The 57,671-nt window shown below is 64.2% G+C and carries 33 protein-coding genes (2 of these 33 running past the window's edge); 13 read left to right on the top strand and 20 right to left on the bottom strand.

Annotated features, from left to right (window positions below):
* Positions 1 to 381 carry the start of a GNAT family N-acetyltransferase gene (locus tag E5221_RS20645; RefSeq protein ID WP_247847756.1) on the bottom strand. It extends 747 nt beyond the left edge of the window, so the window shows 381 of its 1,128 coding nt (coding positions 1–381); the start codon lies at positions 379 to 381; the stop codon falls past the left edge of the window.
* A gap of 262 nt (positions 382 to 643) precedes the next feature.
* Between E5221_RS20645 and E5221_RS20650 the strand changes: the two genes are divergently transcribed.
* Positions 644 to 1,888: a putative porin gene (locus tag E5221_RS20650; RefSeq protein WP_023660852.1), complete on the top strand. Its 1,245-nt coding sequence runs from the start codon at positions 644 to 646 to the stop codon at positions 1,886 to 1,888.
* 219 nt (positions 1,889 to 2,107) lie between these two features.
* Here the strand turns inward: E5221_RS20650 and E5221_RS20655 are convergent, their stop codons facing one another.
* Entirely contained in the window at positions 2,108 to 3,229 is a 1,122-nt protein-coding gene (locus E5221_RS20655; protein ID WP_015271305.1) for a beta-ketoacyl-ACP synthase III, read from the bottom strand.
* Between the two features lie 235 nt (positions 3,230 to 3,464).
* Entirely contained in the window at positions 3,465 to 7,370 is a 3,906-nt protein-coding gene (gene hrpA / locus E5221_RS20660; protein WP_247846360.1) for an ATP-dependent RNA helicase HrpA, read from the bottom strand.
* 533 nt (positions 7,371 to 7,903) lie between these two features.
* Here hrpA and E5221_RS20665 point away from each other — a divergent pair.
* Positions 7,904 to 9,268 carry a glutamine synthetase family protein gene (locus E5221_RS20665; RefSeq protein ID WP_061552729.1) on the top strand — a complete coding sequence of 455 codons (1,365 nt, stop codon included), beginning with the start codon at positions 7,904 to 7,906 and terminating at the stop codon, positions 9,266 to 9,268.
* 23 nt (positions 9,269 to 9,291) lie between these two features.
* Positions 9,292 to 10,599 carry an FAD-binding oxidoreductase gene (locus E5221_RS20670; protein WP_247846361.1) on the top strand — a complete coding sequence of 436 codons (1,308 nt, stop codon included), beginning with the start codon at positions 9,292 to 9,294 and terminating at the stop codon, positions 10,597 to 10,599.
* Between the two features lie 158 nt (positions 10,600 to 10,757).
* Here the strand turns inward: E5221_RS20670 and fadD1 are convergent, their stop codons facing one another.
* Both fadD1 and fadD2 read right to left on the bottom strand, forming a co-directional pair.
* A complete protein-coding gene (gene fadD1, locus E5221_RS20675) occupies positions 10,758 to 12,455 on the bottom strand; it encodes a long-chain-fatty-acid--CoA ligase FadD1 (RefSeq protein WP_023663600.1) in 1,698 nt (565 codons plus the stop codon).
* 332 nt (positions 12,456 to 12,787) lie between these two features.
* Positions 12,788 to 14,476, bottom strand: a complete 1,689-nt coding sequence (gene fadD2, locus E5221_RS20680; protein WP_247846363.1) for a long-chain-fatty-acid--CoA ligase FadD2 — start codon at positions 14,474 to 14,476, stop codon at positions 12,788 to 12,790.
* 219 nt (positions 14,477 to 14,695) lie between these two features.
* Here fadD2 and E5221_RS20685 point away from each other — a divergent pair, with 219 nt between their 5' ends.
* Both E5221_RS20685 and E5221_RS20690 read left to right on the top strand, forming a co-directional pair.
* Positions 14,696 to 15,640: an alpha/beta hydrolase gene (locus tag E5221_RS20685; RefSeq protein WP_004375746.1), complete on the top strand. Its 945-nt coding sequence runs from the start codon at positions 14,696 to 14,698 to the stop codon at positions 15,638 to 15,640.
* Positions 15,641 to 15,674: 34 nt separating this feature from the next.
* On the top strand, positions 15,675 to 16,145 hold the full coding sequence (locus tag E5221_RS20690; protein ID WP_012273633.1) for a MaoC family dehydratase: 471 nt from the start codon (positions 15,675 to 15,677) through the stop codon (positions 16,143 to 16,145).
* Between the two features lie 126 nt (positions 16,146 to 16,271).
* Here the strand turns inward: E5221_RS20690 and E5221_RS20695 are convergent, their stop codons facing one another.
* The 5 genes from E5221_RS20695 to E5221_RS20715 form a co-directional block, all read right to left on the bottom strand.
* Positions 16,272 to 17,510 (bottom strand): RNA polymerase sigma factor, encoded by a 1,239-nt coding sequence (locus E5221_RS20695; RefSeq protein WP_039612577.1) that lies wholly within the window; start codon positions 17,508 to 17,510, stop codon positions 16,272 to 16,274.
* Complete coding sequence (locus E5221_RS20700) at positions 17,510 to 17,995, bottom strand: SRPBCC family protein (protein ID WP_004375750.1); 486 nt, start codon at positions 17,993 to 17,995, stop codon at positions 17,510 to 17,512. The genes E5221_RS20695 and E5221_RS20700 overlap by 1 nt, the downstream gene beginning before the upstream one ends.
* A gap of 21 nt (positions 17,996 to 18,016) precedes the next feature.
* Positions 18,017 to 18,361, bottom strand: coding sequence for a YciI family protein (locus E5221_RS20705; protein WP_013973721.1), 345 nt, complete (start codon positions 18,359 to 18,361; stop codon positions 18,017 to 18,019).
* 44 nt (positions 18,362 to 18,405) lie between these two features.
* A complete protein-coding gene (locus tag E5221_RS20710; protein WP_061304447.1) occupies positions 18,406 to 18,831 on the bottom strand; it encodes a nuclear transport factor 2 family protein in 426 nt (141 codons plus the stop codon).
* A gap of 451 nt (positions 18,832 to 19,282) precedes the next feature.
* Positions 19,283 to 19,540 carry a DUF2790 domain-containing protein gene (locus E5221_RS20715; protein ID WP_004375752.1) on the bottom strand — a complete coding sequence of 86 codons (258 nt, stop codon included), beginning with the start codon at positions 19,538 to 19,540 and terminating at the stop codon, positions 19,283 to 19,285.
* A gap of 354 nt (positions 19,541 to 19,894) precedes the next feature.
* Here E5221_RS20715 and E5221_RS20720 point away from each other — a divergent pair, with 354 nt between their 5' ends.
* Positions 19,895 to 20,263 carry a GNAT family N-acetyltransferase gene (locus E5221_RS20720; RefSeq protein WP_247846365.1) on the top strand — a complete coding sequence of 123 codons (369 nt, stop codon included), beginning with the start codon at positions 19,895 to 19,897 and terminating at the stop codon, positions 20,261 to 20,263.
* On the opposite strand, the gene def is transcribed toward E5221_RS20720, so the two are convergent.
* From def to E5221_RS20735, 3 genes are all read right to left on the bottom strand, one after another.
* The gene (gene def / locus E5221_RS20725) at positions 20,218 to 20,754 is read right to left on the bottom strand and encodes a peptide deformylase (RefSeq protein WP_247846366.1); all 537 of its coding nucleotides are present in this window, start codon (positions 20,752 to 20,754) and stop codon (positions 20,218 to 20,220) included. The two genes, E5221_RS20720 and def, sit on opposite strands and share 46 nt — an antisense overlap.
* A complete protein-coding gene (locus E5221_RS20730) occupies positions 20,751 to 21,710 on the bottom strand; it encodes a YihY/virulence factor BrkB family protein (protein WP_247846368.1) in 960 nt (319 codons plus the stop codon). Before E5221_RS20730 ends, def begins: the two co-directional genes overlap by 4 nt.
* Positions 21,711 to 21,930: 220 nt before the next feature.
* Positions 21,931 to 22,110, bottom strand: a complete 180-nt coding sequence (locus tag E5221_RS20735) for a CsbD family protein (RefSeq protein ID WP_015271319.1) — start codon at positions 22,108 to 22,110, stop codon at positions 21,931 to 21,933.
* Positions 22,111 to 22,297: 187 nt separating this feature from the next.
* On the opposite strand from E5221_RS20735, the gene E5221_RS20740 reads away from it, so the two are divergent.
* A complete protein-coding gene (locus E5221_RS20740) occupies positions 22,298 to 22,678 on the top strand; it encodes a hypothetical protein (RefSeq protein ID WP_013973727.1) in 381 nt (126 codons plus the stop codon).
* Here E5221_RS20740 and E5221_RS20745 read toward each other — a convergent pair whose 3' ends face one another.
* Positions 22,679 to 23,515, bottom strand: a complete 837-nt coding sequence (locus E5221_RS20745) for a S1-like domain-containing RNA-binding protein (RefSeq protein ID WP_013973728.1) — start codon at positions 23,513 to 23,515, stop codon at positions 22,679 to 22,681.
* A 131-nt stretch (positions 23,516 to 23,646) separates the two neighbouring features.
* On the opposite strand from E5221_RS20745, the gene E5221_RS20750 reads away from it, so the two are divergent.
* Positions 23,647 to 24,507, top strand: a complete 861-nt coding sequence (locus tag E5221_RS20750; RefSeq protein WP_061304451.1) for a DUF6279 family lipoprotein — start codon at positions 23,647 to 23,649, stop codon at positions 24,505 to 24,507.
* Between the two features lie 128 nt (positions 24,508 to 24,635).
* Here the strand turns inward: E5221_RS20750 and aceK are convergent, their stop codons facing one another.
* Positions 24,636 to 26,351, bottom strand: coding sequence for a bifunctional isocitrate dehydrogenase kinase/phosphatase (gene aceK / locus E5221_RS20755; RefSeq protein ID WP_247846370.1), 1,716 nt, complete (start codon positions 26,349 to 26,351; stop codon positions 24,636 to 24,638).
* Between the two features lie 248 nt (positions 26,352 to 26,599).
* Here aceK and E5221_RS20760 point away from each other — a divergent pair, with 248 nt between their 5' ends.
* Entirely contained in the window at positions 26,600 to 27,475 is an 876-nt protein-coding gene (locus E5221_RS20760) for a DMT family transporter (protein ID WP_247846372.1), read from the top strand.
* A 13-nt stretch (positions 27,476 to 27,488) separates the two neighbouring features.
* Positions 27,489 to 27,947 (top strand): DUF4265 domain-containing protein, encoded by a 459-nt coding sequence (locus E5221_RS20765; RefSeq protein WP_061552648.1) that lies wholly within the window; start codon positions 27,489 to 27,491, stop codon positions 27,945 to 27,947.
* Positions 27,948 to 27,950: 3 nt separating this feature from the next.
* On the opposite strand, the gene E5221_RS20770 is transcribed toward E5221_RS20765, so the two are convergent.
* The gene (locus E5221_RS20770) at positions 27,951 to 28,832 is read right to left on the bottom strand and encodes a DMT family transporter (RefSeq protein WP_061552649.1); all 882 of its coding nucleotides are present in this window, start codon (positions 28,830 to 28,832) and stop codon (positions 27,951 to 27,953) included.
* Positions 28,833 to 28,948: 116 nt separating this feature from the next.
* Positions 28,949 to 29,113 (bottom strand): hypothetical protein, encoded by a 165-nt coding sequence (locus E5221_RS20775; protein WP_170304001.1) that lies wholly within the window; start codon positions 29,111 to 29,113, stop codon positions 28,949 to 28,951.
* 376 nt (positions 29,114 to 29,489) lie between these two features.
* Between E5221_RS20775 and E5221_RS20780 the strand changes: the two genes are divergently transcribed.
* The 3 genes from E5221_RS20780 (at position 29,490) to E5221_RS20790 (ending at position 33,960) form a co-directional block, all read left to right on the top strand.
* Entirely contained in the window at positions 29,490 to 30,380 is an 891-nt protein-coding gene (locus E5221_RS20780) for an RHS repeat-associated core domain-containing protein (protein ID WP_247846373.1), read from the top strand.
* 134 nt (positions 30,381 to 30,514) lie between these two features.
* Positions 30,515 to 31,375 (top strand): formylglycine-generating enzyme family protein, encoded by an 861-nt coding sequence (locus E5221_RS20785; protein ID WP_247846374.1) that lies wholly within the window; start codon positions 30,515 to 30,517, stop codon positions 31,373 to 31,375.
* A 125-nt stretch (positions 31,376 to 31,500) separates the two neighbouring features.
* The gene (locus tag E5221_RS20790; RefSeq protein ID WP_247846376.1) at positions 31,501 to 33,960 is read left to right on the top strand and encodes a TonB-dependent receptor; all 2,460 of its coding nucleotides are present in this window, start codon (positions 31,501 to 31,503) and stop codon (positions 33,958 to 33,960) included.
* Between the two features lie 209 nt (positions 33,961 to 34,169).
* Here the strand turns inward: E5221_RS20790 and E5221_RS20795 are convergent, their stop codons facing one another.
* The 3 genes in view from E5221_RS20795 to E5221_RS20805 are tightly spaced (at most 1 nt apart) and all read right to left on the bottom strand, a layout consistent with a single transcriptional unit that may run on beyond the window.
* Positions 34,170 to 42,749 carry a non-ribosomal peptide synthetase gene (locus E5221_RS20795; protein ID WP_247846378.1) on the bottom strand — a complete coding sequence of 2,860 codons (8,580 nt, stop codon included), beginning with the start codon at positions 42,747 to 42,749 and terminating at the stop codon, positions 34,170 to 34,172.
* 1 nt (position 42,750) lies between these two features.
* Entirely contained in the window at positions 42,751 to 55,077 is a 12,327-nt protein-coding gene (locus tag E5221_RS20800) for a non-ribosomal peptide synthase/polyketide synthase (protein ID WP_247846379.1), read from the bottom strand.
* Between the two features lies 1 nt (position 55,078).
* Positions 55,079 to 57,671, bottom strand: partial view of a non-ribosomal peptide synthetase gene (locus tag E5221_RS20805; RefSeq protein ID WP_247846381.1) — the 3' portion only. The gene runs 3,872 nt beyond the window's last position; only the last 2,593 of its 6,465 coding nucleotides appear in the window; its start codon lies off the right edge, out of view — the gene reads right to left on this strand; the stop codon is at positions 55,079 to 55,081.

The following is a 57,671-nucleotide window of genomic DNA, read 5'->3' on the forward strand; positions in this document are numbered from 1 at the left end:
CGCCTGCAGCACCAGCAGGCCATCGGCTGGGTCGGCGGCGAGCAGGCGCGGGCCGCTGACCGGGCTGAACGGCACGGCACCGAGCAGCTTGGGGTAGTAGGCAATGCCGGCCCGCTCACAGGCATCGGCCCAGCCATGGTCGAACACGTACTCGCCAAACGAGTGCCATTTGCGGTACGCCGGCAGCAGCGCCCGTACCCGCCCGTCACGTTCCAGCACCAGGTGCTCGGCGGCCCAGCCGGTGTTGCGCGCGACGCTGCCGCTGTCCTCCATGGCGCTGAGAAACGCATGGCGCAGGAACGGTTGGCCAGCGGGCACCAGGGCATCCCAGGTGGCCGCCGGAAGATCACGCAAATGAGCAAGGCTGTACAGGCTGGTCACGGTTTCGGCTCGCTGTTTCAAGGTACCCAGTATCCCCAAGGAAGGCCCGCCACTCAAATCACGATAGCCGGGACAGATCCTTTTATTCTCAATTACTTAACCGCAGTGCCACCAATTCGACATTAATCTGTCATTCGCCCCCGCAATACTTGCGCCTGTTTTCCGGAACCCCAGAACCTGTCTATTCAGGCCCTTTCCGAAGACATGCCAACACAGGGGCGGGCGCTTGAGCCTCCCCATCTTATTCAACAGGGAGAACCTTATGCGTCTTGTTTCTACACTTACCGGAGTGAGCCTCACCGGCATGATGCTGGCTCTGAGTACTCCGGCCAGTGCAGCTGTCGACGCCAAGCTGCTCGAAATGCTCCGCGCCAATGGCTCGATCAACCAGGCGCAGTACAACGAACTGCAGGCGGACCTGGCTCAAGAAACCAAGGAAAAGGCCGCTCAGAAAGCTCAGTCCGAACGGATGAGCTCCTTTGAACAGAAAGTGGCATGGGCCGCCAAGACCCAGGTCAAGGGTGATTTGCGCCTGCGTTACGAAGACGTCAACGTCGACGACCCGAACAGCAGCAGCGGCAACCAGGACCGCCAGCGCGTGCGTGCCCGTGTCGGCTTCTACAGCGAAATCAACCCGCAGGTCGACGCGGGCATCCGTATCGCCACCGGCAGCAGTGCCGACCGCCGTTCGACCAACCAGAGCTTCGACAACTACTTCGACAAGAAGTCGCTGTGGGTCGACCAGGCCTACCTCGACTGGCACCCGACTGCAGTTCCCAACCTGCACCTGATTGGCGGCAAGATGGCGCAGCCATGGGTGAGCATGGGCGACATCATCTGGGACAGCGACATCAACCCGGAAGGCGTGGCAGCCACCTACAAGACCGACCTGGGCGGGGCCGAAGTGTTCGCCAGCGCCGGTCAGTACACCCTCAAGGACAACGTCGATGGCGACGGCGTGCAATACAAGCATGACGCACAGGTCTATCACGGCCAGTTGGGCGCCAAATTCGCCCCGGCCGATGTGCTCAAGCTGACCGTAGGTGCCAGTATCTATGGCTACGACAACGACAAGGAAGCCACCATCCTGCAGTCGTTCGGCAACACCACCAACGAGTTCAACCTCGTGGAAGGCTTCGGCCAGCTGGACTTCACCGGCTTTGCCATCCCGCTCTCTGCTTACGGCCAGTATGTGAAAAACACCGAAAGCACCGATGGCGAAGACCAGGCCTGGTTGGCGGGCCTGAAAACCAAGGTCGGCGCCTGGAGCCTGGACTACAACTACCGCGACGTGCAGCGTAACGCCGTGGTCAGCCTGTTCACCGACTCTGACTTTGGCAACGGCTTTACCGGTTCGCGCGGGCACAAGTTCAAGGTCGGATATGAAATCGACAAGAACTTCTCCCTGGGCGCTGCCTACCTGATGGCCAAGACCGACCTGTCGCAGTTGCCCAACAGCGATGCCGATGTAGATACCCTGCAGGTAGACCTGGAAGCCAAGTTCTAAGCGACACCCTGCACTGCTTCACCTGAAGCGGGAAATGCCGACCCCATCCGGCGTTTCCCGCTTTTTTATTGTGAGATTGCAGAGGGCTGCCTTGCAGCCCATTCGCAGCACAAGGCTGCTCCTACAGAGGAATGCGAACCCTGCAACCGGCGCGTTTTCCTGTAGGAGCAGCCTTGTGCTGCGAATGGGCCGCAAAGCGGCCCCGATATTTCGAAGCAATCAGCGCTTGCGCAGGATCACGCTACCAATCGAATACCCCGCACCAAACGAGCTCAACACCCCCAGCGAGCCCTTGGCCAGGTCGTCCTGGTACAGGTGGAAGGCAATCACCGACCCCGCCGAACTGGTGTTGGCATAGCGATCGAGAATCACCGGTGCATCCTCTTCGGCCACTTCACGCCCCAGCAGCTTCTTGACGATCAGGTGGTTCATGCTGAGGTTGGCCTGGTGCAGCCAGAAGCGTTTCACATCGCTTGGTTGCAGCCCGTTTTCCTGCAGGTGCTCACCGATCAGCTCGGCCACCTTCGGGCACACCTCGCGGAACACCTTGCGGCCTTCCTGGATGAACAGCTTGTCCGCCGCGCCCTCGCCCTCTTCCGCCGCGCGGTTGAGGAAGCCGAAGTTGTTACGGATGTTGTTGGAGAACTCGGTCCACAGCTTGCTGCTGACGATGTCGAACTGGTGCGCCGAGGTGGCCTTGTCGGCACGCTCGAGCAGCACCGCAGTTGCGGCATCACCAAAAATGAAGTGGCTGTCGCGGTCACGGAAGTTCAGGTGGCCGGTGCACACCTCCGGGTTGACCATCAGCACCGCGCGCGCCTGCCCCAGGGCCACGCTGTTGGCGGCGGTCTGGATGCCGAAAGTGGCCGACGAGCAGGCCACGTTCATGTCGAAGGCAAAGCCCTGGATGCCCAGCGCCTGCTGCACTTCGATGGCAATGGCCGGGTACGGGCGCTGCAGGTTGGAGCAGGCGACGATCACCCCGTCGACATCGGCCGCCGTGCGACCGGCGCGCTCCAGGGCCTGGCGGGCAGCGGCCACGGCCATTTCGCAGAGCACCGACGGTTCGTCGTTGGAGCGCTCGGGCAGGCGCGGCTTCATGCGCTGCGGGTCGAGAATGCCGGCCTTGTCCATGACGAAGCGGCTCTTGATGCCCGAGGCCTTTTCGATGAACGCGGCATCGGACAGCGGCGCCGCCTCGACTTCACCGCGCTCGATGGCGGCGGCGTTGTCCTGGTTGAACTGCTGCGACCAGGTGTTGAAGGACGCCACCAGTTCTTCGTTGGAAATGCTCTGGGCCGGGGTGTACAGGCCGGTGCCGCTGATCACGACGTTATGCACGGTCGTTCCTCTGGTCAAAGGCCATCGCCACGGGGCGCTGGCTGGAAACATGACAGGTTAATGGCACTTTAGTGCCAATTTATAGGCGAGGGCTGCGCCCTCGTTCGCGGGCACGCCCGCTCCCACAGGGATGGCCGCTCCCGAGGATACCGCTTTACCTGTGGGAGCGGGTTTACCCGCGAAGGGGCCACCAGGCGGCCCCAAATTGCATCAATATTGCCACAACTGTGGAAGTTTAGCCCTCCACCTGGCTCCATTGCTTGCTCAATCGCTTGTCGGAAATCGGCACTTTTGTCCCCAACTGCTGGGCAAACAGCGAAACCCGATATTCCTCCAGCCACCAGCGGTACACCGTCAGTTGCTCATCGCGCTTGCCTTCCTGGGCATGCTTGTCGGCACGGGCCTTGTACTGCGCCCACAGGTTGGCCAGCTCACCGCTCCACACCCGGTCCTTCTGCACCTGCGAACCCAGCTTCTCCAGGCGCAGTTCCACCGCCTTGAGGTAACGCGGCATCTCCTTGAACCAGGCCCCGGGGGTTTCACGCACGAAGCCTGGGTACACCAGGTTGCCGAGCTGTTGCTTGATGTCGTTAAGCGCCACTGCCTGGCTCAGGTCGATCTTGCCCTTGAAGCGCTTCTGCAGCCCATGCCACAGCTTCAGCACTTCCAGGGTCTGCCGTGCCAGGCGCTCGGCATGCTCGGCCCAGCTGCCGCGCTTGCGCTCGGCCAGGCCAGCCAGGGCCGCACCATCGCGTGGCAGCGGCTGTTCGCCTTCGAGGATGCAGCTGTCCAGGCTGGCCAGCAGAATATCCTCGACCAGCGCCTCGACCCGGCCCATTTCACGGTACAGCAGGCCCAGCTCGGTCAGCCCCGGCAGCTTGCCGCGCAGGTACTTGGCCGGCTCGGCCAGCTGCTGCAGCAACAGACGCTGCAACGCGCGGCGGTGCTGGAATTCGGCTTCGGCCTGGGTCGAGAAACGCCCTTCGCGCACAGTGCCGCCCTCTTCCACCAGTGCCGGGTACACGGTCATCGACAGGCCGGCGATCTTCTGCTGCGCGGTCTGCTTAACCTCGCTGAAAGCCTTGGCCTGTACCGGCTGCTCGCTCTTGGCGTCACGCGGCACGGCCAACGCTGCCTGGCTGGCTGCAGCAAAGCGCGCGGTCAGCTCGGCCAGGTCGCGGCCTTCACCCAGGAACTTGCCCTGGCCATCGACCACTTCGATGTTCATGCGCAGGTGGCCTTCGACCAGGTTGACCGACTCGTCCCATGCCTCGTCGGGCACACGGGCGCCGGTCATGCGCAGCAGTTCCTGGCCCAGGGCCTGCGGCAATGCGCCCTGGCCGAAGGTCATGCGCGCCAGCGAGGCCTTGACGAAGTCCGGCACCGGCACAAAGTTCTTGCGCAGCGCCTTGGGCAGGTTGCGCACCAGCGCCACGCACTTGGCTTCCAGCAGGCCGGGCACAAGCCATTCCAGGCGCTCGCCCGGCAAGCTCGGCAGCAGCGGCGCCGGTACCCGCACGGTCACGCCATCGCGGGGGTGCCCGGGCTCGAAGTGGTAACTCAGCGGCAGGCGAAGCTCGCCCACCTGCAGGCTGTCGGGGTACTGCGCGGCGGTGACTTCGCTGGCCTCGCGGGCCAGCACGTCTTCCTCGCGCATGATCAGCAGGTTGGCGTCCTTCTGGCTGCCCATGCGGTACCAGCTGTCGAAGGTCGCCGTCTGGTGGATTTCCGCCGGCAGACGCGCTTCGTAGAAGGCATACAGCGTCTCTTCGTCGGCCAGGATGTCACGGCGGCGGGCCTTGGCCTCCAGCTCGTCGAGCTCTTCCAGCAGGCGCTTGTTGGCCGCCAGGCACTTGGCCCGCGACTGGATCTCGCCACCCACCAGGCCTTCGCGGATGAACAGCTCGCGCGAGGTGACCGGGTCGATCGGGCCGAAATGCACCGGCCGACGGCCGACCAGGATCAGGCCGTACAGAGTGATCTGCTCGTAGGCCACCACCTGCCCGCGCTTCTTCTCCCAATGCGGTTCGAAGTGGTTCTTCTTGACCAGGTGGCCGGCCAACGGCTCGATCCAGTCCGGCTCGATCCTGGCCACCATGCGGGCGTACAGCTTGGTGGTTTCGACCAGCTCGGCAGCCATTACCCACTGTGGGCGCTTGCGCCCCAGGCCCGACGACGGGTGCACCCAGAAGCGCCGCTGGCGGGCGCCCTGGTAGTCGCCCTCTTCAGTCTTCTGGCCAATCTGGCTGAGCAGGCCACTGAGAATGGCCTTGTGCATTTTCGGGTAGTCGGACGGGTCCTTGTTCACTGTCAGCTGCAGGTCACGGCAGATCAGTGCCAGCTGGCGATGGGCATCGCGCCATTCGCGCAGGCGCAGGTAGTTCAGGAAGTTCTTGCGGCACCAGTTGCGCAGCGGGTTGGCGGTCAGCGCCTGGCGCTGTTCCTCGAAGCCACGCCACAGGTTGACCAACGCGGCGAAGTCGGAATCCACATCCTTCCATTGCGCGTGCGCCTGGTCGGCGGCCTGCTGGCGCTCCGGCGGGCGTTCGCGCGGGTCTTGCACCGACAGCGCACTGGTGACGATCAGCACTTCCTGCAGGCTGCCCAGGCGGGCGCCTTCGAGCAGCATGCGGCCCAGCCGCGGGTCGATTGGCAGGCGCGCCAGTTGGCGACCGATCGGCGTCAGCTGGTTTTCGCGGTTGACCGCCGACAGCTCCTGCAGCAGGTTGAAACCATCGCTGATGGCCTTGCCATCCGGCGGCTCGATGAACGGGAAGGCGTCGATTGCGCCCAGGCGCAGGTGCAGCATCTGCAGGATCACTGCCGCCAGGTTGGTGCGCAGGATCTCCGGGTCGGTGAACGCCGGCCGGCTGTTGAAATCCTCTTCGCTGTACAGGCGCACGCAGATACCCGGCTCGACCCGGCCACAGCGGCCCTTGCGCTGGTTGGCACTGGCCTGCGACACGGCCTCGATCGGCAGGCGCTGCACCTTGGCGCGGTAGCTGTAGCGGCTGATGCGCGCGGTACCGGTATCGATCACGTAGCGGATGCCCGGCACGGTCAGCGAGGTTTCCGCAACGTTGGTGGCCAGCACCACACGGCGCCCGGTGTGTGGCTGGAAGATGCGCTGCTGCTCGGCCGGCGACAGGCGCGCGTACAACGGCAGGATCTCGGTGTGGCGCAGTTGCGCCTTGCGCAAGATCTCGGCGGCATCACGGATCTCGCGCTCGCCCGGCAGGAAGATCAGCACATCGCCGGGGCCCTTGCCCTCACTCCGCTCGTGGTGCGCCAACTCATCCAGCGTGGCGAGGATGGCCTGGTCGACGGTGAGGTCGTCCTCGATCTGGTTGCCCTCCTCGTCCTGCTCGCTGGTCAGCGGGCGGTACCAGGTTTCCACCGGGAAGGTACGCCCGGACACCTCGATGATCGGCGCGTCGTCGAAGTGTTTGGAGAAGCGCTCCAGGTCGATGGTCGCCGAGGTGATGATCAGCTTCAGGTCCGGGCGGCGGTGCAGCAGGGTCTTCAGGTAGCCGAGCAGGAAGTCGATGTTCAGGCTGCGTTCGTGGGCTTCGTCGACGATGATCGTGTCGTAGCGCTCGAGGAAGCGGTCATGCTGGGTTTCGGCCAGCAGGATACCGTCGGTCATCAGCTTGACCAGGGTGTTGGCGTCGCTCTGGTCCTCGAAGCGCACCTGGTAGCCGACCAGCCCGCCCAGGGGCGTGCCCAGCTCTTCGGCAACCCGCGCGGCAACGCTGCGGGCGGCGATCCGGCGTGGCTGGGTGTGGGCGATCAGGCCATGGCTGCCACGGCCCAGTTCAAGGCAGATCTTCGGCAACTGAGTGGTCTTGCCCGAGCCGGTTTCGCCGGCGATCACCAGCACCTGGTGCTCGGCCAGGGCCTTCTTGATTTCGTCACGCTTGGCAGCGATGGGCAGGCTGTCGTCGTAGCGCACGGTCGGCACGCTCTGCTGGCGCGCGGTGACCTGGGCGCAGGACGCCTGGACCTTTTCCACCCACTGCGCCAGCTTCGCCTCGTCGGGGCGCTTGCGCAGTTCGTGCAATTGCCGGCGCAGGCGATGGCGGTCGGCGATCATGGCGTGGTCGAGGTTTTGCAGCAGTTTGTCGATGGCGTGGTCAGTCATGGGGCTTTTTAGTGATGCAGGTGAGCCTGCTTTTTCATGATCGGCATTCGAAGGATGCGCGATTGTCGCAGATTTGCCGGTTCTCTGCTGCCTGTGCCGGCCTCTTCGCGGGTAAACCCGCTCCCACAGGGACCGCACAACACCCAGCCTTGATGCAATCCTGTGGGAGCGGGTTTACCCGCGAAGAGGCCAGGTGCAACGGCACAAATGTTTAGCCAGGTGCGATGTAAAGGTTGCCATTCACTGCTTTAATCAACCTTACGCCGCATGTGAGTATCAAAGGCATGACTCCCGTCCAGCCCATCGCCCCACCGTCGTCCCGCCCTTCGCAAGCGAAGGCCCGGCGCCGTGCCGGTGAGAATCCGCTGGTCCACATCATCCTCGCCTTCTGGGCCCTGTGGCACTGCCGTCACGCACGCCCACCGGATTTCTCGCTCACGCCGTTGTGACCAGACCCGGCCGTCTTCCGGCCGTTTGACTCAGCCGGGCCGCCAGCATGCGCGGTGGCCCGTGCGCCCGTGAGCGAATCCATCATGCACTTTGCACCTGTAGAGCAGGCCAGCCGTTTTCTGGCCGACAACCCCGATATCGAACTGTTCGAACTGTTCATCCTCGACGCCAATGGCGTACCGCGCGGCAAGCTGCTGCACCGCGAGGAACTGTTGGCCGTGTACCAGACCGGCCGGCCGCTGCCCAGCACCATTCTCGGCCTGACCCTGAACGGCGACGACGTGGAAAACTCCGGCCTGGTGTGGGACGTGGGCGATATCGACTGCCGCGCCTACCCGCTTGAAGGCAGCCTGGTGCGCCTGCCCTGGCGCCGGGTGCCGACCGCCGCGGTGCAGGTGAGCATGCACCCGAACGAGGGCCTGCCGGCCAGCATCGCCGACCCGCGCCATGTGCTGCTGCGTACCATCGAGGCGTTGAAGGCCGACGGCTACCATCCGGTCATGGCCTGCGAGCTGGAGTTCTACCTGCTGGACCAGCAACCTGATGCCCAGGGCCGCCCGCAACCGGCACTGGACAATGACGGCGGCCGCCCACGCACCACCCAGGTGTATGGCCTGCGCGAACTGGAGCAGATCGAGCCGTTCCTTGCCGACCTCTACGCCGCCTGCAAGGCCCAGGGCATCCCGGCGCGCACGGCGATTTCGGAATACGCCCCCGGCCAGGTGGAAATCACCCTCGAGCACGGCGACGCCCTGCAGGCGATGGACCAGGCCGTGCGCTACAAGCGCCTGGTCAAAGGCATTGCCCATGCCCATGGCATGCAGGCCTGCTTCATGGCCAAGCCGTTCGCGCAACTGGCCGGCACCGGCATGCACATGCACCTGAGCCTGGCCGACAGCGCCGGCAACAACCTGTTCGCCAGTGAGGACAAAGCCGGTACCCCGCTGCTGCGCCAGGCCGTGGCAGGCATGTTGCGACACCTGCGCGACTCGCTGCTGCTGTTCTGCCCCAACGCCAACTCGTTCCGCCGCTTCCAGGCCAACAGCTACGCCCCGCTGGCGCCAACCTGGGGCGTCGACAACCGCACCGTGAGCTTGCGCATACCGGGCGGTCCGGCCAACAGCCGGCACGTGGAGCACCGCATCTGCGGCGCCGATGCCAACCCCTACCTGGCCGCTGCGGCGATCCTTGCCGCCAGCCACTGGGGCATTCGCCAACAGCTGGACCCGGGGGCACCGGTGGAAGGCAATGGCTATGCCCAGGCCACCGAACACCTGCCCACCGACTGGCTGACTGCCCTCGACGCCCTGCAGCATTCCAGCTGGGCTCGCGAAGCACTGGGCGAGGACTTCCTTGGCGTATACCTGAAGGTCAAGCGCGCCGAGTACCGCCAGTTCATGGCCGAAGTCAGTGAGCAGGACTGGCGCTGGTACCTGCACCAGGCCTGATCCCCGGATAACAAGGAACACCCATGAATGCAGCATTGAACAAAGGGCCGGCGCAACGCGCGCCGTCCTACTACAGCGCCACCCTCAACGACCACACCGAGTACCCGCAGCTCAAGGGCACGGTACAGGTGGATGTGGCGATCATCGGCGGCGGCTTCACCGGCGTGGCCACGGCGGTGGAGCTGGCCGAGCGTGGCCTGAAGGTGGCCATCGTCGAAACCAACCGCATCGGCTGGGGTGCCAGCGGGCGCAACGGCGGCCAGGTCACCGGCAGCCTGTCGGGCGACGAAGCCATGCGCTCGCAGATGCGCAACCGCCTCGGTACCGAGGTCGATGACTTCATCTGGCACTTGCGCTGGCGCGGGCACCAGGTGATCGAGCAGCGCGTGGCACGCTACAACATCGACTGCGACCTCAAGCGCGGCCACCTGCACGCGGCCATGAAGCCCTCGCACATGGACGAGCTGCGCGCATTCGAAACCGAGGCCCGGCGGCGCGGCATGGGCGAGCAGGTACAACTGCTGGACCGCGATGGCATGGCCGAGCACCTGCAAAGCCCGCTGTACCTGGGCGCGCTGAAAAACCTGCGCAACCTGCACCTGCACCCGCTCAACCTGTGCCTGGGCGAGGCCCGTGCCGCCCATGGCCTGGGGGCGCTGATTTTCGAAAACTCCGAAGTGCTGGACATCGTCCACGGCCCGCGCCCGGCGGTGGTCACTGCCCACGGGCGGGTCGAGGCGCGCCAGGTGATGCTGGCCGGCGATGTGTATCACAAACTGGAAAAGCGCCAGCTCAAGGGCAAGATCTTCCCGGCCATGGGCGGCATTGTCACTACCGCACCGCTGGGGGAACTGGCCGAACAGATCAACCCGCAGGACCTGGCGGTGTACGACTGCCGCTTCGTCCTCGATTACTACCGCCTGACCGCCGACAAGCGCCTGCTGTTCGGCGGTGGCGCCAACTATTCCGGCCGTGATTCACGGGATATCGAAGGCGAACTGCGCCCGTGCATCGAGCGCACCTTCCCGGCGTTGAAAGGCGTGCCGATCGAGTTCCAGTGGAGCTGCGCCATGGGCATCGTGGTCAACCGCATCCCGCAGCTGGGCAAGCTGTCGGACAACGTTTGGTATTGCCAGGGTTATTCGGGGCACGGCATTGCCACCAGCCACATCATGGGCGAGATCATGGCCGAGGCGTTGACCGGGACGCTGGAGAAGTTCGACACCTTCGCCCAGTGCAAGCATGTGCGGGTGCCGATGGGGGATTTGCTGGGCAATCCGCTGCTGGCGGCGGGGATGTGGTACTACCAGATGCTGGAGAAACTGCGCTGAACCTGAGGCCTGCGCAACCTCTGTAGGAGCGGCCTCGTGTCGCGATCGGGCCGCGAAGCGGCCCCAGCAATTTCAGCATCACGGCTGAAAACCTGGGGCCGCTTCGCGACCCGATCGCGACACAAGGCCGCTCCTACACAGACCGCGCTGGCTGGGCGTCAGGCGATCTTCTTCAAGCCCTGTTTCTTCAGCTCTTCATCGCGCAGTTCGCGGCGCAGGATCTTGCCAACGTTGGTGGTCGGCAGCGCGTCGCGGAACTCGATCTGGCGCGGGACCTTGTAGCCGGTGACGTTGGCGCGCATGTGCTCCATCACCTGTTCCTTGGTCAGGGTCATGCCCGGCTTGACCACGATGAACACCTTGATCACTTCACCGGACTTCTCGTCCGGCACGCCGATGGCCGCGCACTGAAGCACGCCCGGCAGGGCCGCCAGCACATCTTCCAGCTCGTTGGGGTAAACGTTGAAGCCCGAGACCAGGATCATGTCCTTCTTGCGGTCGACGATGCGCATGTAACCATCTGGCTGGATCACGGCGATGTCGCCGGTCTTCAGCCAGCCATCGCTGTCGAGAATCTCGGCAGTAGCCTCCTCACGCTGCCAGTAGCCCTTCATCACCTGCGGGCCCTTGACGCACAACTCGCCCACCTCGCCCAGCGGCAGCTCGTTGCCGTTGTCGTCGATGACCTTGCACAGGGTGGACGGCACCGGAATACCGATGGTGCCGACCTGGTTGGCCTCAGCCGGGTTCACCGCAGCCACCGGGCTGGTCTCGGTCATGCCATAGCCTTCGCAGATGGCGCAGCCGGTCACGGCCTTCCAGCGCTCGGCCACGCTCAGTTGCAGGGCCATGCCGCCAGAAAGGGTGATCTTCAGCGCCGAGAAGTCCAGGGCACGGAACGCCTCGTTGTTGCACAAGGCAACGAACAGGGTGTTGAGGCCGACGAAGCCGCTGAACTTCCACTTGCCCAGTTCCTTGACCATGGCTGGCAGGTCACGCGGGTTGCTGATCAGCACGTTGTGGTTGCCGATCAGCATCATTGCCATGCAATGGAAGGTAAAGGCGTAGATGTGGTACAGCGGCAGCGGGGTGATGAGGATTTCGCAGCCTTCATGCAGGTTGGAGCCCATCAGCGCCCGGCACTGCAGCATGTTGGCCACAAGGTTGCGGTGGGTAAGCATCGCGCCCTTGGCCACGCCGGTGGTGCCACCGGTGTACTGCAGCACCGCCACGTCGTTGGCCTGCGGGTTGGCCTCGGTCACCGGCTGGCCCTTGCCCTGCGCCAGAGCGTCGTTGAAGCGTACGGCACGCGGCAGGTTGTAGGCCGGCACCATCTTCTTCACGTACTTGATCACGCTGTTGATCAGCAGGCGCTTGAGCGGCGGCAGCAGGTCGGCCACTTCGGTGACGATGACGTGCCTGACCTGGGTCTTGGGCACTACCTTCTCGGCCAGGTGGGCCATGTTGGCCAGGCACACCAGGGCCTTGGCGCCGGAGTCGTTGAACTGGTGTTCCATTTCCCGTGCGGTGTACAGCGGGTTGGTGTTGACCACGATCAGCCCGGCACGCATGGCACCGAATACCGCCACCGGGTATTGCAGTACGTTAGGCAGCTGCACGGCAATGCGGTCACCCGGCTTGAGGTCGGTATGCTGCTGCAACCAGGCGGCAAACGCTCCCGACAGCGCATACAGCTCGCCATAAGTGATAGTCTTGCCCAGGTTGCTAAAGGCCGGTTTGTCGGCAAAGCGTTGGCAGGATTGCTTGAGTACCGCCTGGATATTGGGGAATTCGTCAGGATTGATTTCCGCCGTAATCCCGGCTGGGTACTTATCCTTCCAAAAATTTTCGATCATGGAAGCCCACTCCTTCAGCAACAGCGAAGTTCGATTCACGCGTCGATGCGCTTATTATTGATATGGGATGACGGCTCGTTGCAAACCGGATCATCTGAAAGCGGGCCGAGAGTAACAGCTTTGCCAGGGGTCGCCTAGAGGCCAAAACAGGCCTCACGGTCACAAAAATGACTCAATGAACAATGCAGGTCATTTTTAGAGTAATTATCCAAAATGTCGCAGATCGGGCTGTGATCAGCCTGTTAGAGCGGCTTTAAGGCATTCGCGGGTGAACCCGCTCCTACACTGGACGGTGTAGGAGCGGGTTCACCCGCGAAGAAGCCAACCCGGTATCAAGCTATGTCCCGCAGCTCCCGCCGCAGGATCTTGCCCACCGGCGTCATCGGCAACGACTCGCGCAGCACGATGTGCTTGGGCACCTTGTAGCCGGTGAAGTTGGCCTTGCAGTAGGCCTTCAGCTCATCCACGCTCAGCCCGCCCTCGCGCGGCACAACGAACAGCTTCACCGCCTCGCCGGAGCGCTCGTCCGGTACGCCGATGGCCGCGCAGTTGGCGACCTTGGGATGGCCCATCACCACATCCTCGATCTCGTTGGGGTACACGTTGAAACCCGAGACGATGATCATGTCCTTCTTGCGGTCGACGATGCGGGTGAAGCCGTCCGGGTCGATCACCGCGATGTCGCCGGTCTTGAACCAGCCCTCCGCATCCAGGGCCTGGGCCGTGGCCTCGGGCTGCTGCCAGTAGCCTTTCATCACCTGCGGGCCCTTGATGCACAGCTCGCCCCGCTCGCCCAGCGGCAGCTCGTTGCCGTCATCGTCGATCACCTTGAAGGCGGTGCCCGCCACCGGGATGCCCACCGTACCCAGACGCGCCAGCTGGCCATAGGGGTTGGTGCTGGCCACCGGCGAGGTTTCGGTCAGGCCGTAGCCTTCGACGATGCGGCAACCGGTAAGCGCCTCCCAGAGCTCGGCGGTGGCCTTGACCAGTGCGGTGCCGCCGGAGTTGGTGACCTTCAGCGCCGAAAAGTCGAGCTGGCGGAAGCCCGGGTGGTCCATCAGTGCGACGAACAGCGTGTTCAGGCCCAGCAAGGCGGAGAAACGCCATTTGCCCAGCTCCTTGATGAAGCCGGAAATATCCCGCGGGTTGGTGATCAGCACGTTGTGGTTGCCGGTGACCATCATGCACATGCAATTCGCGGTAAAGGCATAGATGTGGTAAAGCGGCAGCGGCGCGATCATCACCTCCTGGCCGTCCTTGATCAGCTTCTGCCCGTCCGGCCCGTGCTGCGAGAAGCAGGCCAGCACCTGCAGCATGTTGGCCACCAGGTTGCCGTGGGTGAGCATGGCGCCCTTGGCCAGGCCGGTGGTGCCACCGGTGTATTGCAGCACGGCAGTGTCGTCCAGGCTGAGCGGCACCGGCTTGTGCGACAGCTCGCGGCCCTGGCGCAGCACCTGCTTGAACGACACAGCCTGGGGCAGCTGGTAGGCCGGCACCATCTTCTTGACCTTGTCGACCACGGTGTTGACCAGCCAGCCCTTGGCGGTGGGTAGCAGGTCGCCCATCCTCGCCTCGATCAGGTACTCGATGCCGGTATCGGGCAACACCTCCTGCACGCGCTTGCCGAACATGTTCAGGTACACCAGCGCACGCGCGCCGCTGTCCTTGAACTGGTGGCGCATCTCGCGCTCGGTGTACAGCGGGTTGGTGTTGACCACGATCAGGCCAGCGCGCAGGGCACCGAACACAGCGATGGGGTATTGCAGCACATTGGGCATCTGCACCGCGATGCGGTCGCCCGGCTTGAGGTCGGTGTGCTGCTGCAGCCAGGCGGCGAAGGCCGCCGAATGGCGTTCCAGGTCCGCGTAGGTCAGGGTCACGCCCAAATTGCTGAAGGCCGGGCGGTCGGCGAAGCGTTTGCAGGAGCGCTCGAACACCTCGACGACCGAGGTGTAGGCATTGATGTCGATGGTGGAAGGCACGCCCGCCGGGCGCTTGTCATTCCAGAAGTCGGCTTGCATTTATTATTGTTCCTCTGCCTGGACCTGCTGTGAGTCCTGTAATCCTTTCACCTGCCCGCCCGAAAGCGAAAAGGCGTTGATCCGACGTTAGCAGGTAAGCCCAAGGTGGCATATACGCCAAGTGCCGCCATTAACATTGTGAATCTTATTTGTGCCCTTCCTGCAATCCGGTCGGTTGTGCATACACTGTTCGGGTACCTGTGCGCACAAGGACCCGCCATGCCTCACGACGCCTTCTGGCTACCCGCCAGCGAGCACTGCAGCCTGTATGTGCACCAATGGTTGCCGGCCACACCGGTAAAAGCCGTGGTGCTGCTGGCCCATGGCATGGCCGAGCACGCCGGGCGCTACCAGCACCTGGGCCATGCCTTGAGCGAGGCCGGCTTCGCCCTGTTCGCCCCCGACCAGCGCGGCCATGGACGCACGGCCGAGCTGGGCAGCCTCGGCCTGTTCGCCCGCCATCATGGCTGGAATGCCGTGGTCAACGACATCGGGCTGCTGGCCCAGCACATTGGTCAGCAATTCCCGTGCACGCCGCTGTTCCTGTTCGGCCACAGCATGGGCAGCTACATCGCCCAGGCCTACCTGCTGCACCACAGTGGCAGCCTGCACGGGGCGATCCTTAGTGGTTCCAACTACCAGCCGGCAGCGCTCTACCGTGTGGCGCGCCTGATTGCCCGGCTGGAGGCCTGGCGCCAAGGGCCGCTGGGAAAGAGCGCGCTCATAGAGTGGTTGTCGTTCGGCTCGTTCAACAAGGCTTTCAAGCCCAACCGCACGGCGTTCGACTGGCTCAGCCGCGACCCGGCGCAGGTCGACCTGTATGTCAACGACCCGCTCTGCGGCTTTCGCTGCAGCAACCAGTTGTGGCTCGACCTGCTGCAAGGCTTGGCGCAGATCAGCCAGCCGAGTAACCTCGCGCAGATCGATCCTAACCTGCCGCTGCTGGTGATAGGTGGTGAATGTGATCCGGTCAGTGCCGGCAAGCGTCTCACCCATCTGGCCGACGCCCTGCGCGCGACCGGCAATCGACATGTACAGCTGCGCGTCTACCCTGAGGCGCGGCACGAAGTACTCAATGAAACCAACCGTGACGAGGTCACCAGCGATATCCTTGGCTGGCTTGAACAGGCACTGGCCCTTGGCCGCCCTGTGCGCAGTGAATGATAGCCGCCCTCGCCTACCCCTTAAGGAAGCCCCGATGTCCCAGGTCACCAACACGCCTTACGAAGCCCTCGAAGTCGGCCAGAAGGCCGAGTACAAAAAGTCGGTCGAAGAACGCGACATCCAGTTGTTCGCCGCGATGTCCGGTGACCACAACCCTGTACACCTGGACGCCGAGTTCGCTGCCAAGAGCATGTTCCGCGAGCGCATTGCCCACGGCATGTTCAGCGGCGCGCTGATCAGTGCTGCAGTGGCCTGCACCCTGCCTGGCCCTGGCACCATCTACCTGGGCCAGCAGATGAGCTTCCAGAAGCCGGTTAAAATTGGCGATACCCTGACCGTGCGCCTGGAAATCCTGGAGAAGCTGCCCAAGTTCAAGGTACGTATCGCCACCAATGTCTACAACCAGAACGATGAGCTGGTGGTTCAGGGCGAGGCCGAGATCCTGGCTCCGCGCAAGCAGCAGACCGTCGAGCTGGTGTCGCCGCCGAATTTTGTGGCTAGCTGAAGATTGATGCAGGCAGTACCGGCCCTTTCGCGGGTAAACCCGCTCCCACATGGACCTCACAGCATCAAGCCGTGACGCAACCCTGTGGGAGCGGGTTTACCCGCGAAGAGGCCGGCGCAGCCAACATCATTCAATAGCCTGCAACCGCCGCTCGATATGCCTGCGCTCCGGCTCCTGCCGGGTCAACGCCAGCGCCTGCCGCCAGGCCGCCCGGGCCTCTTCCATATGCCCCAGCTGGTAATGCAGCTCACCCCGCGTCGCATGCGCCAGGTGATAGTCCAGCAACTCTCCCCGCGCCAGAATCCCTTCGACCTCCCGCAGGCCAACCTCCGGCCCGTCCCGCTTCGCCAGCGCCACGGCCCTGTTCAGTTCAACCACAGCTGACGGCCAATGCCGCTGCAGCACGTCATACAGCCCGACGATCTCCGCCCAGTCGGTCGCTTCGGCTGTCGCCGCCTCGGCATGCACCGCCGCAATCGCCGCCTGCACGGTATAGGCACCGAACGCCCGGCTTTGCAGGGCCTGGCGCACCAGTTCGCAACCTTCGGCAATGCGTTGCCGGTCCCACAGGCTACGGTCCTGCTGCTCCAGCAACACCAGGTTACCCCGGCCATCGGTACGCGCCCGCTGCCGGGATGCCTGCAGCAACATCAGGGCCAGCAGGCCGACCGCCTCCGGGTCGGGCAGCAACTGCACCAGCAGCCGCGCCAGGCGTATAGCCTCATCGCTCAGTTCCTGCTGCAACAGCGCCTCGCCCGACGACGCCGAATAGCCCTCGTTGAACACCAGGTAGATCACCCGCAGCACACTCTCCAGGCGCTCGGGCAGTTCGTTCAGTTCCGGCACCTGGTAAGGGATGCCGGCATCGCGGATCTTGGCCTTGGCGCGCACGATACGCTGGGCGATGGTGGCCGGGCTCTGCAGGAAAGCACGGGCGATCTGCTCGGTGGTCAGGTCGCAGACTTCACGCAGGGTCAGCGGCACCTGGGCATCGGCGGACAAGGCCGGGTGGCAGCAGGTGAAGATCAGCCGCAGACGGTCGTCGGCCAGCAGTTCTTCCTCGCTGGGGTCCTGCGCCTGGCCGTCGAGCAGCATGCTCAGGTCCGCCTGGGAACGGTCGAATCGGGCGCGCCGGCGCAGCGCATCGATGGCCTTGAAGCGGCCGGTGGACACCAGCCACGCCCGCGGGTTATCGGGGATACCGTCGCGCTGCCAGCGCTCGACGGCGATGAAGAAGGCATCGTGCATGGCCTCCTCGGCCAGGTCGAAATCACCCAGCAGGCGGATCAGCGTCGCCAGGATGCGCCGTGACTCGTTTCGGTAGACCGCCTCGACCTCGGCGCGCACCTGCGCCAGTGCCGTCATCAGTCGGGCATCCGCTGGGTCACTACCTCCACCAGGCGGTCCAGGCTTTCTCCCCAGCCCTGGTGGAAGCCCATTTCCTCATGGGCGCGGCAGTCGGCGGCATTCCAGTGCCAGGCGCGGGCGGTGTAGCGGGTTTTGCCTTGCTCCTCGTCAAAACTGATCACGGCAGTCATGAACGCCTTGTCCGAAGGCACCCAGCCTGGGCCGAAGGCATCGGTGAACACCAGCCGTCGCGGCGCAGCAATCTCCAGGAATACGCCCTGGTTCGGGTAATCGCTGCCATCCGGCGCCCGCATCACGGTGCGGAACAGGCCACCGATCCACAACTGCATCTCACATTCCGGGGTGGTCATGCCGTGCGGCCCCCACCATTGCATCAGCCACTGAGGGTCGGTCCAGGCGCGGAACACCTTGGACGGCGGTGCGTCGATCAGGCGATTGATGGACAACTCGTGTTGCACTTGCGCGGGGTGTGCCAGGCTCATGCTGGGAAGTCTCCATTGCTGTCAGGGTTGCAGTTCGCGCACCGGTCGCACCTCGACACTGCCGACCCGTGCGGCGGGGATGCCCTTGGCGATGTTCAGCGCCTCGTTCAGGTCGCGGGCTTCCACCAGGTAGAAGCCCGCCAACTGCTCCTTGGTCTCGGCGAACGGGCCGTCGGTCAGGCTCATGTGCCCGTTGCGCATGCGCACTGTGGTGGCGGTCTGCACCGGCTTCAGCGCCTCGGCCGCCAGCATTCGCCCGGAGCCTTGGATGGATTCGGCATACGCCATGCATTCGGCGTCTTCCGGGCTGTCGGGCAGGCTGTGCAGCAGCCCCTCGTCACAATAGACCAGGCACAGGTATTTCATGGTCGCCTCCAGGGCATTGGCAAAGTGCGATTGGCAATAACGGCTCAGGGCTTGAGATCGAACAGGGCTTTCTGGGTTTCCATGTCGAATGGCGCCGACCAGTGTTCGTGGATTACCCGCCACTGACCACCTTGACGACGATAGCCCACGGTGGCGCGCATGAAGCCGCACTGGCTTTCGTTGTCCGCGGGGCCACAGCGGTTAAGCCAGTGGGCCAGGGCCAGGTCGCCAGCGGCATGCACGGTGAGTTCGGCGTATTCGAAAACCATGGGGCCGGGGCACATGCCCATGCACATTTCCCAGTGCGCCTGGTAGGTTGCCTTGCCCTTGAACTGCAGGGCCTGGATGGCATCGAAGGCGACGATGTCGTCGGCATAGGGAGCAATGATGTTGGGGATGTCGCGATCGCGCACGGCCTGCATCCAGCGCTCGATCAATTGGCGGATCTCGGTTTCGGCTGCGGTGCTCATCGGGGGTTCCTCCGACAGGTCATGGGTGATTGGGCACGGGGGGCAACGTGCTCTCACCTATGGTCGAACGAGGGACGGAGGAATCGACAGGTCGAGGAAATTATTCTGGGTTGGTTGTGGTTTGAAATGCATATGGGGGGATTGCGTCGGGGCGACAAGGTGCATGCCTTGGGTGATGTGGCGCCTGTGAGACCGAGCGCCGCCCGCGCGGCGCTTCGCAGCACAAGGCTGCTCCTACATTTGTTTCGGGCCAATTAATCCTGAGGCAAAGGCGCGCGGTCCCTTGGCGTCCATCTTGATATCGTGTCGGACAAACAAGGAGTTCGCGTGCTCTGGCACAGGCGTTACTGGCCAGAAACAGACGTAGGAGCAGCCTTGTGCTGCGAAGCGCCGCGCGGGCGGCGCTCGGTCTCACAGGCGCTGAAAATGCTGTGGCAGGCCCTTGGCGGGCTCAACCCTGCTGGCACCCCTCACCCATGGCACGGTACTGGATGGTGTGCACCTGGCCCTGATGGTCTTCGTAAGTCATGGTCGCAGGTACCACTTCGCAGACGTTGGGGATGGTCGACAGGTTGATCACCCGCTTGATATCCAGGTTCATGGAGTAGTCGTACTGCTGGGCGACGGGCTCGCTGGAGACGGGTCTGGCCTCATCGGCGAGGGCGAACGAGGACATACCGACCAATGCAAGAATCAGTAATGGTTTCATGTGAGTTTGCCTTTTGAGCATTCAAGCTGATCGATTGACTTCTATTGCCGTGCCCGGCGCGGAGAAGTTGCCATCTACGGTGAAGATGGCACGAAGTACCGATCCCGCTTCGTACTGCCAGTGGGGATGGCTAAAAGTCTACTCCCGGCCTGGAATAGTTGAACCCCGAACTCGGACATTCACCCTTGCCAGATATGCAACAATCTGCGACAAGTTCACCGCAAAACATCGGGCCAGAGCCTCTGGCCACCTTTCAGGGCAGGGCGCGCAATTTCTGAAAATTTGTACTGTTCGAAACTTTCGGCCCCGGAACGCCGGCTGCTGGACCACTTTTACCGCCAGCACGGCTCACGCATGCGTGCTGCGGGCGACGCTGAGCTATGGGTGGCGCGGGGTCCCGGCATCATCGCGGGCCTGAGCCTGAGCCCGGTGGGCGAAGGCTTCTGGCTGACCGGGTTATTCGTCGACCCGCAGCAGCGCAGCCAAGGGGTGGCCGGGCGGTTGGTCGAGGCGGCGCTGGCGCAGGTTGGCGGGCCCACCTGGCTGTTCTGCCACCCGGACCTTGCGCCCTTCTACCAGCGCCTGGGCTTCGACATGGCTCTGCAACTGCCGGAAACCCTGGCTGGCCGCCTGCAGCGCTACCAGCGCAGCAAACGCCTGGTGGCACTGCAACGGGGTCAGTCGTCGCTGGCGTCGAGCCCGGGGAAAAGCACCTCGGTGTAGCCGAACCGGGAAAAGTCCTGGATGCGTGACGGGTAAAGCCGGCCGATCAGGTGGTCGCATTCATGCTGCACCACCCGCGCATGGAAGCCGTCGGCAAAACGGTTGATCGGGTTGCCCTGGGGGTCGATGCCTTCATAGCAGATGTGCTTGAAACGCGGCACCACGCCGCGCAGGCCGGGCACCGACAGGCAGCCTTCCCAACCGTCCTCGATCTCGCTGGATGTGGGCGTGATGACCGGGTTGAGCAGGATAGTCTGCGGCACCGGTTCGGCATCCGGGTAACGCTCGCTGCGCTCGAAGCCGAAGATCACCAGCTGCAGGTCGATACCGATCTGTGGCGCGGCCAGGCCCACACCGCCCACATGGCGCATGGTTTCGAACATGTCGTCGATCAGTTGCTGCAATTCTGTGCTGCCGAGCATGTGCTCGGGCACTGGCGGGGCGATGCGCAGCAGGCGTTCGTCGCCCATCTTGAGAATGTCACGGATCATCGGGGGTTCGGCTCTGAAGATTGGTGCTCGCTCGGAACGGGGTGCTCATGGCCCAGCACGGTAATGGTTTCGCGGGGTTTGTGCTCATCGACGTCCTTCTCGCCAGGGTTCTTGCCCTCGCTCGACATGTGCTCGATCACTGCGTTCATCTCCGCGCCCAGCAGCAAAACGGCGGCGGAGATATAGAAATACAGCAATAGCACGATGATTGCACCGATACTGCCGTACATGGCGTTGTAGTCGGCAAAGGTCTTCACGTAGTAGGCAAAGCCCAGCGACGCCACGATCCACACCACCACCGCCAGCACCGAGCCCGGGGTGATGAAGCGGAACTGCTGCTTCACATCGGGCATCACGTAGTAGATCAGCGCCACCGCCACCATCATCAGGATGATGATCGCCGGCCAGCGCAGGATGGTCCACACCGTGACGATCACCTCCTGCATGCCGACCTGGGCGGCAATCCACTCCATCACCTGCGGCCCCAGCACCATCAGCGCCGCTGCCACCAGCAACATGCCGGCAATGCCCACGGTGTAGATGATCGACAACGGAATGCGCTTCCACACCGGGCGGCCCTCGGGCACATCGTAGGCGGCGTTCATCGCGCTCATCATCAGGCGCACACCGGCCGATGCGGTCCACAAGGCAATCACGATACCCACCGACAACAGCCCGCCCTTGGACTGCTGCAACTGGTCGATCACCGGGTTCACCTGCTCCAGCGCCTGGGGTGGCAGCACCAGTTCCGATTGCAGGCGCAGCCAGGAGAAGAAGTCCGGCAGGTGCAGGAAACCGATCAGGGCGATCAGGAACAGCAGGAACGGGAACAACGAGAACAGCATCTGGTAGGCCAGTGCGGAAGCGTAGGTCGACATCTCGTCGTCGAGGAATTCCTTGACGGTGCGTACCAGCACGCGGTGCAGGGGCAGGCCGCGCAGGTCGGGGAAAATCATAGCGTCTCCTTTCGCCGCTTGATTCGTGAGTACCACGGTAAGTCTAATAGACCATGCCGCTGCTGTGCTGATCCCGGCCATGCTGCAAGAATTTGCTTACGCCAGTAGCGGCCTATTCGCGGGCACGCCCGCTCCCACAGGTACCGCACAGTGCTTGAAATCTGTTCAGTACCTGTGGGAGCGGGCATGCCCGCGAAAAGGCCGGGACAGGCCACTCACATCAAGGCTTTTTCACCGCGTCCTTCACGTTGCCCTTGATCTGTTGCCCCTCGCCCTTGAGCTCCTGCGCTTCACCCTCGGCCCGCAGCCGCTCGTTGTCGGTCACTTTGCCGACACCCTGCTTGACGTTGCCGATCGCTTCGTTGGCCAGGCCTTTCGCTTTGTCTTTGGTACCGCTCATGGCAAAACTCCTGCAATTGGGGGCACGTGGACCGTGCCGACAGTCGGTGGACCCGACGCCTTCGCCAAGCGTTCCAACAGTTTTTTCGCCTTCGAACCGAGCGGCAAGGCGGTTGGCAAACCTTGCCCCCGCTACCCGCCACCCCTCACAATGCAGGCCTTCATAGCGTCAACCCGCAGGAACCTGCATGAAACTCGACAAACCCGCCGCCATCGCCCGGCGTAACGAAGCACTGGCCCGCCCGGTGCTGACCAGCAGCAACACCCTGTTCGCCATCCTCGACCGCAAGCGCAACCTGTGGTGGTTCGAGGTGCCGGTGGCGCTGCTGCGCAAGGGCCAGCCCGACTGGGTCAACCTGCTGCTGCACACCCCGGAAAGCGACGAGCTGCAGCACCTGAAGGTGCCGACCAACTTCCTGCGCGCTCACCAGGAACAGATGGAAGTGCGCAACCCCGGCAAGCGCCGCTCGACCATCAGCCTGGCCCTCAGCGCCGACCGCGACTCGCTGCTGCGCGACACCCGCCCGGGTGGCGAGCAGCTGGACTTCCGTACCTTCGTGCAGGCCTGATCAGGCCTTTTCGATGCGATCGTCATGGATGACGATGCGGCCCTGCTTGAACAACCCGCCAATGGCCTTCTTGAAGTTGCCCTTGCTGACGTTGAACAGCTTGCTGATCAGCGCCGGGTCGCTCTTGTCGCACACCCCCAGCACCCCGCCTTCGGCCTCCAGGCGCGCCATGATCTGCTCCTGCAGGCTGTCGGCCAGGGCAGCACCCACCGGTTGCAGGCTCAAGGCGATCTTGCCGTCCGCGCGCACTTCCTTGATGAAGCCCTTCTCGTGCATGCCCGAGCGCAGGAACTTGAACACCTCGTTCTTGTGGATCAGGCCCCAGTGACGGTTGTTGATGATCGCCTTGAAGCCCATCGGTGTCTCGCCGGCCACCAGCAGCTCGACCGGCTGGCCCACCTGGTAGTCCGCCGGGGTACGGTCCAGGTAGCGGTCCAGGCGTGAGGTGGCGGTGATGCGGCGGGTGCGCTTGTCGAGGTACACGTGCACCACGCAGTAGTCGCCGATTTTCAGCGGCCGCGCCTCTTCCGAGTACGGCATCAGCAGGTCCTTGGACAGGCCCCAGTCGAGGAAGATGCCGGCACCGTTGATATCCTTGACCTTGAGGCTGGCGAACTCGCCAACCTGCACCTTGGGCTTCTCGGTGGTGGCGATCAACTGGTCTTCGCTGTCCAGGTAGATGAACACGTTCAGCCAGTCATCCACTTCGGTTTCGGCGTTTTTCGGGATGTAGCGCCCGGGCAGCAGGATCTCGCCGTCGGCGCCGCCGTCAAGGTACAGGCCGAAGTCCACGTGTTTCACGATTTGCAAACTGTTGTAACGCCCAAGCAGAGCCATTTCCGATGTTCCTCAAGACAAGGCGGCTATTCTACACCTGAAGCCAGCGCGCCGCCCGACCGCTGATGCAGTGGAACCGTCAGCGTCCCTCTTGCGTCTACCGACGTGCAAGCACCCGCAAGGAGCAGCCCATGCCGCTACGCCTGTCCAAAGCCCTGCTCGTCGCCATCGGCTGCGCCCTGGCCCTGGCCGCCTGCAGCCGTATCGACCTGGCCTACCGCAACCTCGACCGCCTGGTGCCGTGGTCGCTGGGCGACTACCTGGCCATGAACAGCGAGCAGAAGGCCATGCTTGACGACCGCCTGCGGGAGCACCTGGCCTGGCATTGCAAGACCCAACTGCCTGGTTACCTCGACTGGCTGGACCGGGTACGCGGCATGGTCGCCGACGACCAGGTGACCGACCAGGCCCTGCAGCAGCGTACCCGCGAAGCCCGCGAGGCGATTGGCCGGGTAGCCGAGGAAATCACCCCTTCGGCCACCGAGCTGCTGCGCGGCATGAGCGATGCCCAGGTGGCGGAGATGCGCGAGGCGTTCCGCGAGGACATCAGCGAACGGCAGAAGAAGTATGTGGATACGCCGCTGGACAAGCAGATCGCCCGCCGTACCGAACGCATGGAGAAACGCCTGACGCCGTGGTTTGGCGAGCTGACCGCGGTGCAGAAGCAGCGCGTGCAGGCCTGGTCCCAGGCGCTGGGCGACCAGAACCGCGAATGGATCGCCAACCGCGCGCACTGGCAGCAGCAATTGCTGCTGGCGATGAACCAGCGCAACGACGCCAGCTTCGAGCCGCGCCTGGCAACGTTGTTGCAGCGCAAGGAGAGTTTGTGGACGCCGGAGTACCGGGCGGCGTATCAGAATACCGAGCAGCAGGCGCGCAGCTTGCTGGTGGACCTGGTGCACCAGAGTACCCCGCAGCAGCGGCGGTACCTGCAGGAACGGTTGGGCAAGGTGCGTACCGATTTCAGTGAATTGAAGTGTTTGAAGGGGTAACTGGGAAAAGCAGGCCCGGCCTCTTCGCGGGCTTGCCCGCTCCCACAGGAACCCACTGCCCTCGAGAGCTGTGATGTACCTGTGGGAGCGGGCGAGCCCGCGAAGAGGCCGAGCCTGCTAAAGCAAAGTCACCGCCCCTTGCGCCGATACGGAAACACATCGATCACCTTCCCGTCACGAATCGCCGCCTGCAGCCCCTTCCAGTAATCCGCGTCGTACAACTCCCCATGCAGGCGGCTGAACAAGCGCCGCTGGCCGATATCGGCAAACAGGAACGGCGGAAACTCCTCGGGGAACACGTCATGCGGCCCGATCGAGTACCACGGCTCGCCCGACATCTCATCCTCCGGGTAACGCGGCGGCGGGATATGGCGGAAGTTCACCTCGGTCAGGAAGCTGATCTCGTCATAGTCATAGAACACCACCCGGCCATGGCGGGTTACGCCAAAGTTCTTCAGCAGCATGTCGCCAGGGAAGATATTCGCCGCCGCCAGCTGCTTGATGGCCAGGCCGTAATCCTTCAGCGCCTCCAGCACCTGGCCCTCGCTAGCGTGTTCCAAGTAAAGGTTCAGCGGCGTCATGCGCCGCTCGGTCCAGCAGTGGCGGATCAGCACCGTGTCACCCTCCAGCGCCACGGTCGAAGGCGCCACCTCCAGCAGTTCGGCCAGGCACTCCGGCTCGAACTTGCTGCGCGGGAAGCGAAAATCGGCGAACTCCTGGGTATCGGCCATGCGCCCGACGCGGTCGACGCTTTTCACCAGCCGGTACTTGTCGATCACCGTGGCACGGTCGACCGTCTTCGACGGTGAAAAGCGGTCCTTGATGATCTTGAACACGATGTTGAAGCCCGGCAGGGTGAACACGCTCATGACCATGCCGCGCACCCCGGGCGCCATGACGAAGCGGTCGTCGCTGCTGGCCAGGTGGTTGATCAGCGCCCGGTAGAACTCCGACTTGCCATGCTTGTAGAAACCGATGGAGGTATACAGCTCGGCAATGTGCTTGCCCGGCAAGATGCGTTTGAGGAAGTTGACGAACTCCGCAGGCACCGGCACATCGACCATGAAGTACGAGCGGGTGAAGGAAAAGATGATCGACACCTCGGCCTCGTCGGTGATCAGCGCATCGGCCTCGATACCGTGCCCTTCGCGGTGCAGCAGCGGGATTACCAGCGGCCATTGCTCATCGCTGTTGAACAGACGGCCGACCAGGTATGCGCCCTTGTTGCGGTAAAGCACCGGCACAAACAGCTCCAACGCCAAGGTCGGATCCTTGCACACCCAGTCCGGCAGGCAGTCGCGCAGCTGTTCCTCCAGGCGCACCAGGTCGCCCTCCAGGTCGCCGTACGGCACATCGAACGGGTAATCGCTGAACACCGCCCGCAGCAGGCCCTTGAGCCCACCGTCAGGCCGATAGGTACGGGTTTGCGCGGCGCGCTCACGGCTGCGCATGGACGGTCGGGTGGTGTGGATGAACATGCAGCCGTCGCTGATCAGGTCGTGGCTGAACAGGCTGCAGAACAGCGAGTTGTACCAGGTCTCGGACAGCTCGTCGTCCAGCCTTGGGTCGATCAGGTGGATATAGGCGTTCTTCACCAACGGCCATTGCTCCACATCCAGCAGCACGTCCTCGGCAAAGCTCTGGCGCAGCCAGCCGTTGACCTCGGCGACCTTCTCTTCATAGAGATTGATACGGGCGGCGGCGGCACGCTGGATATCCTGCCAGCGCGCCTGCTCGAAGCGCTGGCGGGCACCGAGGGTGATGCGCTGGAAGTGGTCGCGGTAGTCGTCGAAGCCGGCAAGGATCGTCTGGGCGATTTCGACAGCGGGCCAGGGCTGGGGCATGCGAGGACCTCGGTGCAGGGGTGAGATACAGAGCTTAGTCTGCCTGTCCGGAATACGGCGCCTGTACCGGCCTCTTCGCGGGTAAACCCGCTCCCACAGGTTCTGTGCACTGCTCGACCCTGTGGTAATCCTGTGGGAGCGGGTTTACCCGCGAAGAGGCCGGCACAGGTTTACACCGCAAGAAAGCACAAGAATCCCCAGCCCCCCTGGCGTACACTCGCGCCCCTGCCCTGCCTCCGGAGACCGTTGTGAGCCCCATCGCCCTAGCCCGCCTGCTGACCCTTGCCGCCGTCTGGGGGGCGAGCTTTCTGTTCATGCGCATCATCGCCCCCGAACTGGGCACGGTGCCGACGGCGTTCTTCCGCGTGTCCATCGCTTGCATGGGCCTGGTGGCACTGCTCGCTGCCGCCCGCGTGCGCTGGGACTTCCAGGGCAAGCTCGGGGCCTGCCTGGTGCTGGGCATGATCAACTCCGGTATCCCCGCGACGTTCTACTCCGTGGCCGCCCAGGTACTGCCTGCCGGCTACTCGGCAATCTTCAACGCCACCACGCCGCTGATGGGTGTGCTGGTCGGCGTGCTGTTCTTCCGCGAACCGATGACCCTGGCCAAGCTCTGCGGCATCTTCCTCGGCCTGTTCGGCGTCGGCATCCTCAGCGGTGCCGGCCCGGTGGCCCTGGACCTGGCCCTGCTGCAAGGCGCCCTCGCCTGCCTGGCGGCCACCACCTGCTACGGCTTTGCCGGCTTCCTCGCCCGCCGCTGGGTCAGCGGCCTGGACAGCCGCCTGTCGGCACTGGGCAGCATGCTCGGCGCCACCCTGATGCTGAGCCCGCTGTTCGCCTGGAGCGCGCTGAGCCAGCCACCCGCCAGCTGGGGCGGCTGGCAGGTGTGGCTGTCGCTGCTGGGCCTGGGCCTGTTGTGCACAGCGTTCGCCTACATCCTGTACTTCCGCCTGCTGGAGGAGATCGGCCCGGTCAAGGCCAGTACCGTGACCTTCCTGATCCCGGTATTCGGCGTATTGTGGGGGGCATGGCTGCTGGACGAGCCGCTGTCGATGGCGCACCTGTACGGTGGTCTGCTGATTGGCGTGGCATTGTGGCTGGTGCTGCGTCCGGCCCGCAGCTGAAGCGGGGTACACGATGAACGACGCGTACAAGAAGGTCCTGTTCCGCCTGGAGCAGGACGAAAACGGCTACCCGCCCGCCTCGGTCGAGGGCCTGTGGGCCAAGGCCGTGGAAGGCGGCTATGCCGTCGACAACATTCCCTTCCATGTCTACGGCATCGCCCCGGGCGACGTGATCGGCACCCGTGAGGAAGCCGGCGAAACCTGGTTCGCCGAACTGCGCCGCAGCAGCGGCAGCTCGGTGTTCCGGGTGATCGTCAAGCCCCCGGAAACCCTGGACCAGGTACACGCGGCCTTGCACGACTTCGGCTGCAACTGCGAAACCGAGCAGGCGGTGAAGATGCTGGCGGTCGAGGTCCCGCCGCAGCGCTCGCTCGACACCTTGCTCTACTACCTGCTCACCCAGCGCGAAGCCGGCCTGCTGGACTTCGAGGAAGGCGTACTGCGCCACGCCATCCCCGAAGAGTTCCGCTAGGGCCTATGCATCGGCCAGGCGCGCGGCGGGCTTGCGGAACACGAACAGCAAGCCCACCACGATCAGCCCCATGCCCAGCAGGCTGAGCGGCGCCAGGCGGTTGCCGAAGATCAGCAGGTCCATCACCGCGGTCACTGCCGGCACCAGGTAGAACAGGCTGGTGACATTGACCAGGTTACCCTTGGCGATCAGCCGGTAAAGCAGCAGGGTCGCCAGCAGCGAGACCACCAGCCCCATCCACAGCAGCGCGCCGACGAAACCGCCAGTCCACTCCACATGCAGCGGCTGCAGCGGCGCGAACAGCGCGCACATGGCAAAGCCGGCCAGGTACTGCAGCGGCAGCGTGCCCATGGGGTTGTCGGTGATGCGCTTCTGCAGGATCGAGCCGAAGGTCATGCTGCCCAGCGCCAGCAAGGCGAACAACATCCCCGCCAGCGATACCCCGCCCAGGTTGATGCCTTGGTAGACCACCATGATCAACCCGCCAAGCCCCAACCCGAGGCCGAACAAGCGGCTCCAGGAGCGCTGGCGCTCCATCAGCACCACGGTCAGGATCGGTTGTACCCCCATCACCGTGGCCATGATGCCGGGGGTGACATGGGTATCGAGCGCCAGCAGGTAGAAGATCTGGTAAGCGCCGAGCAGCACACAGCCAGTGCCCAGAGCCCGCAGGATGGCCCCGCGACTGCGCGGCCAGCGCAGCCCCAGCAACGGGCCGATCAACAGCAGCCCGGCCAGGGCCAGCGCCGAGCGCAACAGCAGGAAGGCAAACGGGCTGGCATGCGCCAGGCCGAGCTTGGAGACGATCGCCCCGCTGCTCCACAGCAGGACGAACAGGCTTGTAGTGGCCGCCGAGGCCACGGATGCTTTGCTAAAGACAGACATGTATTGCCACCTGATTCAAGGCGAATAAGCCAGACGGACGGCGTGCGCTTCAGCGTGGGAAGTCGCCGACCGTGTTCAGTAGGTTGCGTGTGCGAAGGGATGCGGCCAGAAGCCGATCAGCCCAGCACGACCACGCAAGGAGGCGGAGCTACGCCGCCTACGACGCCACTGACAGGTGGTGGTGGATAGTGACTGATCATCGCCGGCTGCTGGCAGCCACGCACGACCATGCCCGCGACTGGCGCGATGGCAAAGCTTGTGGTGGATGGGCTGGCTGGCATGAACAGGTCTTCGGGAAGAATGCAGTGGGCTGGACTATAGCCCGGTGCCAGGCAGCTGGCAACCAATGTCAGCTGCCTTAGTGAGCGCGACTTTTTGCGCAAGAGCGGCGCGACAGTCATTCCGTCAGGTCTGCCATGATTTAAGTGCTGTGCGGAATCCTGTGAGCGGGCGTGCCCGCTCCCACAGAGGCCCTGCTGAGCCAATCAGTTATGTGCAGTTGTATGAGACCGTGCTTGCTTGCGAAGCAGACAATTAGAGTAACCTGCCAGGGCAATGCACGTCCTCGAAAACAAAAAAATGCAACTGACAATTCTACCAGTTTACAAACTCACATCATCGAATAAAGTCCCGTGCATACCACCGACGGACTCCCACGTGCACACCATTCATTTCTACGAGAACGACAGGTTAAGCCTGATTCTTGATCAACCCCCACGCCGCATCAAGCGAATCAGCAATTTTGCTCTTGCGGAAATAAACGCCTTTCAACAGGCGTTGCTTTTGACACAAGACGTGCAAGCCTCAGTTCTTTCCCTAACAGGAAAGCATACTAATTCCAAGCAAATCTACTCACCCTACGGCCATTGTTTCCATTCCGCTATTTGCCGAGCAACATTAGCATTCACAGGCGAATTTTTGGATACAGACACTAATACATACCCTTTGGGTAATGGCCATCGGGCGTACGCCCCGCTATTAATGCGATTCCTGTCACCTGACTCGATGAGCCCCTTTTTGAAAGGCGGCATCAATAGTTATGCCTATTGTGGCAACGACCCAATCAATTCGGCAGACCCTACAGGCCGTACCCACGGAAAAATTTTCAAAAACCGATATAACAACACCAATCTCAGGCAACTTCCGAAACGCGAGCTACTGAAGAGGCTATATACTCAGCGCGAAACCAGGAAAACAATTTTCAAGCAATTAAAGGGCGCTTACCCTCCTATAAAAAAAATACTCGACCACTTGCCAGACCACGAAATGGCCTATATGCCAGCCTTCGAAACCCGTGCAAACCAAGTGGCCCAATCTGCTGACACAGCAGCCTCATTAGTTAAAATGTTCATGAAGACCGGACAGGCGAATGCAAAGCCTTTGTTGGGTTTGAATCCCGCTGACGAGAACACAGTCATGGCTGTCGAACTACGCCTTCAACCCCCTGCAGAAACCCTAAATATCCTTCAAAGGCGATCCGCTGGCTTACGAGCCGGAATGCCTGCCAGCTACTTCGAAGATGACATGAAAGTTTTATATCCTGGTTAACGTAGTCAGGATCTGTCCTAAGAAGGGAAGGAAATTGCGTCTAAGGGACAACATGGCTGTTGGTTAATTTTTCACCGCCCCGGCTCGTCTGAATGCGTAACGCAGCCCGCATTCACCCGTTTCGAGGACCACCGATGAACGTATCCGCCTGGCTCTACCGGCCAGCCCAGATCACCTGCCTGCTGCTGGTCAGCGCCTACGCCCATGCCGCCAAGCCCGGCGACGTGTTCAAGGATTGCAAGGACTGCCCCGAAATGGTCGTGCTGCCCGCCGGCAGCTACGTAATGGGGGCCCCCGACGATGAAGTCGGCCGCCAGCCCGACGAGGGCCCGCTGCACACCGTGACTTTCGCCAAGCCCTTCGCCATGAGCCGCTACCAGGTCACCGCCGGCGAACTGGACGCCTACATCAAGTCCACCGGCACCGTCATCAAGAGCGGCGACGACCGCCCCGGCCGCTGGTGCGAAGCCAGCAAGCCCAGCTACAAGCAAGGCCCCCGCCAGCCGGCGGTGTGCATCGACTACGACGAAGTGCAGGCCTACACCCGGTGGCTGGCTGAAACCACCGGCAAGCCATACCGCATGGTCAGCGAAGCCGAACGCGAATATGCCGCCCGTGCTGGCTCCAGCGGCCCGTTCCCCTTCCCCTTCGACGAACCTGGCAAGTACGAGATCAGCAAGCACGCCAACACCTATGGCCCCAAGGACGGGCATACCTTCACCGCCCCGGTGGGCAGCTACCCGCCCAATGCCTTCGGCATGTACGACATGCACGGCAACGTCTACGAATGGGTCGCCGACTGCTACCACGACAGCTACGAAGGCGCCCCCACCGACGGCAGCGCCTGGATCCAGGACCCAAAGTGCATCCGCGCGCACATGCGCGGCAACGACTGGGGCGAGCCGCCGATCTTCTCCCGCTCGGCCAACCGCAACGACCGCCTCAAGACCACCCGCGGTGACTTCCTCGGCTTTCGCGTAGCACGCGAACTGTGAAGTTGTGACGCGGTTAACGCAGCACCGGCCAAAAAAATCGCCAATAAGAATCGTTCCGGTTTTTCGCAGGTGCTGCGTCCTATAGCTGACAAAGAAAAATCCCTCTGCCAACGAGACCGCAATAGATGTCCAAGTCCCTCCCCGGCTCGCTCAACCCGCTTGCCAAAGCACTACTGATCCGTCATTCCCTTCGTCCCCAGCGCGCGTTCACACGCATCGGCCTGGGCCTGGCGATATCCGCTGCGATGGTTGCCCAGGTGCAGGCGCAGGAGTGGACACTGGATATTCCCGCGCAGTCGATGAACTCGGCGTTGCAGGCACTGGCCAGGCAGACCGATACCCAGTTGCTGTACAGCCCGGAAGATATCGGTGGCCTGCGCTCCTCCGCACTCAAAGGGCGCCACGACCTCGCTTCGTCCCTGCGCATCCTGCTGGGCGGCAGCGGGCTGCGTTATCAGATCGACGGCAACACCGTGACGGTAACAGCGGGTTCGGCCGCAAAGGACGGCCAGGTCGAGCTTTCGGCGACCAACGTCAATAGCATGGGCCTGGGCGCCACTACCGAAGGCACGGGTTCCTACACTACCGGCGTGACCAGCACGGCCACCCGCATGAACCTGTCGATACGCGAAACACCGCAAAGCATCAGCGTCATCACCCGCCAGCAAATGGACGACCAGCACCTGGCGACCATTACCGACGTGCTGAAGCAGAACCCGGGTATCACCATGTCCCAGGACGGTGGCGAGCGCTTTCACATCTATTCGCGCGGCTCGGAAATCAGCACCTACCAGCTCGATGGCGTGAACACCGCGCAGGACTACCTGACGCGCAACATGCCCAACACCCTGATGGACATGGCCATGTTCGACCGCATCGAGATCGTCCGCGGCGCCACTGGCCTGATGACCGGTGCGGGCGAACCCAACGGTGTGGTCAACATGGTACGCAAGCGCCCCACGCGAGAATTCCAGTCGTATGTGCAGGCCGGTGTGGGCTCGTGGGACTACTATCGCACCGAGGCCGACGTGTCCGGCCCGCTGATCGAAAGCGGCAAGCTGCGTGGCCGCCTGGTGGCCGCCAAGCAGAGCAACCAGAGCTACATGGACTGGTACAGCCAGGACCGTGACCTGGTCTACGGCGTGCTCGAAGCAGACCTGACCGATACCACCACCGTGCGCTTCGGCATGGACTACCAGACCTACGACGCCAATGGCGCGCCAGGTGTGCCGCTGTTTTTCAGCAATGGCCAGCCCACCAACTTCTCCCGCTCGACCAGTTCCGGGCCGCGCTGGATGTATGAAGACTACACCACCAAGAACTACTCCTTCGGCCTGGACCAGGAGCTTGGCAATGGTTGGCAGTTGAAAATGGCCGGCAACTACATGGATGTCGATCGCGACTCGCTGTCGGCGTTCTATCGCACCGGTGCCGGGGTCTCTACCCTCGATCAAGCCACCGGCAACGCCAAGTCCGACCTGCTGCAAGTCGATGCCCACCAGGTTCAGCGGGGCATGAACATCACGCTGCAGGGGCCTTTCGAGCTGTTTGGCCAGACCCACGAACTGGTTACCGGCTTCGACTACATGGATTACGAGAACAACCACTTCACCGGCAAAGCTGGGGAAGCCACATTCAACTTCTACACCTGGGGCAACCGCATACCGCAACCTGGCAACTATTCGCCACTGCTGGACTACGACCTGACCATCCGCCAGACCGGTTACTTCATTGCCACCCGGCTCAACTTCACCGACGACCTGCACATGATTCTCGGTGCCCGTACAACCAACTACCGTTCGGACTCGAACCAGGTGGTATTGACCACTGGCACTGGCAACCCCACGCAACTTAAGGAGCACGGAGAGGTAACACCGTACGCCGGCCTGATCTATGACCTGACCGATGAGCAGTCGGTGTACGCCAGCTACACCGATATCTTCAAGCCCCAGACCAGCCGCGACCGTACCGGCAAGGTGCTGGACCCTGTGATCGGGCAGAACTATGAAATGGGCTGGAAAGGTGAGTTCTACGATGGTCGCCTGAACGCCAACGCGGCGATCTACCTCATCAAGCGCGACAACCTTGCAGAGGAAGACACCGGTTTCAGCGTACCGGGCGTGCCTAACTCCACCGCTTACCGCGCGGTCAGCGGCGCCGAAACCAAGGGCATTGATCTTGAACTGTCCGGCGAAGTGGCTCGCGGGCTTGAGGTTCATACCGGTTACAGCCACTCCCGCACGGAAGATACCAATGGCGCTCGGCTGACGTCTCAACTGCCGCTGGATACATTCCGCCTGTGGACTACCTACCGCCTGCCCGGCGAATGGGAGCGCCTGACTGTTGGTGGTGGGGTCAACTGGAACTCCCAGCAATCCCTGGCCACCCGCTACAACACGCGCATCACCCAGGAAGACTACGCCGTGGCCAGCCTGATGGCCCGCTACAAGATCAGCGAGCACCTGGCCGCCACGCTGAACGTGGACAACCTGTTCGACAAGAAGTACTACGCAGGCCTGGCCGGCAACTATGGCCACTATGGCGCGCCGAGAAACGCGACGCTGAACCTGCGCTACGATTTCTGATCAGCAGAACGAAAAAAGGCGACCCTGGAGGTCGCCTTTTTCATGCCTGCATGGTGTTCGCTTCGGTAGGCGGTCCGTTGTAGGAGCTGCCTTGTGTCGCGAAAGGGCTGCAAGGCAGCCCCGGCAATTCCTGCATCACTGCTGAGCCCCTGGGGCCGCGTTGCGGCCCTTTCGCGACACAAGGCCGCTCCTGCAAAGAGTGAGCAGGTTTACTGGCTGATCGTATCTGCCAGCAACAGCCTGGCAATCACCCCCTCAAGGACATCCACCTGCTCAAGGATGTCATAGTGCCCGGCGTCAACAGCAATGTCCTGGCAGCTACCCGAGATGCCACCCACGTGCGCGCCCTCCCCCGCCCACCAGCAACTTGCCGCTGCCTCGGTAGACGGTAGCTGGCGCAACTGACGCGAAAGCGCCTTGAGTTTCATGGCCACGACAAAGGTCTGCGCCAGATCAGCGTTGCCGATTTCGGCATAGGCCGACTGTGCAGCCTGTGCGGCCCGTGCCGTTTCGATCACGCGCTCCAGGGCATCCTGAGTACTGCCGACCGGCACGACCGGCAGCACCAGTGCATCGGCCGAAACCCCGAGAATCACCGCCAGGAAGCCACGCAGGTCGGCGCTCCAGTCACTTTCCTGCACGGCTTGCCTGGCCGAGGGCACGAAGCTGTCCACCAAGGCCAGCACCGCAACCCGCTGCCCCTGGCTTTCCAACTCCTTGGCCACCAACACCGCCAGGGTGCCGCCCAGCGACCAACCTGCCAGCTGATAAGGGCCTTCGGGTTGCTTCTGGCGAATGTACTGTGCGTAATCGATAGCCATCGTTTCCAGCGAATCATCCACCCAGGCGTGATCCAGCAGCATCCGGCATTGCAGGCCATAAACCGTGCAACGGCCTTCCAGCCGGCGCGCCAATGGCTCGTAATCGAACACCGTGCCAAACCCGGCATGCAGGCAGAACAGCGGTGTACTCGCGCTCACTCGGCTGTTCAGCAACAACAGCGGGTCCAGGCTTGCATCGTCGGGGGCATAACCCGATAACTCGGCGATGGTCGGCCGGGCAATCACATCACGCAGTTTCAGTTCGATCGGCAAATCCTCACGGGCGCGGACCTTGGACAGCATCTTCAGCACGCGCAGCGAGTCACCACCCAGTTCGAAGAAGTTGTCATCGACACCGACCTGCTCGACTTGCAGTACTTCCTGCCAGATCGCTGCCAGCGCCTGCTCGATCGCATTACGCGGGGCAACCCATGCCCGGCTTGCGGCAAACTCGGGAGCCGGCAGGCCATTGCGGTCGATCTTGCCATTGGGGGTGAGCGGCAGCGCCGGCATCAGTACAAGCTGTGCCGGCACCATGTGATCCGGCAGGTCGGCGCGCAGGGCATCACGTAATTGCTCGGTGCGGGTATCGGCATTGTCCGTCACCACGTAACCGATCAGTTGCTTGCCCGTGCTGATGTCACGCGCCACCACCACGGCATCGCGCACGCCAGCCAGGTTGCGCAGGCGTGCCTCGATTTCTCCCGGCTCGATGCGGAACCCTCGAATCTTCAGCTGGTTGTCCAGGCGCCCGAGGAAGTCGATGACGCCATCGGCGCGGCGACGCACCCGGTCACCGGTGCGGTACAGGCGGCCACCCGGGGCAAACGGGTCGGCCACGAAGCGCTCGGCCGTGAGTGCGGCCCGCTGGTGATAGCCACGCGCCACGCCCTCTCCGCCGATGTAAAGCTCACCGGCCACACCATCGGGCAGCGGGTTGAGGTGCGGGTCCAGTACGTGCAGCGTGCGCTCGCCCACGCGGTCACCAATCGGCGCGTACACAGCCTCACAGGTTCGTTGCACCGGCACTTTCCACAGCAAAGGCGTAACCACGGTTTCCGTCGGCCCATAGCCGTTGGTCAACCAGCGCGGACGCAGCGTGCGCTTGACGTGCTCGAACAGGGCGTCCGGTACCGCATCGCCGCCAAAGCAGTACACCCGCACCGCTGGCGCGGGCTGCTGCTGGCTATCGGCGAATTCGGCCAACTGTTGCAGGTAGGCCGGCGGGAAGCAGGCGATATCGATACGCTGGGCATGCAAGGTCTGCCAGGTTTCTTCTGCCGTCCATAGCCGGTTGTCACGCACCACCAGGCAACCACCCGAGGACAACGTCGACAGCCAGCGCTCCTGGGCCCCGTCGAAGGCGAACGACATGAACAGCAGCTCGCGGGTCTGCAGGTCCATCTCGTACAGCCCGACTATGGCCTGGCAGTGCATGCGAATCTGGCCGTGGCTCACCGCCACACCTTTGGGCTTGCCGGTAGAACCAGACGTGTAGATCAGATAAGCCAGGTTATCCGCGCACGCGCGCTGTTCAGGTGCAGTAGCAGGCAGATGGTCCAGCGCTTGCTGGTCGAGCTCGACGCACCGCGCTACCTGGGTAAAGCGCTGGCGCAAGCCACTGCTGGTGACCAGCAGGTGCATTGCCGAGTCCTCGACGATCCACTGCAGGCGCTCTTGTGGGTAGTCGATATCCAATGGCACATAAGCTGCGCCGGTCTTCATCACCGCCAGGAAGGCCACGATCACCTCCACCGACCGCTCCAGGGCAATACCCACGCAGCTTTCCGGGCGCACGCCCTGCGCGATCAGATGGTGAGCAAGGCGGTTGGCGCGCGCATCCAGCTGGGCATAGGTCAACTGTTGGCCGCCGCAGACTACCGCCATGGCCTCGCCACGCTCACGGGCATGCCCGGCGACACGCTCGGCGAGCAGCGGCTGCTCGCGCCCAGGTGCCGCAAGCTGGTTGCGCAGGTCGGCGTGCCTTGCCTGCGCCGGCGTCAGCATGCCCAGGCTGCCCAGCGTGGCCTGGGGATTGTCCAGCATGGCGCTCAGCAGGCTTTCGAAACTGCCGCGCAGGCACTCGACAGCGGCTTCGGTAAAGCGGTTGCGCAGGTACAGGAACTCTACCGAAAAGGTTTCGCCCAATTGCACGGCCAGGTCCATGGCATAGTTGGTGACGTCGCGGTTACGTACTTCGCCAAAGCGCAACGTTCCGCCGCCGCCCTCGCGCAGGCGGTCGTCAACCGGGTAGTTCTCGAACACCACAATGCTGTCGAACAGCGCCTGCCCTGGCCGCCCGGCCCAGCGTTGCACATCGGCCAGCGCTGCATGCTCGTGGTCGCGCAGTTCCAGGTTGTAGTGCTGCAGCTGGTGCAGCCAGTCGCTGACAATGTGCTGGGGTTGCGGCTCCTGCACCACCGGTAGCGTGTTGATGAACAGCCCCAGCATCTCGCCTGCACCGGCCAGGCTGCTGGGGCGCCCGGCCACTGTGGCGCCGAAGCACACGCTGGCCTGGCCGGTGTAGCGTTGCAGCAGCAACAGCCAGGTGGCCTGGACCAGGGTATTGGGCGTAACCCTCAGGCGCCGGGCCTGGTCACGCAGGTGTTGCGTGCGCTGCGCATCCCAATGCAGGTACAGCGCATGGTGCCCGACAAGCTTGCCGTCCGCCTGCGGTGCAACACTGTCGGCCAACAGCGTCGGCCCCTCCAGGGCACGCAGCTTCTCGCTCCAGAACTGCTCCAGCTTGCCCATCGGCTGCTCGGCGAGCCAACGGATGTAGTCACCGAAGCGCCCCCCCGCATGGCTGGCGGGCCGGCCGTGATAAACCTGCAACACCTCGCCCAGCAACCGTGAATTGCTCCAGCCATCCATGAGGATGTGGTGGCGCGACCAGATCAGGTGCAGGCGTTGCTCATCCACTCGAACCAGTGTCAGGCGCATCAGGGGGGCACACGCCAGGTCGAAGCCTTCGGCGGCCTCTTCGGCTGCCAGCGCCTGCAAGGCGTCGCTGGTCACCTCACGCCCACGCCAGTCGAGCACGCGCAGCGGCAGGCTGGACTGACGCTGAACCACCTGCAAGGGCTCCGCCCACCGGGCCGATGACAGGAAGACCGTGCGCAGGATGTCGTGGCTGGCGATCACCTGGTTCCAGGCCGCGACGAAGCGGTCTATGTCCAGGCCGTGCACATCGACCGCAGTCTGGTTGATGTACAGCGCGGCGTCGCTCTCCTGCAGGGTATGGAACAGCATGCCCTGTTGCATCGGCGACAGCGGGTAGATATCGGCAATCTGAGCAGCAGGTACCGGCAGGTCGTCCAGTTGCGCCTGGTTCAGACGGGCCAAGGGGAAGTCCGATGGCGTGAGGCCTTGGGTGTCATCCTGGCAGCAATGGTTGATCAAGGCCTTGAGTTCTTCTGCATAGGCATCGGCCAGTTGCTGGATGGTCGAGGTATCGAAAACTTCACGGCTGAACGTCCAGCCCAGTGTCAGCTCGCCGCCGTACACCTGGCCATTGAGCGCCAGCAGGCTGCTCAATGGCGCATCCTCATCCTGGTTCAGCCCGGCATTCTCGCTGGCCGGTCTGAACAGGCTCGCCTGCTGGTCGAAGCTGCCATCGAACTGCCCCAGGTAGTTGAAGATGATCGCCCCCTGGGCCAGCGCCGCCAACGTCTGCCGAGCTTCGCCAGCCCCCAGGTAACGCAGCACACCATAGCCAAGACCCTTGTGGGGCACCGCGCGCAGTTGCTCCTTGATGGTCTTGATCGAACTGGCCAGCTCGGGCTGAGGGCTGAGGTTGACCGGGTACATGCTGGTGAACCAACCCACCGTGCGGCTCAGGTCGATACCGTCGAACAGGTCCTCGCGGCCATGGCCTTCCAGGCGCACCAGTACCTGCGGCTGCGCGGTCCAACGGCTGACCACACGGGCCAATGCCGTCAACAACAGGTCGTTGATCTGCGTGCGATAGGCTGCCGGTGCCTGCTGCAACAGCTTGCGGGTCCAGAGCGGGTCCAGGCGAGTGCTGACCGACGTTGCATGCTTCTGCCGGTTTTCGCCCTGGGGATGATCGCAAGGCAAAGCATCGCTGGCGCCTTGCAGTTGATCACGCCAGTAGTGCAGTTCATGTTGCAGTGCCTGGCTGCTGGCATAGGCCTGCAGCTGTTCGGCCCAGACCTTGAACGCGCTGGTCTTGGCCGGCAACTTCAACGGCTGGCCGAGGGCAAGCGCCTGGTAGGCCTGTTGCAGGTCTTCCAGCAGGATCCGCCATGACACGCCATCGACCACCAGATGATGAATGACCAGCAGCAGCCGATGGCTGCCGTCTGCCAGCGTTGCCAGCACGGCGCGCAACAATGGCCCCTGAGCCAGGTTCAGGCTGCGCTGGGCCTGATCGGCCAAGCGTTCCAGCGCCTCGGCATCAACGCATTCGCGTACCCACAGCAGCTCGGTCGATACCGGCGCGCCGATCGTGGCCTGCCAGCGCCCGGCACTCTGCCAGGCATTGAGCCGCAGCAGGTCGTGATGGGCATGCAGGTTGTCCAGCGCCATGCTCAACAGCTGCGCATCCAGTGCCTCACCGGGCTCGAGCAACACCGACTGGTTCCAGTGGTCACGTGCTACAAGCGCTTGCTCGAAGAACCAGTGCTGCACCGGAACAAGTGGCAGAGGCCCGGTGACCACGCCCTGCTCCAGCGCTTGTGCTTCGCTGCGCCGGGCAACCGAGGCCAGCCCCTGCACGGTCTGATGCTGCAGCAACTCCTTGGGCGTGAACTGGATATCCACCTGGCGCGCACGGCTGACCACCTGTAACGAGATGATCGAATCGCCGCCCAGTTCGAAGAAGTTATCGGTCAGGCCAACCTTCTCCAGCTTCAGCACATCCGCCCAGATCGCCGCGATCTGCTGCTCCAGATCACTCTGCGGCGCGATGTACTCGCCCTGCGACTGGCTGGCATCCGGCTGCGGCAGGGCCTTGCGGTCCAGCTTGCCGTTCGGCGTCACTGGCAGCTTGCCGAGCAGCAGCAGGTGCGCGGGCACCATGTAATCCGGCAAACCGGCCTTGAGCGCCTCGCGCAGGCTGTCGCGCAATGCGCCTTCGTCCTGCGTGCTGTCGGCAGGCACCACATAACCCACCAGCTGCTTGCCGCTTGGCCCGTCCTGGGCCAGCACCACGGCTTCCTGCACACTCGGCAGCTCCAATAGTCGCGCCTCGATCTCGCCCAGTTCGATGCGCAGGCCGCGGATCTTCACCTGGTGGTCGATGCGCCCGGCGTAGTCGATCACGCCATCGGCGCGGTAGCGCGCCAGGTCGCCAGTGCGGTACAGGCGCCCGCCGTTGTCGCTGAACGGGTCCGGCACGAAGCGTTCGGCGGTCAGCGCCGGGCGTTGGTGGTAACCACGGGCCAGGCCGACACCACCGAGGTACAGCTCGCCGGCACTGCCGCGCACCGCCGGTTGCAGGCTACCTTCGAGGATATGGGTCTTGAGGTTGTCGATCGGCTGGCCGATCGGCACGCTGATGCTTTCGTCCGGCTGGCAGGTCCAGTGGGTCACGTCGATCGCCGCTTCGGTCGGGCCGTACAGGTTGTACAGGCCCGCCGCCGGCAGGCGTTGCAGGGTCTGGCGGGCCAGTTCGGCCGGCAACGCTTCACCGCTGCACACCACGCGCTTGAGGCTGACGCAGCTTTCGACCGCTTCATGGGTCATGAACGCCTGCAGCATCGACGGCACGAAGTGCAGCGTGCTGATGCCGTGGTGGTTGATGGTTTCGACCAGCAGCTGCGGGTCGCGGTGTGCGCCGGGCTGGGCCATGACCAGGCGCGCGCCGGTCATCAGCGGCCAGAAGAACTCCCACACCGACACGTCGAAGCTGAACGGGGTTTTCTGCAGCACGCTGTCGCTGGCGTCCAGCCCGTAGGCCTTCTGCATCCAGCACAGGCGGTTGACCAGCGCCTGATGGCTGTTGCCAGCGCCCTTCGGGCGACCAGTGGAGCCGGAGGTGTAGATCACGTAGGCGAGGTTCAGCGGGGCCACGTCGATGTTCGGGTTGGCATCGCTGTAGCCATCGAAGTTCTCGGTGTCCAGGTCCAGGCTGCGCAGGCCGGCCGGGATCGGCAGGGCTTCATGCAGGTGCGACTGGGTCAGCAGCAAGGCGATGCCGCTGTCCTCGAACATGTAGCTCAGGCGATCCTGGGGGTATTCCGGGTCCAGCGGCACATAAGCGCCGCCGGCCTTCACAATGCCGAGCAAACCGATGACCATCTCCAGGCTGCGCTCCATGGCGATGCCCACCAGCACGTCCGGGCCCACGCCCTGCTCGCGCAGCTTGTGCGCCAGCTGGTTGCTACGGCGGTTGAGCTCGGCATAGCTCAGGGTCTGCTGGCCAAAGGTCAGCGCCGGGGCATCCGGGGTGGCGAGTACCTGGGCTTCGACCAGCTGGTGGATGCTGGTTTCGCCTGGGTAATCGGTTTGCGTGGCATTCCAGCCATGCACGATCTGCTGCCGCTCCCCGTCATCCAGCAATGGCAGCTCAGCCACTCGCTGGCCTGGGTTGCCGACGATGCCCTGTAGCAGGTTCAGCCAGTGCCGCGCCATCTGCTGTATGGTCGAGGCATCGAACAGGTCGGTTGCAAAGGTCAGCGTGGCGCTGATGCCCAGCTCATGTTCGAAGCTGTCCAGCGTGAGGTCGAACTGCGCCGCGTGCACGTTCCATTGCAGGCTCTCCACCTCCAGGCCGGGCAAGCTGCGGCGCTCGCCCTTGCCCCGGGTCTGGTGGTTGTACATCACCTGGAACAACGGGCTGTGGCTCAGGCTGCGTTCAGGCTGCAAGGCATCGACCAGCTGTTCGAATGGCAGGTCCTGATGCACCTGCGCGCCCAAGGCTCGTTGCCGCACTTGCGCCAACAGCTCGGTGAAGGTCAGCTGCGTATCGAACTCGGCACGCATCACCTGGGTATTGACGAAAAAGCCGATCAGCCGCTCGGTCTCTACGCGGTTACGGTTGGCGATGGGCACGCCCACGCGCACATCGGCCTGCCCGGAGTAGCGGTGCAACAGTACCTGGAAACTCGCCAGCAGCAGCATGAAGGGTGTCGCCCCCTGGTGCTGCGCCAGCTGTTTGAGTGACTGGCTCAACGCTTCGCCCAGGTCAACGTCGATCCGCTCACCGCGGTAGCTTTGCAGCGCCGGGCGTGGCCTGTCGGTGGTCAGTTCCAGCACCGGGTGGTCGTCGCCCAGCTGCGCCATCCAGTACGCCAGCTGACGCTCACGCTCGCCAGCGTCCATCCAGGCACGCTGCCAGATCGCATAATCGGCGTACTGGATCGGCAGCTCGGCCAGCGCCACTTCCCGACCTTGGCTATAGCCCTCATAAAGCTGTACCAACTCATCGATGAGCAAGGGCATCGACCAGCCATCGGCGACGATATGGTGCAAGGTGAGCACCAGCACGTGCTCGCCCTGCGCCAGTTCCAGCAGTTTCACCCGCAGCAGCGGCCCATGGACCAGATCGAACGGCTTCTGGACCTCAAGCGCGACCTGCGCCTGCAAAACCTGCTCATCCACGGCCCCCAAGGCCTGGCGGGCCAGCTGGAAAGGCTGGTCCGGGTGGATGACCTGCATCAGCTGGCCATCTTCCTCGGCAATGGTCGTGCGCAAGGCTTCATGACGCTGGATCAGCGTCGCGAAGCTGCGCTGCAGGGCTGCCAGGTCGAGCTGCCCCCTGAACCTGAGCGCGGTCGGAATGTTGTAGGCCGAGCCGGTGGGCTCCAGTTGCCAGAGAAACCACTGGCGTTGCTGGGCATAGGACAGCACAGGGCGTTCGACATCGTGCCTGGCCACCGGGATGGGCAGTTGCGCGAGCGTGACGCCCTTGGACGCCAGTTTTTCGAGAAACAGCTTCTGCTGCGCCAGGGGCAGACGGATAAAGCGATAAACCAGGTCTGCGTTTCTGTTGTCCGTGTGCATCTCAAACCGCCTCGAGCTCTGCCATGAAGTCCTGGAGCTCATCCAGGTCTCCGTCGTTTCGGGTACCGAGACTACCGACCTCTTGTGCAAAGGCCTGCAGGTTCTCTGTCTGGAACAACAACGCGAGTGGCAGGTTCGTACCCAGTTCGATCTGCAGTCGTGCTACCGCCTGGGTTGCCAGCAAGGAGTGGCCCCCCAGCTCGAAGAAGTTGTCGGTAAGAGATACGTTTTCCAGGCCAAGAACTTCAGCCCATACCGCTGCGATGCGCCGCTCCAGCTCCGTTTCCGGCGCCACATGGGCCGCCCGGCGCGGGTTGCCGTCAGGCTGTGGCAGGGCCTTGCGGTCCAGTTTGCCGTTCGGTGTCAGTGGCAGGCGTTCCAACAGCAACAGGTGCGCGGGCACCATGTAGTCCGGCAGGCTGGCCTTCAGCCTGGCGCGCAGGGTGTCAAGCAACGCCGCCCGGGCTTCCTCGCTGGCAGCCGACGCTGCATCGGCTGGCACCACGTAGCCCAGCAGTTGCTTGCCGCCCGGCGCATCCAGTGCCAGTACCACGGCTTCGCGGACTGCGTCCTGTTGTTGCAGGCGCGCCTCGATCTCACCGAGTTCGATACGGAAGCCGCGAATCTTCACCTGATGGTCGATACGCCCGGCATATTCGATGACCCCGTCGGCGTCATAGCGCGCCAGGTCGCCGGTGCGATACAGCCGGCCACCCTGCCCACCGAACGGGTCGGGGATGAAGCGTTCGGCGGTAAGCCCAGGGCGCGCCAGGTAACCACGCGCCAGGCCCGCACCCGCCATGTACAGCTCCCCCACCACCCCTACCGGCAGCGGCGTTCCGTCCTCGCTCAACAGGTACGCGGCACTGTTGGAAAGCGGCCGGCCGATATTGGCCTGGCCACCTTGGGTGCGCAGGGTGAAGGTCGAGTAGGTGGTGTCCTCCGAAGGCCCGTACAGGTCGTACACCTTGAGCACATGGCCAGTGCCGTACAGCGCGTCGACCAGCCCCTGCTTGAGGGCCTCCCCCGCCAGGTTGATGATGCGTACACCGGACGGCAGCTGGCCGGTTTCATGCAGCACCTTGATGGCCGATGGCACCGTGTTGACCAGGCGTACCTGGTCTTTGGCCGGCAGGTGCGGCAGCTCCAGGGCATTGGCCGCCAGTACCGCATAGCCACCCGAGCCCAGGGTCACGAACAGCTCCCAGACCGACAGGTCGAAACAGATCGATGTGGACGCCAACACGCCGCACAGGTCCTGCTGGCTGTACACCGACTGCGCCCAGCCGATCATTGCCACGGCATTGCGATGCTCGATCTGGACGCCCTTGGGTTTGCCGGTGGAGCCTGAGGTGTAGATGCAGTACGCCAGGTTGTCCGGCGTGCTCACGCACACCGGGTCGGCCGCTTCGTAGCCGTCGAGCAGCAATTGGTCCACCAGCAGCGTGCGCGCCTGGAAGCTGGCCGGCACACGCTCCAGCAGGTGCGACTGCGACAGCAGCAGGATCGACTGGCTGTCTTCGAGCATGTACACCAGGCGGTCCTGCGGGTAGCCAGGATCGAGCGGCACGTAAGCGCCGCCCGCCTTGAGAATGGCCATCAGCGCGACCACCATGTCCAGGCCACGCTCCATGGCGACACCTACCAGCACCTCCGGGCCCACGCCAGCCTCGCGCAGTTTGTGGGCAAGCTGGTTGGCCCGTACATTGAGCGCGGCATACGTGAGCGTCTGCTCGCCGTGGATAAGTGCCACTGCACCTGGCGCAGCAACCACCTGCGCCTCGAACAGCTGATGGATACAGCGGTCGGCCGGGTAACTGGCCGCCGTGCGGTTCCAGTCCTGCACGATACGCTGATGCTGCGCGGTATCGAGCAGCGGCAGGTCGCCGAGTGCAGCACACGGGTCACTCACCAAGGCGTCAAGCAGCGTACCGAAGTGATGGGCCAACTGCTCGATCGCCTCGCTGCTCCAGTGCGCACGGTCATGCCGGTACTGGATAGCCAGGCTGTCGCCAAGGCTCACCAGCACGGTCAGCGGATAGTTGGTCTGCTCGCGCACCTGCACTGGGCCAAACTGCAAGCCACTCGGTGCCCCCTGCCGAAGGGCCTCGGACACCGGGTAACTTTCGAACACCACCAGGCTGTCGAACAGGGCTTCACCGCCAAGCCCGGCCCAGCGCTGCACATCGTACAGCGGCGTATGTTCGTATTCACGCATGGCCAGGTTGCTGGCCTGCACCTGCCCGATCCATTGCGCGACGCTCTGTTCGCCTTGCGGTGTACCAACCACCGGCAGGGTGTTGATGAACAAGCCAATCTGCGCCTCCACGCCCGCCAGCTCCGCTGGCCGGCCGGCGACCGTGGCCCCGAAGCAGACCGACGACTGCCCGGTATAGCGCTGCAACAGCAACAGCCAGGTAGCCTGTACCAAGGTGTTGACGGTGACACGCTGGGCACGGGCAAAGGCTTCAACCCGCTCGGTACGCCCTGCATCGAATGCCTGGTGATGAACGTGATGGCCATGGCCATCAGGCTCACCATTGCGCACGGCCTGGGCCAGGCGCGTCGGCTCGTTGAAGCTGGCCATCTGGCCCTGCCAGAACCGTTCTGCCGCCGCCCCATCCTGGCGCTGCAACCAGGCGATGTAGTCACGGTAGCTGCCCGCCGCTGCCACCACAGGTTTACCGGCATGACGCTGCAACACCTCACCCAGCAACTGCGAGGTGCTCCAGCCATCCATCAGGATGTGATGGCATGTGAAGATCAGGTGGTGACGTGCCTGCGCCGTACGCACCAGCACCAGGCGCAACAAGGGTGCCTCGACCAGGTCGAAGCCACGCTGCCGGTCGGCATCCGCCAGGCTGTCCAGCGCCCGCGCCAGCTCATCCTCGGCACGCCAGTCATATTCGCTAAACGGCAGTGTCACCTGCTTGCGCACGACCTGCACCGCCTGGCCCAGGTCCCCCTGCCAGATGAAGCTGCTGCGCAGGATTTCGTGGGTCTGCAAGGCAGCATCCCAGGCCTGCCGGAAGGCTTGTACATCCAGGCCATCCACATCCACGCGCATCTGGTTGATGTAGTTGCCGCTGCCTTGCTCGTAGATGCTGTGGAACAGCATGCCCTGCTGCATCGGCGACAGCGGGTAGACGTCGGCGATCTGCGCCACGGCAACCGGCAGCTGGTCGAGCTGCGCCTGGGTCAGGTCGGCCAACGGGAAGTCGGACGGGGTCAGGCCGCGATGTCCACCCTCACAGCAATGCTCGATTATTTCAGCCAAGGCCTGCTGGTAAGCCTGGGCCAGTAGCTCGATGGTTTCGCGGCAATGAATGTCCTGGCTGAAGGTCCACTCCAGGCGTAGCTCGCCGCCATATACCTGACCGTTGACGGTCAACAGGCTGGCCAACGGTGCTTCGGCATCCTGCCTGGCGCCATCGTTCTCTTTGGCGGGGGTGAACAGACCTGCTTCGCCATCGAAGCTGCCGTCGAACTGCCCGAGGTAGTTGAAGACGATCTGGCCTTCAGGCAATGCTACAACGGCCTCGCGGCTCGCGGCATCACCGAGGTAGCGCAGCACGCCATAGCCCAGGCCTTTGTCAGGCACGGCGCGCAGCTGTTCCTTGATGGTCTTGATCGAACTTGCCAGGTCTGCCTGCGGGCTCAGCTTTACCGGGTACAGGCTGGTGAACCAGCCCACCGTACGCGTCAGGTCGATACCCGCGAACAGGTCTTCACGGCCATGCCCTTCCAGGCGCACCAGCACTTCGGGCTGACCGCTCCAGCGGCCAACTGCTTGCGCCAGGGCCGTCAGCAGCAGGTCCATGATCTGTGTGCGATAAGCCACCGAGCAATCCTGCAACAGCCGTCGGGTGCTTGCCACGTCGAGGCGCGTGCTGACCGAAGCCGCATGCTTCAGTTGCCGGCTGCCTTGCGGGTTGTCGCAGGGCAGCATTTCGCTGGCCCCTTGCAACTGCCCCTGCCAGTAGCCCAGCTGCTGTTGCAATGCGGGCGCGGCGGCATAGGTTTGCAAACGCTCGGCCCAGGCTTTGTACGAAGTGGTCTTGGCCGGAAGCTGCAGTGGCTGCCCGGCAGCCAGGGTCTGGTAGGCCTGCTGCAGGTCTTCCAGCAGCACACGCCACGACACACCGTCTACCGCCAGGTGATGGATGACCAAAAGCAGTCGCTGGCTACCGTCAGGCAGCGCAGCGAGCATGGCACGCATCAACGGCCCGTGCTCGAGGTCAAGGCTGCGCTGGGCTTCAGTGGCGGCTTGCTGCAACTGCTCGACGCTGGCGAAATCGCGATGCCACAGCAACTGGGAGTAGCCCGCATCGGCAAATTCAGCCTGCCAGCCCACCCCATGGCCGAACACGCGCAAACGCAGGGCATCGTGATGTTCGAGCAATGCCTGCAATGCCGCATCGAGCGTCGCCGGGGCCAGCGTTTCACCGGGCGTGAGCAGCACCGACTGGTTCCAGTGATGGCGCACGACAACGGGCTGCTCGAAGAACCAGTGCTGGATCGGCGTGAGCGGCGTCACGCCCGTTACCGCACCCTGATCGATCGATACACTGCCGCCGCGGTTGGCGAGCCGGGCCAGTGCCTGCACCGTCTGGGCCTCGAACAAGTCCTTGGGCGTGAACTGGATATCCACCTGGCGCGCACGGCTGACCACCTGCAACGAGATGATCGAATCGCCGCCCAGTTCGAAGAAGTTATCGGTCAGGCCAACCTTCTCCAGCTTCAGCACATCCGCCCAGATCGCCGCGATCTGCTGCTCCAGATCACTCTGCGGCGCGATGTACTCGCCCTGCGACTGGCTGGCATCCGGCTGCGGCAGGGCCTTGCGGTCCAGCTTGCCGTTCGGCGTCACCGGCAGCTTGCCGAGCAGCAGCAGGTGCGCCGGCACCATGTAATCCGGCAAACCGGCCTTGAGCGCCTCGCGCAGGCTGTCGCGCAATGCGCCTTCGTCTTGCGTACTGTCGGCGGGCACCACATAGCCCACCAGCTGCTTGCCGCTTGGCCCGTCCTGGGCCAGCACCACGGCTTCCTGCACACTCGGCAGCTCCAATAGACGCGCCTCAATCTCGCCCAGCTCGATGCGCAGGCCGCGGATCTTCACCTGGTGGTCGATGCGCCCGGCGTAGTCGATCACGCCATCGGCGCGGTAGCGCGCCAGGTCGCCGGTGCGGTACAGGCGCCCGCCGTTGTCGCTGAACGGGTCCGGCACGAAGCGTTCGGCGGTCAGCGCCGGGCGTTGGTAGTAACCACGGGCCAGGCCGACACCACCGAGGTACAGCTCGCCGGCACTGCCGCGCACCGCCGGTTGCAGGCTGCCTTCGAGGATGTGGGTCTTGAGGTTGTCGATCGGCTGGCCGATCGGCACGCTGATGCTTTCGTCCGGCTGGCAGGTCCAGTGGGTCACGTCGATCGCCGCTTCGGTCGGGCCGTACAGGTTGTACAGGCCCGCCGCCGGCAGGCGTTGCAGGGCCTGGCGGGCCAGTTCGGCCGGCAACGCTTCACCGCTGCACACCACGCGCTTGAGGCTGACGCAGCTTTCGACCGCTTCGTGGGTCATGAACGCCTGCAGCATCGACGGCACGAAGTGCAGCGTGCTGATGCCGTGGTGGTTGATGGTTTCGACCAGCAACTGCGGGTCGCGGTGTGCGCCGGGCTGGGCCATGACCAGGCGTGCGCCGGTCATCAGCGGCCAGAAGAACTCCCACACCGACACGTCGAAGCTGAACGGGGTTTTCTGCAGCACGCTGTCGCTGGCGTCCAGCCTGTAGGCCTTCTGCATCCAGCACAGCCGGTTGACCAGCGCCTGATGGCTGTTGCCAGCACCTTTCGGGCGACCGGTGGAGCCGGAGGTGTAGATCACGTAGGCGAGGTTCAGCGGGGCCACGTCGACATTCGGGTTGGCATCGCTGTAGCCGTCGAAGTTCTCGGTGTCCAGGTCCAGGCTGCGCAGGCCGACCGGGATCGGCAGGGCTTCGTGCAGGTGCGACTGGGTCAGCAGCAAGGCGATGCCGCTGTCCTCGAACATGTAGCTCAGACGGTCATGTGGATACTCAGGATCCAGCGGCACATACGCGCCACCGGCCTTCACGATACCCAGCAAACCGATGACCATCTCCAGGCTGCGCTCCATGGCGATGCCCACCAGCACATCCGGCCCCACGCCCTGCTCGCGCAGCTTGTGCGCCAGCTGGTTGCTACGGCGGTTGAGCTCGGCATAGCTCAGGGTCTGCTCGCCAAAGGCCAGCGCCGGGGCATCCGGGGTGGCGAACACCTGCGCCTCGATCAGCTGGTGAATGCTGCGCTCGTCCGGGTACGTCGCCTGGGTTTCGTTCCAGCCTTCGACCATCTGTCGCTGTTCTGGCAGGCCCAACATTGGCAGCTCGCCAATCACCGCGTCTGCATTCTCCACCAGCGCCTGCAGTAGGTTGGCAAAGTAGCCAGCCAGGCGGCCAATGCTCTCGTCGCTCCACAGCGCACGGTCGTGGCTGTACTGCATCGACAGCGTGGTGCCCAGTTCCACCACCAGGGTCAGCGGGTAGTTGGTCTGCTCCTGCACGGCCACATCGCCGAAGCGCAGGCCACCGGGCGCGCCCTGTTGCAGCGCCTCGGCCACCGGGTAGTTCTCGAACACCAGGATGCTGTCGAACAAGGCGTCACCGCCCTGCCCCGCCCAGCGCTGCACGTCGTACAGCGGGGTGTGCTCGAACTCGCGCACGGCCAGGTTGCCGGCCTGCACCTGGCCGATCCACTCGGCCACGGTCTGCTCGGCACGCGGGGCACCGATCACCGGCAAGGTGTTGATGAACAGGCCGATCTGTTCTCCCACCCCCGGCAGGTCTGCCGGGCGGCCGGCGACAGTGGCGCCGAAGCACACGCTGGCCTGGCCGGTGCAGCGCTGCAACAGCAGCAGCCAGGCCGATTGCACCAGGGTGTTGACCGTGACCCGGTTGGCCCGGGCGAAGGCTTCGATGCGTGCGGTCTGCTCAGGGTCGAAGGCCAGGCGGTGGTCGCCATGGCCGCTACCGCTTGTGCCTGCACTGCCGGCGATGGCCTGGGCCAGGCGGGTTGGCTCGTCCAGGGCGGCAAGCTGGGCTTTCCAGAAGGCTTCGGCAACGGCCGCGTCCTGGCCCTGCAGCCAGGCGATGTAGTCACGATAGTGCGTGGCCTGGGCCTGCGGCGCCAGGCCGGCATAGCGCTGCAGCACTTCGCCCAACAGGCGCGAAGTGCTCCAGCCGTCCATCAGGATGTGGTGGTTGGTGTACATCAGGTGGTGGCGAGCATCGCCCGTGCGTACCAGCACCAGGCGCAGCAATGGCGCGGCAGCAAGGTCGAAACCGCGCTGGCGTTCACCCTCGGCCAGGGCCTGCAATGCCTGCTCCAACGCCGGCTGGCCACGCCAGTCATGCTCGCTGCACGGCAATTCGACGGCCTTGCGTACCACCTGTACGGCCTGCTCCAGTTCGCCTTGCAAGACGAAACCGCTGCGCAGGATGTCGTGGGCATCGAGCGTGGCCTGCCACGCCTGGCGGAACCGCTGCACATCCAGCCCCTCCACATCCACGCGCAGCTGGTTGATGTAGTTGCCGGCCTGCTGGTCGTAAAGGGTGTGGAACAACATGCCCTGCTGCATGGGTGACAGCGGGTACACATCGGCGATCTGCCCGGCCTCCAGCGGCAGGCTGTCCAGTTGCGCCTGGGTCAGCGCGGCCAGCGGGAAGTCCGACGGCGTCACGCCCTGGTGCCGCGCATCGCAGCAGTGCTCGACCAGCTCTGCCAAGGCCTGCCCGTAGGCCTGGGCCAGCTTCTCGATGGTGGCCGGGTGATGAACGTCGGCGCTGTAGGTCCACTCCAGGAACAGCTCGCCGCCGTACACCTGGCCGGTGATGCTCAGCCAGTTGCCCAGCTGCGCGCCGGCACATTGGGTACGGCCTGCGCTTTCCCCGCTCGGGGTGAACAGGGCGCCGGCCTCGGCATCGAAGCTGGCATCGAACTGGCCCAGGTAGTTGAAGGTGACACGGGCCTGGGCGGCACGCTCGAGCTGTTCACGCACTTCAGCATCGCCGAAGTAGCGCAGCAGGCCGTAGCCGAGGCCTTTGTCCGGCACGCCGCGCAGTTGTTCCTTGATCGCCTTGATCGACTGGCCAAGGTCCTGGCCGGGTGTGAGGCGCACCGGGAACAGGCTGGTGAACCAGCCCACGGTGCGGCTGAGGTCGAGGTCGTCGAACAGGTCTTCGCGGCCATGGCCCTCCAGCAGTACCTGCACGTTGCCCTGCGCGCTCCACTGGCACAGGGTGCGCGCCAGCGCGGTCAGCAGCAGGTCGTTGATCTGCGTGCGGTAGGCCGCCGGGGCCTGTTTCAGCAGCTTGGCGGTGCGCTCGGCATCCAGCCGTGTGGCGGCGGTACGGGCATGGGTGTTGGCCAGGCTGCCCAGCGGGTTGTCACGCGGCAGTTCGGCGTGGTCGCCGGCCAGCGCCTGCAGCCAGTAGTCGCGCTGTGCTTGCAATGCGGGGCTGCCGGCATGGCTGGCCAGGCGCTCGGCCCAGGCCTTCACCGAGGTGGTCTTGGCGGGCAGGCTCACGGCCTGGCCGTTCAGCAATTGCCGGTAGGCCGCTTGCAGGTCTTCCAGCAACACCCGCCACGACACACCGTCGACCACCAGGTGATGGACCACCAGCAGCAGGCGCTGCTGGCCATCGGCGAAATCGAACAGTTCGGCACGCAGCAGCGGCCCGTGCTGCAAGTTCAGGCTGGCCTGCACCTGGTTGCCGGCGGCGTCCAGTTCACTCAGTACTGCCAGGTTGCGCTGGTGCAGCAGTGGTGCATTGTCCAGCGGCTGGAAGCGCGCCTGCCACTGGCTTTCGCCACGGCTGAAGCGCAGGCGCAGGGCATCGTGCTGCTCGACCACGGCGCGCAGGGCTGCCTCCAGGTGTTGCACCTGCACCGGGCCGGCCGGCTTGAGCAGCACCGACTGGTTCCAATGCGCCGGCTGGGTGATCTCCATCTCGAAGAAACGCGCCTGGGCCGGCAGCAATGCCAACTCGCCGCTGGTGGCGGTGTCCACGGCTGCGGGCGCAACCGCTTGCTTGGCCTCGATGCGCTTGGCTACCTGGGCCAGCTGGGCGATGGTCTGTTGTTCGAACAACTGCTTGGGGGTGATCCGGATGCCCTGGCGTTTGGCCCGGGCGATGATCTGCAGGCTGAGGATCGAGTCGCCGCCCAGTTCGAAGAAGTTGTCGGTGCTGCCGACCTGCTCCAGCTTGAGCACATCGGCCCACACTGCGGCCAGTTTCTCCTCGATATCGCCTTGTGGCGCCACATAGCCACGGCTGACCGCGCCCGGTGCCGGCAAGGCACGCTTGTCGAGCTTGCCATTGGCGGTCAGTGGCAGGCGCTCCAGCAGCAGTATCTGCGCCGGCACCAGGTAGTCCGGCAGGCGTGCCTGCAATTGCGCCTGCAGTTGCTGCACGGTCACGCCTGCGTCTGCCACCCCGTAGGCCACCAGCTGCAAGCGCTCGGCATCGCCCTCCAGTGGCAAGGCCAGTACCACGGCCTCGTTGATACCAGGCAGGCCGGCCAGCACCCGGCCGACTTCACCTGGCTCCACGCGATAGCCACGGATCTTCACCTGGTCGTCGGCACGGCCGATGAACTCGACCAGGCCATCGGCAGTCAGCCGCGCGCGGTCGCCGGTGCGGTACAGGCGGGCACCACCCTCGGTCGGCACGAAGCGTTCGGCGGTCAATGCGGGCTGGCCCAGGTAGCCCTGGGCGACGCCTTGCCCGCCCAGGTAAAGCTCACCGGGCACCTGCGCCGCCAACGGGTTGAGGTAGCCGTCCAGCACCTGGGCGCAGCCATTGCCCAGCGGGCGCCCGACCGGCACCGTGCGGCAACCTGGCAGCGGCAGCCCCGGCTCGAAGGTGAGCACGCCGACAGTGGTTTCGGTCGGGCCATAGTGGTTGATGACCCGGCAGGCCGGGCGCAGTTCGCGGATTTTTTCCAACAGGCCCCAGCTGCATGCCTCACCACCCAGGATCAACGCCTCGGTGGGCAGCACATCGGCGGCGCGGGCCGCTTGCAGCAAACCTTGCAGGTGGCTCGGCACCAGTTTGAGCACGCCGACCTGGTGCTGCGCCATGTAGCTGGCGAAGCCATCCGGGTCGAACGCAAGTTCCTGTGGCAACAGGTGCAGCAGGCGGCCCGAGGCCAGGGCACCGAACAGCACGGTGTGGCCCAGGTCGGCCGCGGTGGTGGACACCATCGCCATGCTCGCTGCGGCCGGCAGTTGCAGGCGCTCCAGCACCGCCTGGGTGTAACTGGCCAGCGCCCCGTGGCTGACCACCACGCCTTTCGGCTGGCCGGTCGAGCCCGAGGTGTAGATCAGATAGGCCGGTTGTTCGGCGGCGATGGCCATCTCGACCGGGCTGTCGCTGCAGGTTGCCCAGGCGGTGTGATCGCAGGCAATCAGCTGCACACCGTCCAGGCCGGCGAAGCGCCGGTCACCCGGCTCATGCAGCAGTACGGCGGCGCCACTGTCGGCAATCAGTTGTTGCAGGCGCTCCGGCGGCTGCTGGGTGTCCAGCGGCAGGTAGGCGGCGCCGGTCTTGAGCACCGCGAGCAAGGCGCCGACCCACTCGATGGAGCGCGGCAGGCACAGGGCGACGATGCTGCCGGCACCGACGCCGTGCTGACGCAGGTAGTCGGCCAGGCGGTTGGACGCCGCCTCCAGCCCGGCCTGGGTCATGAACCGGTCACCGGCACGCACACCGCCGTGGGCCTGGCCTTGCGCCATTGCCTGGCGCCACAAAGCGAGGAAGTCGCCGTGCGGGTAGGCCTGCGTGGCCGCCGGCAGCAGCGTCGCCACTTGCGGGCTGTCGACGATTGCCTGCTGCGGGTCACTGATCAGCGCATCCAGCACCTGGCGCAGCGAAGCGGCCATGCGTTCGATGGTGGCCTGCTCGAACAGGTCGGTGGCGTAGGTGAAGTAGCCTTCGATGCCGTCGGCCTTGTCGGAGAAGTCGAACGCCAGGTCGAAGCGGGCATCACCGCCGTCACGGGCAAAGCCTTCCACCTCCAGCGCGCCCAGGCGCTTGCGCCCTGCATCGCTGGCGGCCACGTGCTGGTTGATCTTGAACTGGAACAGCGGGTTGTGGGCCAGATTGCGCTCGGGCAGCAAGGCATCGACCAGGTGTTCGAACGGCAGCTCCTGGTGCGACTGGGCGCCGCCGATCACGTCTTTGACCTGCTCCAGCAGCGCGGCGAAGGTGGCGCGCTCGTCCACCTGCACGCGCAGCACCTGGGTGTTGATGAAGAAGCCGATCAGGCCTTCCAGCTCCTTGCGGTTGCGCCCGGCGTTCGGCGCACCGATGCGGATGTCGGCCTGGCCGCTGTAGCGCGACAGCACCACCGCCATGGCTGCCAGTACCAGCACGAACAACGTGTGGCCACCCTTGCGCGCCTGGCTACGCAGGGCCTCGGCCTGTGCGGCGCCGATATCCACACGCACCACCGCGCCACGCTGGCTGGGTATTGCCGGGCGCTCGAAGTCCAGCGGCAGGCTCAGCACCGGCTGCTCGCTGCCCAACTGGGCCTGCCAGTAGGCCAATTGGCGCTGCGCTTCACCGGCCTCGAGCCAGGCGCGCTGCCAGATGGCGTAGTCGGCGTACTGGATCGGCAAAACCGGCAACTCGGCCTGCCGACCTTCGGCCAGGGCGCTGTACAGCTGGATGAATTCCTGCACCAGCACATCGCTGGACCAGCCGTCCGAGATGATGTGGTGCATGCTCACTGCCAGCACGTGGTGATCGGCGGCCACGCGCAGCAGGGTCACCCTCAGCAGCGGGCCGCTCAGCAGGTCGAAGGGCTGCTTGAGGGCGGCGTCCACGGCCACGCTCAGCGCTGTCTCATCGGCGGCACCGTCGAGCATCAGCAATTCCAGCGCCAGCGGGCAGTGCTCGAGGATTTCCTGGTAGAACTCGCCCTCCTCCGAGGCGAAGCGCGTGCGCAGCGACTCGTGGCGTTGCACCAGCGCATCCAGCGCCTGCTGCAGCACCGCCTGGTCCAGCGCGCCCTTCAGGCGTACCGCCATCGGCACGTTGTAGGCCGGGCTGTCGGGCTCCAGCTGCCAGAGAAACAGCAGGCGTTGCTGGGCGTACGACAGCGGAATACGCGCCAGGCCCTGGCGCGCGGGCACGATGGGCAGCAGGCGGAAGCTCTGCCCGGTGGCCTGCATCTTTTCCAGGATCTGCTGGCGTTGCTCCACGGGGAGGCCAACGAAACGTTGGGCGATGCGTTGTGCGGCAGTGAGTTCCATGTCAAGCCTCTGTGAATGCATTCATCATGTGTTCGATATCGCTCAGGCCATCGTCGGAGAGCGACAGGCCCTGCTCGTCCAGTGCCTGGGCGAACGCGCGTAGTTCGGGGTGGCTGAAGATCAGCCGCAGGGGTATGTCCAGCCCCAGCTCGACGTTGATCCGCGACACTGCCTGGGCCGCCAGCAAGGAGTGGCCGCCCAGCTCGAAGAAGTTGTCGCTCAGGCCGACCCGGGCAACGTTAAGCAACTGCGCCCAGATGTTCGCGAGCTGCTGCTGCCGCTCGGTCTGCGGCGCCTGGTAGTCATGCTGTGGCTGGTTCGGGTCGGGCAGCGGCAGCGCCTTGCGGTCGAGTTTGCCGCTGGGGGTCAGCGGCATGCTCGGCAGGGTCACCAGGTAGGCCGGGATCATGTAGTCCGGCAGGCTGGCCTTGAGGTACTGCTTCAGGGCCTGGCGCAGATCGCCGCGGTAGCCTTCGGCCGGCACCGCATAGGCGCATAGCTGCTTGCCACCGGGCAGGTCGATGGCCAGCACGGTGGCTTCGCGAACGTCCGGGTGCGCCCGCAGGTACTGCTCGATCTCGCCCAGCTCGATACGGAAGCCGCGCACCTTCACCTGGTGGTCGACCCGCCCGCGATAGGCCAGCTGGCCGTTTTCGTCGTAGCAGCCGAGGTCGCCGGTGCGGTACAGGCGGCCACCGCCAACCGGGTCGAACGGGTCGGGGATGAAGCGCTCGGCGGTGAGTGACGGCCGCTGGTGATAACCGCGCGCCAGGCACCCTGCCCCGCCGATGAACAGCTCGCCGGGCACGCCCACCGGTGTCGGCGCCAGTCCATCGTCCAGAGCATGCAGGGTACGCCCCGGCAAGGCACGGCCGATCGGTACGCCGCCCAGGCTGATCTGCTCCACGGTCATCTGCGAACAATCGTAGGTGGTGGCGACCACGGTGGCTTCGGTCGGGCCGTAGGTGTTCAGCAGGCGCACTGCTGGCGGGCCATCGGCCAGCCAGGCGCGCAGGGCATCTTCCGGCACCGCTTCTCCCCCCACGTGAATCTGCTTCAGCCGGCCATAGGCCGCAGGGGCTCGGCGCTCCAGCGCCAGCAGGCGCCAGTAGGCCGCCGGCAGGTCGGCCACGGTCACGCCGTGGCGGTTGATCTCGTCCAGCAGGGTGGCGGTGTCCCACAGCCGCAGGTCGCGCAGCACCACACAGGCGCCCTGGGCCAGCGGTGGGAAGAACTGCTCGATGAAGCCATCGAAGCTGATGGTGGCGAACTGCAGCACGCGATCGCTCGGGGTGAGGCGCGAATAGTCGCCGGCCACCTGGCAGAACAGCGACAGGGCATGGTGGTCGATGGCCACGCCCTTGGGCATGCCGGTGGAGCCGGAGGTGTAGATGACATAGGCGAGGTTGTGCGGTGCCGCCAGGTTGGCCAGCGGTTCGGCGGGCCAGGCTTGCAGCCACTCGGTGCCCGGCTCCAGTACCACGCAGGGCAGTTGCTTGCCCAATTGCAGGCGCTCACGCGAGGGCACGTCGGCCAGCAGCAGGCCGATATTGCTGTCCTCGACCATGTAGACCAGGCGTTCTTGCGGGTAGTCCGGGTCCAGTGGCACATAGGCGCCACCCGCCTTGTGAATGGCGATCAGCGCCAGGGCCATGCCCAGGCCGCGCTCGACAGCCACGCCAACCAGGCAGTCCGGCCCCACGCCCAGCGCCCGAAGGCGGTGAGCCAGCTGGTTGCTGCTGCGGTCCAGTTCGGCGTAGGTCATCTGCTGGTCGTCGAAGATCAGCGCCAGCGCATCCGGCCGCTCGTGGGCCTGTCGCGCCAGCAGCTGGTGCGCACACAAGCCGCTGCCAGCCTGGGGCGCCGGGTTCCAGCCGTGGGTCAGCTGCTGGCGTTCGCTACTGCCAAGGAAATCCAAATCGGCAATGCAGCATTGTGGTTCGGCGCAGATGGCTTCCAGCAGTGCTTGCCAATGCCCGGCCATGCGCTCGATACGTGCGGCATCGAACAGGTCGGTGGAATAGTTGAACGAGGCCGTCACGCCATCGGAGCGCTCCAGGGTGTTGAGCGATATGTCGTACTGCGCGCCCGGCTCCAGCAGGTCCACTTCCTTGACCTGCAGGCCGTGCAGGGCATCGCTGGACACCTGCTCGCCGAGGTCGCGCAGGTGGTTGTACAGCACCTGGAAGATCGGGTTCACACCCTGGTCACGCTCCGGATACAGCGCCTCGGCTACTTCGAGGAACGGCACATCCTTGTTGGCCTGGGCCTGCAGGGTGGTCTCCTTGATCGCCGCCAGCAGCTGCGAGAACGGCTGGCTGCCATCGACACGGATACGAGCCACGACCACGTTGATGAAGAAGCCGATCAGCCCTTCAAGCTCCAGGCGGTTGCGGTTGGTGACCGGCACACCGATGTTGAGCGTGCCCTTGCGGCTGTAGCGCGACAGCACGATGGCATAGGCCGCCAGGAACACATGGAACAATGTGGCGTTGGATGCCACCGCCAGTGCCCGCAGGCGCTCGGTGAGGGCCTGTGGCAGGCGCACGTCGAAGCGGCTGCCCTGGTAGCTTTTTACCTGCGGGCGAATGCGG

Source organism: Pseudomonas sp. A2, from assembly GCF_023100865.1.
GTDB classification, from domain to species: domain Bacteria; phylum Pseudomonadota; class Gammaproteobacteria; order Pseudomonadales; family Pseudomonadaceae; genus Aquipseudomonas; species Aquipseudomonas asiatica.

What these genes read in the sequence shown, in the direction of transcription:
- E5221_RS20710 (WP_061304447.1), bottom strand. Translation starts at nt 18,831, where the DNA reads ATGAGCACCGCAGCCGAAACCGAGATCCGCCAATTGATCGAGCGCTGG.
- fadD2 (WP_247846363.1), bottom strand. Translation starts at nt 14,476, where the DNA reads ATGCAAGCCGACTTCTGGAATGACAAGCGCCCGGCGGGCGTGCCTTCC.
- E5221_RS20790 (WP_247846376.1), top strand. Translation starts at nt 31,501, where the DNA reads ATGTCCAAGTCCCTCCCCGGCTCGCTCAACCCGCTTGCCAAAGCACTA.
- E5221_RS20745 (WP_013973728.1), bottom strand. Translation starts at nt 23,515, where the DNA reads ATGGCTCTGCTTGGGCGTTACAACAGTTTGCAAATCGTGAAACACGTG.
- E5221_RS20740 (WP_013973727.1), top strand. Translation starts at nt 22,298, where the DNA reads ATGAAACTCGACAAACCCGCCGCCATCGCCCGGCGTAACGAAGCACTG.
- E5221_RS20690 (WP_012273633.1), top strand. Translation starts at nt 15,675, where the DNA reads ATGTCCCAGGTCACCAACACGCCTTACGAAGCCCTCGAAGTCGGCCAG.
- E5221_RS20785 (WP_247846374.1), top strand. Translation starts at nt 30,515, where the DNA reads ATGAACGTATCCGCCTGGCTCTACCGGCCAGCCCAGATCACCTGCCTG.
- E5221_RS20770 (WP_061552649.1), bottom strand. Translation starts at nt 28,832, where the DNA reads ATGTCTGTCTTTAGCAAAGCATCCGTGGCCTCGGCGGCCACTACAAGC.
- E5221_RS20715 (WP_004375752.1), bottom strand. Translation starts at nt 19,540, where the DNA reads ATGAAACCATTACTGATTCTTGCATTGGTCGGTATGTCCTCGTTCGCC.
- E5221_RS20650 (WP_023660852.1), top strand. Translation starts at nt 644, where the DNA reads ATGCGTCTTGTTTCTACACTTACCGGAGTGAGCCTCACCGGCATGATG.
- E5221_RS20735 (WP_015271319.1), bottom strand. Translation starts at nt 22,110, where the DNA reads ATGAGCGGTACCAAAGACAAAGCGAAAGGCCTGGCCAACGAAGCGATC.
- def (WP_247846366.1), bottom strand. Translation starts at nt 20,754, where the DNA reads ATGATCCGTGACATTCTCAAGATGGGCGACGAACGCCTGCTGCGCATC.
- E5221_RS20765 (WP_061552648.1), top strand. Translation starts at nt 27,489, where the DNA reads ATGAACGACGCGTACAAGAAGGTCCTGTTCCGCCTGGAGCAGGACGAA.
- E5221_RS20670 (WP_247846361.1), top strand. Translation starts at nt 9,292, where the DNA reads ATGAATGCAGCATTGAACAAAGGGCCGGCGCAACGCGCGCCGTCCTAC.
- E5221_RS20705 (WP_013973721.1), bottom strand. Translation starts at nt 18,361, where the DNA reads ATGAAATACCTGTGCCTGGTCTATTGTGACGAGGGGCTGCTGCACAGC.
- E5221_RS20730 (WP_247846368.1), bottom strand. Translation starts at nt 21,710, where the DNA reads ATGATTTTCCCCGACCTGCGCGGCCTGCCCCTGCACCGCGTGCTGGTA.
- E5221_RS20775 (WP_170304001.1), bottom strand. Translation starts at nt 29,113, where the DNA reads ATGCCAGCCAGCCCATCCACCACAAGCTTTGCCATCGCGCCAGTCGCG.
- E5221_RS20750 (WP_061304451.1), top strand. Translation starts at nt 23,647, where the DNA reads ATGCCGCTACGCCTGTCCAAAGCCCTGCTCGTCGCCATCGGCTGCGCC.
- hrpA (WP_247846360.1), bottom strand. Translation starts at nt 7,370, where the DNA reads ATGACTGACCACGCCATCGACAAACTGCTGCAAAACCTCGACCACGCC.
- E5221_RS20695 (WP_039612577.1), bottom strand. Translation starts at nt 17,510, where the DNA reads ATGACGGCACTGGCGCAGGTGCGCGCCGAGGTCGAGGCGGTCTACCGA.
- E5221_RS20700 (WP_004375750.1), bottom strand. Translation starts at nt 17,995, where the DNA reads ATGAGCCTGGCACACCCCGCGCAAGTGCAACACGAGTTGTCCATCAAT.
- E5221_RS20665 (WP_061552729.1), top strand. Translation starts at nt 7,904, where the DNA reads ATGCACTTTGCACCTGTAGAGCAGGCCAGCCGTTTTCTGGCCGACAAC.
- E5221_RS20795 (WP_247846378.1), bottom strand. Translation starts at nt 42,749, where the DNA reads ATGCACACGGACAACAGAAACGCAGACCTGGTTTATCGCTTTATCCGT.
- fadD1 (WP_023663600.1), bottom strand. Translation starts at nt 12,455, where the DNA reads ATGATCGAAAATTTTTGGAAGGATAAGTACCCAGCCGGGATTACGGCG.
- E5221_RS20800 (WP_247846379.1), bottom strand. Translation starts at nt 55,077, where the DNA reads ATGGAACTCACTGCCGCACAACGCATCGCCCAACGTTTCGTTGGCCTC.
- E5221_RS20685 (WP_004375746.1), top strand. Translation starts at nt 14,696, where the DNA reads ATGCCTCACGACGCCTTCTGGCTACCCGCCAGCGAGCACTGCAGCCTG.
- aceK (WP_247846370.1), bottom strand. Translation starts at nt 26,351, where the DNA reads ATGCCCCAGCCCTGGCCCGCTGTCGAAATCGCCCAGACGATCCTTGCC.
- E5221_RS20720 (WP_247846365.1), top strand. Translation starts at nt 19,895, where the DNA reads ATGCGTGCTGCGGGCGACGCTGAGCTATGGGTGGCGCGGGGTCCCGGC.